60 protein-coding genes and 4 tRNA genes (1 of these 64 cut by a window edge) are annotated in these 55,606 nt (G+C 57.6%); 56 read left to right on the forward strand and 8 right to left on the reverse strand.

Annotated features, from left to right (window positions below):
* The first annotated feature begins 97 nt into the window (after positions 1-97).
* From birA to bfr, 49 genes are all read left to right on the forward strand, one after another.
* Positions 98-1,057: a bifunctional biotin--[acetyl-CoA-carboxylase] ligase/biotin operon repressor BirA gene (birA, locus tag LIY45_RS23630; protein ID WP_226477787.1), complete on the forward strand. Its 960-nt coding sequence runs from the start codon at positions 98-100 to the stop codon at positions 1,055-1,057.
* Complete coding sequence (locus tag LIY45_RS23635; protein WP_226477788.1) at positions 1,047-1,796, forward strand: pantothenate kinase; 750 nt, start codon at positions 1,047-1,049, stop codon at positions 1,794-1,796. Before birA ends, LIY45_RS23635 begins: the two co-directional genes overlap by 11 nt.
* Before the next feature lie 7 nt (positions 1,797-1,803).
* Positions 1,804-2,250, forward strand: a complete 447-nt coding sequence (locus LIY45_RS23640) for a hypothetical protein (protein WP_017476321.1) — start codon at positions 1,804-1,806, stop codon at positions 2,248-2,250.
* A gap of 143 nt (positions 2,251-2,393) precedes the next feature.
* Positions 2,394-2,478 (forward strand) — tRNA-Tyr (locus LIY45_RS23645).
* A gap of 23 nt (positions 2,479-2,501) precedes the next feature.
* A tRNA-Gly gene (locus LIY45_RS23650) sits at positions 2,502-2,575 on the forward strand.
* A gap of 26 nt (positions 2,576-2,601) precedes the next feature.
* Positions 2,602-2,677: transfer RNA gene (locus LIY45_RS23655), tRNA-Thr, on the forward strand.
* A gap of 163 nt (positions 2,678-2,840) precedes the next feature.
* Positions 2,841-2,916, forward strand: a tRNA-Trp gene (locus LIY45_RS23660).
* Positions 2,917-2,961: 45 nt separating this feature from the next.
* Positions 2,962-3,330 (forward strand): preprotein translocase subunit SecE, encoded by a 369-nt coding sequence (secE, locus tag LIY45_RS23665; protein ID WP_003210099.1) that lies wholly within the window; start codon positions 2,962-2,964, stop codon positions 3,328-3,330.
* Positions 3,331-3,339: 9 nt separating this feature from the next.
* Entirely contained in the window at positions 3,340-3,873 is a 534-nt protein-coding gene (nusG, locus tag LIY45_RS23670; RefSeq protein ID WP_003176436.1) for a transcription termination/antitermination protein NusG, read from the forward strand.
* Between the two features lie 117 nt (positions 3,874-3,990).
* Positions 3,991-4,422 carry a 50S ribosomal protein L11 gene (rplK, locus tag LIY45_RS23675; RefSeq protein ID WP_003210097.1) on the forward strand — a complete coding sequence of 144 codons (432 nt, stop codon included), beginning with the start codon at positions 3,991-3,993 and terminating at the stop codon, positions 4,420-4,422.
* Positions 4,422-5,117: a 50S ribosomal protein L1 gene (gene rplA / locus LIY45_RS23680; protein ID WP_003176434.1), complete on the forward strand. Its 696-nt coding sequence runs from the start codon at positions 4,422-4,424 to the stop codon at positions 5,115-5,117. Before rplK ends, rplA begins: the two co-directional genes overlap by 1 nt.
* 198 nt (positions 5,118-5,315) lie before the next feature.
* On the forward strand, positions 5,316-5,816 hold the full coding sequence (gene rplJ, locus LIY45_RS23685; protein ID WP_010174464.1) for a 50S ribosomal protein L10: 501 nt from the start codon (positions 5,316-5,318) through the stop codon (positions 5,814-5,816).
* Positions 5,817-5,894: 78 nt separating this feature from the next.
* Positions 5,895-6,260, forward strand: coding sequence for a 50S ribosomal protein L7/L12 (rplL, locus tag LIY45_RS23690; protein ID WP_003210093.1), 366 nt, complete (start codon positions 5,895-5,897; stop codon positions 6,258-6,260).
* A gap of 220 nt (positions 6,261-6,480) precedes the next feature.
* Positions 6,481-10,554, forward strand: a complete 4,074-nt coding sequence (gene rpoB / locus LIY45_RS23695; protein ID WP_017476319.1) for a DNA-directed RNA polymerase subunit beta — start codon at positions 6,481-6,483, stop codon at positions 10,552-10,554.
* Between the two features lie 64 nt (positions 10,555-10,618).
* Positions 10,619-14,818 carry a DNA-directed RNA polymerase subunit beta' gene (rpoC, locus tag LIY45_RS23700; RefSeq protein ID WP_017476318.1) on the forward strand — a complete coding sequence of 1,400 codons (4,200 nt, stop codon included), beginning with the start codon at positions 10,619-10,621 and terminating at the stop codon, positions 14,816-14,818.
* Positions 14,819-15,034: 216 nt separating this feature from the next.
* A complete protein-coding gene (gene rpsL / locus LIY45_RS23705; RefSeq protein WP_002555494.1) occupies positions 15,035-15,406 on the forward strand; it encodes a 30S ribosomal protein S12 in 372 nt (123 codons plus the stop codon).
* Between the two features lie 118 nt (positions 15,407-15,524).
* A complete protein-coding gene (gene rpsG, locus LIY45_RS23710) occupies positions 15,525-15,995 on the forward strand; it encodes a 30S ribosomal protein S7 (protein WP_002555493.1) in 471 nt (156 codons plus the stop codon).
* Between the two features lie 30 nt (positions 15,996-16,025).
* Positions 16,026-18,131: an elongation factor G gene (gene fusA, locus LIY45_RS23715; protein ID WP_010174505.1), complete on the forward strand. Its 2,106-nt coding sequence runs from the start codon at positions 16,026-16,028 to the stop codon at positions 18,129-18,131.
* 30 nt (positions 18,132-18,161) lie between these two features.
* Positions 18,162-19,355 (forward strand): elongation factor Tu, encoded by a 1,194-nt coding sequence (gene tuf, locus LIY45_RS23720; RefSeq protein ID WP_003210085.1) that lies wholly within the window; start codon positions 18,162-18,164, stop codon positions 19,353-19,355.
* Between the two features lie 141 nt (positions 19,356-19,496).
* On the forward strand, positions 19,497-19,808 hold the full coding sequence (gene rpsJ, locus LIY45_RS23725; protein ID WP_003210084.1) for a 30S ribosomal protein S10: 312 nt from the start codon (positions 19,497-19,499) through the stop codon (positions 19,806-19,808).
* An 81-nt stretch (positions 19,809-19,889) separates the two neighbouring features.
* Positions 19,890-20,525, forward strand: a complete 636-nt coding sequence (rplC, locus tag LIY45_RS23730) for a 50S ribosomal protein L3 (RefSeq protein WP_003194649.1) — start codon at positions 19,890-19,892, stop codon at positions 20,523-20,525.
* Positions 20,526-20,537: 12 nt separating this feature from the next.
* On the forward strand, positions 20,538-21,140 hold the full coding sequence (rplD, locus tag LIY45_RS23735; RefSeq protein ID WP_003210082.1) for a 50S ribosomal protein L4: 603 nt from the start codon (positions 20,538-20,540) through the stop codon (positions 21,138-21,140).
* On the forward strand, positions 21,137-21,436 hold the full coding sequence (gene rplW, locus LIY45_RS23740; protein WP_002555488.1) for a 50S ribosomal protein L23: 300 nt from the start codon (positions 21,137-21,139) through the stop codon (positions 21,434-21,436). The genes rplD and rplW overlap by 4 nt, the downstream gene beginning before the upstream one ends.
* 14 nt (positions 21,437-21,450) lie before the next feature.
* Entirely contained in the window at positions 21,451-22,275 is an 825-nt protein-coding gene (gene rplB / locus LIY45_RS23745; protein ID WP_003210080.1) for a 50S ribosomal protein L2, read from the forward strand.
* 16 nt (positions 22,276-22,291) lie between these two features.
* Positions 22,292-22,567, forward strand: a complete 276-nt coding sequence (gene rpsS, locus LIY45_RS23750) for a 30S ribosomal protein S19 (protein WP_002555486.1) — start codon at positions 22,292-22,294, stop codon at positions 22,565-22,567.
* A 13-nt stretch (positions 22,568-22,580) separates the two neighbouring features.
* Positions 22,581-22,913 (forward strand): 50S ribosomal protein L22, encoded by a 333-nt coding sequence (rplV, locus tag LIY45_RS23755; RefSeq protein ID WP_003210077.1) that lies wholly within the window; start codon positions 22,581-22,583, stop codon positions 22,911-22,913.
* Positions 22,914-22,926: 13 nt separating this feature from the next.
* Entirely contained in the window at positions 22,927-23,613 is a 687-nt protein-coding gene (gene rpsC / locus LIY45_RS23760) for a 30S ribosomal protein S3 (protein ID WP_003176422.1), read from the forward strand.
* Positions 23,614-23,625: 12 nt separating this feature from the next.
* Positions 23,626-24,039 carry a 50S ribosomal protein L16 gene (gene rplP / locus LIY45_RS23765; protein ID WP_003210075.1) on the forward strand — a complete coding sequence of 138 codons (414 nt, stop codon included), beginning with the start codon at positions 23,626-23,628 and terminating at the stop codon, positions 24,037-24,039.
* Positions 24,039-24,230, forward strand: coding sequence for a 50S ribosomal protein L29 (rpmC, locus tag LIY45_RS23770; RefSeq protein ID WP_002555481.1), 192 nt, complete (start codon positions 24,039-24,041; stop codon positions 24,228-24,230). Before rplP ends, rpmC begins: the two co-directional genes overlap by 1 nt.
* 2 nt (positions 24,231-24,232) lie before the next feature.
* Positions 24,233-24,499: a 30S ribosomal protein S17 gene (rpsQ, locus tag LIY45_RS23775; RefSeq protein ID WP_003176419.1), complete on the forward strand. Its 267-nt coding sequence runs from the start codon at positions 24,233-24,235 to the stop codon at positions 24,497-24,499.
* Positions 24,500-24,522: 23 nt separating this feature from the next.
* Positions 24,523-24,891, forward strand: a complete 369-nt coding sequence (gene rplN, locus LIY45_RS23780; protein ID WP_002555479.1) for a 50S ribosomal protein L14 — start codon at positions 24,523-24,525, stop codon at positions 24,889-24,891.
* An 11-nt stretch (positions 24,892-24,902) separates the two neighbouring features.
* Positions 24,903-25,217: a 50S ribosomal protein L24 gene (gene rplX / locus LIY45_RS23785; protein ID WP_007896770.1), complete on the forward strand. Its 315-nt coding sequence runs from the start codon at positions 24,903-24,905 to the stop codon at positions 25,215-25,217.
* A 20-nt stretch (positions 25,218-25,237) separates the two neighbouring features.
* Positions 25,238-25,777 (forward strand): 50S ribosomal protein L5, encoded by a 540-nt coding sequence (gene rplE / locus LIY45_RS23790; protein WP_003210069.1) that lies wholly within the window; start codon positions 25,238-25,240, stop codon positions 25,775-25,777.
* A gap of 13 nt (positions 25,778-25,790) precedes the next feature.
* Positions 25,791-26,096, forward strand: a complete 306-nt coding sequence (gene rpsN / locus LIY45_RS23795; protein WP_003176414.1) for a 30S ribosomal protein S14 — start codon at positions 25,791-25,793, stop codon at positions 26,094-26,096.
* 208 nt (positions 26,097-26,304) lie between these two features.
* Positions 26,305-26,697: a 30S ribosomal protein S8 gene (rpsH, locus tag LIY45_RS23800; RefSeq protein ID WP_003186040.1), complete on the forward strand. Its 393-nt coding sequence runs from the start codon at positions 26,305-26,307 to the stop codon at positions 26,695-26,697.
* Positions 26,698-26,709: 12 nt separating this feature from the next.
* The gene (gene rplF / locus LIY45_RS23805) at positions 26,710-27,243 is read left to right on the forward strand and encodes a 50S ribosomal protein L6 (protein WP_003176412.1); all 534 of its coding nucleotides are present in this window, start codon (positions 26,710-26,712) and stop codon (positions 27,241-27,243) included.
* A gap of 10 nt (positions 27,244-27,253) precedes the next feature.
* Positions 27,254-27,604, forward strand: a complete 351-nt coding sequence (rplR, locus tag LIY45_RS23810; RefSeq protein ID WP_003186037.1) for a 50S ribosomal protein L18 — start codon at positions 27,254-27,256, stop codon at positions 27,602-27,604.
* Positions 27,605-27,607: 3 nt separating this feature from the next.
* Positions 27,608-28,108 carry a 30S ribosomal protein S5 gene (gene rpsE, locus LIY45_RS23815; protein ID WP_003186035.1) on the forward strand — a complete coding sequence of 167 codons (501 nt, stop codon included), beginning with the start codon at positions 27,608-27,610 and terminating at the stop codon, positions 28,106-28,108.
* Between the two features lie 2 nt (positions 28,109-28,110).
* Positions 28,111-28,287 (forward strand): 50S ribosomal protein L30, encoded by a 177-nt coding sequence (gene rpmD / locus LIY45_RS23820; RefSeq protein WP_003186033.1) that lies wholly within the window; start codon positions 28,111-28,113, stop codon positions 28,285-28,287.
* A 4-nt stretch (positions 28,288-28,291) separates the two neighbouring features.
* Positions 28,292-28,729 (forward strand): 50S ribosomal protein L15, encoded by a 438-nt coding sequence (rplO, locus tag LIY45_RS23825; protein WP_003210066.1) that lies wholly within the window; start codon positions 28,292-28,294, stop codon positions 28,727-28,729.
* Positions 28,730-30,058 (forward strand): preprotein translocase subunit SecY, encoded by a 1,329-nt coding sequence (secY, locus tag LIY45_RS23830; protein ID WP_003210064.1) that lies wholly within the window; start codon positions 28,730-28,732, stop codon positions 30,056-30,058. It abuts the gene before it with no gap.
* A 27-nt stretch (positions 30,059-30,085) separates the two neighbouring features.
* Positions 30,086-30,202, forward strand: a complete 117-nt coding sequence (gene rpmJ, locus LIY45_RS23835) for a 50S ribosomal protein L36 (protein ID WP_002555468.1) — start codon at positions 30,086-30,088, stop codon at positions 30,200-30,202.
* Positions 30,203-30,331: 129 nt separating this feature from the next.
* Positions 30,332-30,688, forward strand: a complete 357-nt coding sequence (gene rpsM / locus LIY45_RS23840; RefSeq protein WP_003210063.1) for a 30S ribosomal protein S13 — start codon at positions 30,332-30,334, stop codon at positions 30,686-30,688.
* Positions 30,689-30,718: 30 nt separating this feature from the next.
* Complete coding sequence (rpsK, locus tag LIY45_RS23845) at positions 30,719-31,108, forward strand: 30S ribosomal protein S11 (RefSeq protein ID WP_002555466.1); 390 nt, start codon at positions 30,719-30,721, stop codon at positions 31,106-31,108.
* 18 nt (positions 31,109-31,126) lie between these two features.
* Positions 31,127-31,747, forward strand: coding sequence for a 30S ribosomal protein S4 (rpsD, locus tag LIY45_RS23850; protein WP_003210056.1), 621 nt, complete (start codon positions 31,127-31,129; stop codon positions 31,745-31,747).
* 22 nt (positions 31,748-31,769) lie between these two features.
* Positions 31,770-32,771, forward strand: coding sequence for a DNA-directed RNA polymerase subunit alpha (gene rpoA, locus LIY45_RS23855; protein ID WP_003176403.1), 1,002 nt, complete (start codon positions 31,770-31,772; stop codon positions 32,769-32,771).
* 41 nt (positions 32,772-32,812) lie between these two features.
* Positions 32,813-33,199, forward strand: coding sequence for a 50S ribosomal protein L17 (rplQ, locus tag LIY45_RS23860; RefSeq protein ID WP_003210053.1), 387 nt, complete (start codon positions 32,813-32,815; stop codon positions 33,197-33,199).
* 249 nt (positions 33,200-33,448) lie between these two features.
* Positions 33,449-34,897 (forward strand): catalase, encoded by a 1,449-nt coding sequence (locus tag LIY45_RS23865; RefSeq protein ID WP_226477789.1) that lies wholly within the window; start codon positions 33,449-33,451, stop codon positions 34,895-34,897.
* A 155-nt stretch (positions 34,898-35,052) separates the two neighbouring features.
* Positions 35,053-35,517 carry a bacterioferritin gene (gene bfr / locus LIY45_RS23870; protein WP_003210048.1) on the forward strand — a complete coding sequence of 155 codons (465 nt, stop codon included), beginning with the start codon at positions 35,053-35,055 and terminating at the stop codon, positions 35,515-35,517.
* Between the two features lie 68 nt (positions 35,518-35,585).
* Here the strand turns inward: bfr and uvrA are convergent, their stop codons facing one another.
* The gene (uvrA, locus tag LIY45_RS23875; RefSeq protein WP_010174605.1) at positions 35,586-38,420 is read right to left on the reverse strand and encodes an excinuclease ABC subunit UvrA; all 2,835 of its coding nucleotides are present in this window, start codon (positions 38,418-38,420) and stop codon (positions 35,586-35,588) included.
* A 178-nt stretch (positions 38,421-38,598) separates the two neighbouring features.
* Between uvrA and LIY45_RS23880 the strand changes: the two genes are divergently transcribed.
* Together LIY45_RS23880 and LIY45_RS23885 are read left to right on the forward strand one after the other, a co-directional pair.
* Positions 38,599-39,993, forward strand: a complete 1,395-nt coding sequence (locus LIY45_RS23880; RefSeq protein WP_017476314.1) for an MFS transporter — start codon at positions 38,599-38,601, stop codon at positions 39,991-39,993.
* A 9-nt stretch (positions 39,994-40,002) separates the two neighbouring features.
* Positions 40,003-40,521, forward strand: coding sequence for a single-stranded DNA-binding protein (locus LIY45_RS23885; protein WP_003210042.1), 519 nt, complete (start codon positions 40,003-40,005; stop codon positions 40,519-40,521).
* Between the two features lie 90 nt (positions 40,522-40,611).
* On the opposite strand, the gene LIY45_RS23890 is transcribed toward LIY45_RS23885, so the two are convergent.
* Positions 40,612-41,520 (reverse strand): LysR family transcriptional regulator, encoded by a 909-nt coding sequence (locus tag LIY45_RS23890; RefSeq protein ID WP_226477790.1) that lies wholly within the window; start codon positions 41,518-41,520, stop codon positions 40,612-40,614.
* Positions 41,521-41,623: 103 nt separating this feature from the next.
* On the opposite strand from LIY45_RS23890, the gene tam reads away from it, so the two are divergent.
* Entirely contained in the window at positions 41,624-42,385 is a 762-nt protein-coding gene (tam, locus tag LIY45_RS23895; RefSeq protein ID WP_226477791.1) for a trans-aconitate 2-methyltransferase, read from the forward strand.
* Positions 42,386-42,397: 12 nt separating this feature from the next.
* Here the strand turns inward: tam and LIY45_RS23900 are convergent, their stop codons facing one another.
* Entirely contained in the window at positions 42,398-42,949 is a 552-nt protein-coding gene (locus LIY45_RS23900) for a cysteine hydrolase family protein (RefSeq protein WP_226477792.1), read from the reverse strand.
* Positions 42,950-43,044: 95 nt separating this feature from the next.
* Here LIY45_RS23900 and LIY45_RS23905 point away from each other — a divergent pair, with 95 nt between their 5' ends.
* The 3 genes from LIY45_RS23905 to LIY45_RS23915 all read left to right on the forward strand — a co-directional run bounded on the left by LIY45_RS23905 (position 43,045) and on the right by LIY45_RS23915 (position 46,048).
* Positions 43,045-44,025 carry a helix-turn-helix domain-containing protein gene (locus LIY45_RS23905; protein ID WP_226477793.1) on the forward strand — a complete coding sequence of 327 codons (981 nt, stop codon included), beginning with the start codon at positions 43,045-43,047 and terminating at the stop codon, positions 44,023-44,025.
* A 171-nt stretch (positions 44,026-44,196) separates the two neighbouring features.
* Positions 44,197-45,306, forward strand: coding sequence for a DUF3182 family protein (locus LIY45_RS23910; RefSeq protein WP_226477794.1), 1,110 nt, complete (start codon positions 44,197-44,199; stop codon positions 45,304-45,306).
* Positions 45,296-46,048 (forward strand): alpha/beta fold hydrolase, encoded by a 753-nt coding sequence (locus LIY45_RS23915; protein WP_003210032.1) that lies wholly within the window; start codon positions 45,296-45,298, stop codon positions 46,046-46,048. The genes LIY45_RS23910 and LIY45_RS23915 overlap by 11 nt, the downstream gene beginning before the upstream one ends.
* Here LIY45_RS23915 and LIY45_RS23920 read toward each other — a convergent pair.
* From LIY45_RS23920 to LIY45_RS23935, 4 genes are all read right to left on the reverse strand, one after another.
* Complete coding sequence (locus LIY45_RS23920) at positions 46,035-46,988, reverse strand: lysylphosphatidylglycerol synthase domain-containing protein (RefSeq protein WP_226477795.1); 954 nt, start codon at positions 46,986-46,988, stop codon at positions 46,035-46,037. The two genes, LIY45_RS23915 and LIY45_RS23920, sit on opposite strands and share 14 nt — an antisense overlap.
* Positions 46,981-48,264 (reverse strand): cardiolipin synthase ClsB, encoded by a 1,284-nt coding sequence (clsB, locus tag LIY45_RS23925; RefSeq protein ID WP_226477796.1) that lies wholly within the window; start codon positions 48,262-48,264, stop codon positions 46,981-46,983. The genes LIY45_RS23920 and clsB overlap by 8 nt, the downstream gene beginning before the upstream one ends.
* Complete coding sequence (locus LIY45_RS23930) at positions 48,261-49,037, reverse strand: endonuclease/exonuclease/phosphatase family protein (protein ID WP_226477797.1); 777 nt, start codon at positions 49,035-49,037, stop codon at positions 48,261-48,263. Before LIY45_RS23930 ends, clsB begins: the two co-directional genes overlap by 4 nt.
* Positions 49,038-49,249: 212 nt before the next feature.
* The gene (locus tag LIY45_RS23935; protein ID WP_226477798.1) at positions 49,250-50,452 is read right to left on the reverse strand and encodes an MFS transporter; all 1,203 of its coding nucleotides are present in this window, start codon (positions 50,450-50,452) and stop codon (positions 49,250-49,252) included.
* 178 nt (positions 50,453-50,630) lie between these two features.
* Between LIY45_RS23935 and LIY45_RS23940 the strand changes: the two genes are divergently transcribed.
* The gene (locus LIY45_RS23940) at positions 50,631-52,745 is read left to right on the forward strand and encodes a mechanosensitive ion channel domain-containing protein (RefSeq protein ID WP_226477799.1); all 2,115 of its coding nucleotides are present in this window, start codon (positions 50,631-50,633) and stop codon (positions 52,743-52,745) included.
* Between the two features lie 131 nt (positions 52,746-52,876).
* Here LIY45_RS23940 and LIY45_RS23945 read toward each other — a convergent pair whose 3' ends face one another.
* On the reverse strand, positions 52,877-55,606 hold the 3' portion of the coding sequence (locus LIY45_RS23945) for a DEAD/DEAH box helicase (RefSeq protein ID WP_226477800.1). The gene runs 1,551 nt beyond the window's last position; 2,730 of the gene's 4,281 nt are visible here — the last part of the coding sequence; its start codon lies beyond the right edge, outside the window; the stop codon is at positions 52,877-52,879.

Genomic DNA, 55,606 nt, shown 5'->3' on the forward strand with positions numbered 1-55,606 from the left:
AAAGACTGTCAGTGTCTTGAATGCTAAAGTCCTGCCTTTCTATGCAATGGCCTTACGCATGGCTATCATGCGTGCCTCATTGTGAGGCGAGACTTGCATGCTGACGTTGTTGAAACTTCTAAAAGATGGTCGATTCCACTCTGGGGAAGCGCTTGGTGCTGCCTTGGGCGTCAGTCGCAGCGCTGTATGGAAGCAGCTTCAACATCTCGAGGCGGAGTTGAATCTACCTATCCATAAAGTTCGCGGCAGGGGATATCAATTGGCTACGCCTCTGGTTTTGCTGAGTGCTGATGAAATTGCTCGGCACGTGCCGGTTCCTGCATGGCCTGTTCATATCTCAGACTCCATTGACTCTACTAATGCCGAGGCATTGCGTCTTATCGGGGCCGGTCACACTGCGCCGTTTCTTGTGCTTTCAGAGCAGCAAACTGCCGGCAGGGGGAGGCGCGGGCGCAAGTGGGTCAGCCCTTTCGCTCAGAACGTGTATTACAGTCTCGTGCTGCGAATCGACGGCGGAATGCGTCAGCTGGAGGGCCTAAGTCTCGTAGTCGGGCTTGCAGTTATGCAGGCGCTACGGGATGCGGGTGTTCGCAATGCTGGATTAAAGTGGCCAAATGACGTTTTGGTGGGGCAGAAAAAGATCGCCGGAATTCTCCTGGAACTGATAGGGGATCCCGCTGATGTTTGTCATGTCGTCCTCGGTATCGGCATTAATGTGAATATGCAGAAAGCAGATGAGGTCGATCAGCAATGGACCTCCATGCAGCTGGAGACTGGCAATGCTGTCGATCGTAACTACCTGGTAGCGCGTCTTGGTGTACAGCTGCAGGCTTATCTTGATCGACACAGGTTGTCCGGCTTTTCCGCGATCCAGGGTGAGTGGGAACAGAGCCATTTATGGCAGGGCCGGCCGGTATCGCTCATCGCTGGTGTGAATCAGATCGATGGAGTGGTATTGGGGATCGACGGGCAGGGTGCGTTAAGGTTGAGCGTGGACGGTGTCGAAAAAGTCTATAGCGGTGGTGAGCTAAGCCTGAGGTTGCGTGATGATTCTTGAGCTCGACTGTGGGAATAGCTTTATCAAATGGCGGGTGCTTGAGTCAGATAACGCGCGCATCTTTGCCGAGGGCGTCGTCGGGTCGGATGCTTCGTTGATCGACAGTCTGTTCGCTCTCACGGGGCTTGCGCTAAGGGACTGTCGGCTGGTGAGTGTTCGGGCCTCGGATGAGACGAATCAGCTGGTGGCTACCCTGGTGGAGGCGTTTGGCGTGAAGGTCCTCTGTGCTGCTTCGGCAAGGCAGATGGGTGGGGTTCGGAACGGGTACGAAGACTTCGAGCGCCTTGGGCTGGATCGCTGGCTCGCAATGTTGGGTGGTTTTCAGTTGGCGCGGGGTGCGTGCCTGGTGCTTGATTTTGGCACTGCAGCAACAGCGGACTTCATTGCTGCGGACGGTGAGCATCTCGGAGGCTTTATTTGCCCCGGCATGCCGCTGATGCGTAACCAGTTGCGAACACATACGCGAAAAATACGCTATGACGATATTGCCGCCGAGCGCGCCCTTGAGGCTCTGTCTCCGGGGCGTACAACCGTGGAGGCGGTAGAGCGTGGCTGTACGCTCATGCTGAGAGGGTTTGTACTGACTCAGCTGGAATTGGCTCGAAGCTACTGGGGGGGCGACTTCACTGTCTTTCTCACCGGCGGCGACGCCGAGTTGGTGGCTGACGCGGTGCCTCATGGGAGGCTCGTCCCTGATCTGGTTTTTGTTGGCTTGGCGATGGCGTGCCCTTTGTCCTGAGGTTTTTATGCGTTGGCTGTTTCTGCTTTTGCTGGTCCTCAATGTCTTCTATTACATCTGGCATCAGCAGGAGGCTCCTCTGCGCGCTAAAGATGTCACGCCTTTGGCGCTCTATCGTGGCTCTCAGCAAGATATCAAGCTGCTAAGCGAATCGGCTGATGCGATGGTGCGGCGAGACAAGGCAAAGACGCTTGAAGCGCAGCCCACATGTCTGTACATCGGCGGCCTGGCCGATCAGAAAGAGGTCGAATCCGTTGAGCAGCGCCTTACAAGCCTTGATATAAAGGTCAAACTGCAATCTCTGAGCCTGCCTGATGCTCCCGGGTACTGGCTGCGAGTAGCCCCTGAAAGCAGGCGCTTGGCCGACGATCTGCCCTTTGAAAACCTTGCTAATGAATTCAATGAGTTAAAACATAAAATAATGCCGTGCGAAGGCATTGCAACCTTCGAATAGTTTGCATAGAATGGCGCCCGCTTCGCAGTGAAGACCTCTTGGGTCGACAAGGTGGAACGAAGGTCAACGCAGCTAACCTCATATTTTTAAATGAGAAAGTGGTTGACAGAAGGCTGGCATGATGTAGAATGCCGGCTCGCTTAGGAGGGGTTCCCGAGCGGCCAAAGGGATCAGACTGTAAATCTGACGTCTACGACTTCGAAGGTTCGAATCCTTCCCCCTCCACCATTTTAGCGTGAGCTGCAAGCTCCGCGGGTATAGTTTAGTGGTAGAACCTCAGCCTTCCAAGCTGATGATGCGGGTTCGATTCCCGCTACCCGCTCCAGGTTTGCAGGTTGTGCAAGTTGTTTCGCTCTTGTAGCTCAGTTGGTAGAGCACACCCTTGGTAAGGGTGAGGTCAGCGGTTCAAATCCGCTCAAGAGCTCCATATAACAAGGCAGATATGAAAATATCTGCCTTTGTTTTAACAGCTACCTCTGATTGATTCTGTGCTCTCTCGTGATTTTGTTTGGGTAGGTTGCGGGTTCGCAGGGGTTTGTTGTTGTAAAGTCTTTTTCAGATCGGCATAATTGTCGGCCTGATTTTGTTTTAGGTCAGTAGCTCAATTGGCAGAGCGACGGTCTCCAAAACCGTAGGTTGGGGGTTCGATTCCCTCCTGACCTGCCAGATTCACTTGGTGTGTCTGGCTTTCTTTTCACAGGATCTTCATAGATGACTCCTAAGGCTGAAGCTCAAGGCTCTCGCTTCGATCTGCTCAAGTGGCTTGTAGTAGTCGCTGTTGTGGTGGTAGGCGTTGTTGGCAACCAGTACTACTCTGGGTCGCCAATCCTGTACCGTGTCCTCGCATTGCTCGCCCTCGCTGCTGTCGCTGCCTTTGTTGGCCTGCAGACTGCAAAAGGCAAGTCGTTTGCGGTCCTGGTGAAGGAAGCTCGTACCGAGATCCGTAAAGTCGTTTGGCCGACTCGCCAAGAAACCACGCAGACCACGTTGATCGTGGTAGCTGTTGTTCTGGTTATGGCGTTGCTGTTGTGGGGGCTCGACTCCCTGCTCGGCTGGCTTGTTTCCTTGATTGTTGGCTAAGGGTGTCCCGTGGCTAAGCGTTGGTACGTTGTGCATGCTTACTCGGGTTACGAGAAGCATGTCATGCGCTCTTTGCTAGAGCGCGTAAAGCTGGCAGGCATGGAAGATGGCTTCGGCGAAATTCTGGTTCCCACTGAAGAAGTGGTTGAAATGCGTAATGGCCAGAAACGCAAAAGCGAGCGCAAGTTCTTCCCTGGCTACGTGCTGGTTCAAATGGACATGAATGAGGGTACTTGGCACTTGGTCAAGGACACTCCTCGCGTCATGGGTTTCATCGGCGGTACCGCTGATAAACCTGCTCCGATCACTGACAAAGAGGCAGAAGCAATTCTGCGCCGCGTTGCTGACGGTAGCGACAAGCCCAAGCCGAAGACTTTGTTCGAGCCGGGTGAGGTTGTTCGTGTTACAGATGGTCCGTTTGCAGATTTTAACGGCACTGTCGAAGAAGTTAACTACGAAAAGAGCCGGATCCAAGTGGCAGTGCTCATTTTCGGTCGCTCTACTCCGGTAGAGCTAGAGTTCAGCCAGGTCGAAAAAGTCTAGCTGAGCAAGCATCCCAACCCCGCAGCCTTAGGCTGTGGGGTTTTGTCGTCACTGGGATAAACGCGCAAGTAACCGGGGAGCCTTTCGAGGCGTTCGAACCCGTAATTGGAGTGCCTCATGGCCAAGAAGATTACCGCTTACATCAAGCTGCAAGTGAAGGCCGCTCAGGCCAACCCAAGCCCACCTGTTGGTCCAGCTCTGGGTCAGCACGGCGTGAACATCATGGAATTCTGCAAGGCCTTCAACGCCCGTACTCAGGGTATTGAGCCAGGTCTGCCGACTCCAGTGATCATCACTGTATACAGCGACCGTAGCTTCACCTTCGAAACCAAGTCGACCCCGGCTTCGGTTCTGTTGAAGAAAGCTGCTGGTCTGACTAGCGGTTCCGCTCGTCCTAACACCGTTAAGGTTGGCACCGTGACCCGTGCTCAGCTGGAAGAAATCGCGAAAACCAAAAACGCGGATCTGACTGCAGCTGATATGGATGCAGCCGTGCGTACCATCGCCGGTTCTGCTCGTAGCATGGGCCTTAACGTGGAGGGTGTGTAATGGCTAAGCTGACCAAGCGCCAAAAGGCTATCGCCGGCAAAATCGAAGCGGGCAAGTCCTACAACTTTGTAGATGCTGCTGCTCTGCTGACCGAGCTGTCGACTGTCAAGTTCAGCGAGTCTGTTGACGTTGCTGTAAACCTGGGCGTTGACCCACGTAAATCCGACCAGGTCGTTCGTAGCGCTACTGTGCTGCCACACGGTACTGGCAAGACTGTACGTGTAGCTGTCTTCACCCAAGGCCCAGCAGCTGAAGCTGCTCTGGCCGCCGGCGCTGATCGCGTTGGCATGGACGACCTGGCTGCCGAAATGAAAGGCGGCGACCTGAACTATGACGTCGTAATTGCTTCCCCGGATGCAATGCGCGTTGTAGGTCAGTTGGGTCAGATCCTCGGTCCACGTGGTCTGATGCCTAACCCTAAAGTCGGCACCGTAACTCCAGACGTAGCTACCGCGGTTAAAAACGCCAAGGCTGGTCAGGTTCGTTATCGCACCGACAAAAACGGCATCATTCACACCTCCGTTGGCAAAGTCGGCTTTGATGCCGTCAAGCTGAAGGAAAACGTTGAAGCCCTGATCGCTGATCTGAAGCGTATCAAGCCAGCTTCCTCGAAAGGTATCTACGTCAAGCGCGTTACCCTGAGCACCACTATGGGCCCAGGTCTGGTCATCGACCAAGGCTCGCTGGACGTATAAGACACAAATTGGCGCAAGTAATTGCGCCAATTGAAAGATTGGGGTCCCTGCCTGGCGGGGGCTATCCAAGACCGTAGGCGACGCAAGTCTTAAACCACAAGCCTACGCAGATGGTGCTCCCGGTTCCTTACCGAATCAGACACCAAAACGACATCCGGCCCTGGCCAGATGAAACGGTAACAAGCAGGAGTTAAACCCGTGGCAATTAATCTCGAAGACAAGAAGGCCATCGTCGCTGAAGTCAACGAGGCTGCCAAAGCTGCTCTGTCCGCTGTCGTGGCTGATGCCCGTGGTGTGACAGTAGGCGCTATGACCGGACTCCGTAAAGAGGCTCGTGAAGCTGGCGTATACGTACGTGTTGTACGTAACACCCTGCTCAAGCGCGCTGTTGCTGACACTGAATACAGTGTCCTCAACGACGTGTTCACCGGCCCGACTCTGATCGCGTTCTCCAAAGAACATCCAGGCGCTGCTGCCCGTTTGTTCAAAGAATTCGCCAAGAGTCAGGATAAGTTCGAGATCAAGGCAGCTGCGTTCGAGGGCAAGTTCCTCGCAGCTAACCAAATCGACGTACTGGCAACACTGCCGACCCGTAACGAAGCTATTTCTCAGCTGATGAGCGTGATTCAAGGCGCTACCAGCAAGTTGGCTCGTACTCTGGCCGCAGTTCGCGAGCAAAAAGAAGCTGCCGCAGCCTAAGGCTGAGCATCTCCTCTCGCGTATTTTTGTTTATTTCGATGGCCGCGTAGGCCGTCCCCCAATTCAGGAATTACAGCAATGTCTATCTCCCAAGACGATATCCTCAACGCCGTAGCTGAAATGTCGGTTCTGCAGGTTGTTGAGCTGATCAAAGCTTTCGAAGAAAAATTCGGTGTTTCCGCTGCCGCTGCTTCGGCTGGCCCAGCTGTTGCTGCTGTTGCTGCTGAAGAGCAAACCGAATTCAACGTCATGCTGCTGGAAGCTGGCGAGAAGAAAGTAAACGTGATCAAGGCAGTACGTGAACTGACCGGTCTGGGCCTGAAAGAAGCCAAGGCAGTAGTTGACGGTGCCCCTGCCCAGGTTCTGGAAGCAGTGTCGAAAGACGCAGCTGACAAAGCTAAAGCAGTGCTGGAAGAAGCAGGCGCTAAAGTCGAGCTGAAGTAAGCATCGACCTTGCGTCTCCAGCCCAAGCGTTAAGCTGAAGGCTGATGGCTGGTGGCTCTTGCCACCGGCCTTTTTCCGTTATTGGCAATCGACTCGGTCGTCGCCTCTAACGCGCTGTAACCACCCGATGCGGTGGTGCAAACCATGGGGTTTGCAAGATTTTCTGGCTGCTCCCGTCGGGAGGGGCCAAACAAGCAGGTGACCAAGCTGGGGAACGCTGATGGCTTACTCATATACTGAGAAAAAACGTATCCGCAAGGACTTTAGCAAGTTGCCGGACGTCATGGATGTCCCGTACCTTCTGGCTATCCAGCTGGATTCGTATCGTGAATTCTTGCAGGCGGGAGCGACCAAAGATCAGTTCCGCGACGTGGGCCTGCATGCGGCCTTCAAATCCGTTTTCCCGATCATCAGCTACTCCGGCAATGCTGCGCTGGAGTACGTCGGTTATCGCCTGGGCGAACCGGCATTTGATGTCAAAGAATGCGTGTTGCGCGGTGTTACGTACGCCGTACCTTTGCGGGTAAAAGTCCGTCTGATCATCTTCGACAAAGAGTCGTCGAACAAAGCGATCAAGGACATCAAAGAGCAAGAAGTCTACATGGGTGAAATCCCCCTGATGACTGAGAACGGTACCTTCGTTATCAACGGTACCGAGCGCGTTATCGTTTCCCAGCTGCACCGTTCCCCGGGCGTGTTCTTCGACCACGACCGCGGCAAGACGCACAGCTCCGGCAAGCTCCTGTACTCCGCGCGGATCATTCCGTACCGCGGTTCGTGGTTGGACTTCGAGTTCGACCCGAAAGACTGCGTGTTCGTGCGTATCGACCGTCGTCGCAAGCTGCCGGCCTCGGTACTGCTGCGTGCGCTCGGCTATACCACTGAGCAAGTGCTGGATGCCTTCTATACCACTAACGTATTCCACCTGAGTGGCGAAACCCTCAGCCTGGAACTGGTGCCTCAGCGCCTGCGTGGTGAGATTGCCGTTCTGGACATCCAGGACGAAAAAGGCAAGGTCATCGTTGAAGCCGGCCGCCGTATCACCGCGCGCCACATCAACCAGATCGAAAAAGCCGGTATCAAGACGCTGGAAGTGCCTCTGGACTATGTTCTGGGTCGCACCACCGCCAAGGTCATCGTGCACCCGGCCACCGGCGAAATCCTGGCTGAATGCAACACCGAGCTGAACACCGAGATCCTGGCGAAAATCGCCAAGTCCCAGGTTGTTCGCATCGAGACCCTGTACACCAACGACATCGACTGCGGTCCGTTCGTCTCCGACACCCTGAAGATCGACTCCACCAGCAACCAATTGGAAGCGCTGGTCGAGATCTATCGCATGATGCGTCCTGGCGAGCCACCCACCAAAGACGCTGCCGAGACCCTGTTCAACAACCTGTTCTTCAGCCCTGAGCGCTATGACCTGTCTGCGGTCGGCCGGATGAAGTTCAACCGTCGTATCGGTCGTACCGAGATCGAAGGTTCGGGCGTGCTGTGCAAGGAAGACATCGTCGCGGTACTGAAGACCCTGGTCGACATCCGTAACGGTAAAGGCATCGTCGATGACATCGATCACCTGGGTAACCGTCGTGTTCGCTGCGTAGGCGAAATGGCCGAGAACCAGTTCCGCGTTGGCCTGGTACGTGTTGAGCGTGCGGTCAAAGAGCGCCTGTCGATGGCAGAAAGCGAAGGCCTGATGCCGCAAGACTTGATCAACGCCAAGCCAGTGGCTGCGGCGGTGAAAGAGTTCTTCGGTTCCAGCCAGCTCTCTCAGTTCATGGACCAGAACAACCCGCTCTCCGAGATCACCCACAAGCGCCGTGTTTCCGCACTGGGCCCGGGCGGTCTGACCCGTGAACGTGCAGGCTTTGAAGTTCGTGACGTACACCCGACTCACTACGGTCGCGTATGCCCGATTGAAACGCCGGAAGGTCCGAACATCGGCCTGATCAACTCCCTGGCTGCTTATGCGCGCACCAACCAGTATGGCTTCCTCGAGAGCCCGTACCGTGTGGTGAAAGACGCACTGGTCACCGACGAGATCGTGTTCCTGTCCGCCATCGAAGAAGCTGATCACGTGATCGCTCAGGCTTCGGCCACGATGAACGACAAGAAAATGCTGATCGACGAGCTGGTAGCTGTTCGTCACTTGAACGAGTTCACCGTCAAGGCGCCGGAAGACGTCACCTTGATGGACGTATCGCCGAAGCAGGTAGTTTCGGTTGCAGCGTCGCTGATCCCGTTCCTGGAGCACGATGACGCCAACCGTGCGTTGATGGGTTCCAACATGCAGCGTCAAGCTGTACCGACCCTGCGCGCTGACAAGCCGCTGGTAGGTACCGGCATGGAGCGTAACGTAGCCCGTGACTCCGGCGTTTGCGTCGTGGCTCGTCGTGGTGGCGTGATCGACTCCGTTGATGCCAGCCGTATCGTGGTTCGTGTTGCCGATGACGAAGTTGAAACTGGCGAAGCCGGTGTCGACATCTACAACCTGACCAAATACACCCGCTCCAACCAGAACACCTGCATCAACCAGCGTCCGCTGGTGAGCAAGGGTGATCGGGTTCAGCGCAGCGACATCATGGCAGACGGTCCGTCCACCGATATGGGTGAGCTGGCACTGGGCCAGAACATGCGCATCGCGTTCATGGCCTGGAACGGTTACAACTTCGAAGACTCCATCTGCCTGTCCGAGCGTGTGGTTCAGGAAGATCGCTTCACCACGATCCACATTCAGGAACTGACCTGTGTGGCTCGTGACACCAAGCTTGGGCCAGAGGAAATCACTGCAGACATCCCGAACGTGGGTGAAGCTGCACTGAACAAGCTGGACGAAGCCGGTATCGTTTACGTAGGTGCTGAAGTTGGCGCAGGCGACATCCTGGTAGGTAAGGTCACTCCGAAAGGCGAGACCCAACTGACTCCGGAAGAGAAGCTGTTGCGTGCCATCTTCGGTGAAAAAGCCAGCGACGTTAAAGACACTTCCCTGCGTGTACCTACCGGTACCAAGGGCACTGTCATCGACGTACAGGTCTTCACCCGTGACGGCGTTGAGCGTGATGCTCGTGCACTGTCCATCGAGAAGACTCAACTCGACGAGATCCGTAAGGACCTGAACGAAGAGTTCCGTATCGTTGAGGGCGCGACTTTCGAACGTCTGCGTTCCGCCCTGGTAGGCCACAAGGCTGAAGGCGGCGCAGGTCTGAAGAAAGGTCAGGACATCACCGACGAAGTACTCGACGGTCTTGAGCACGGCCAGTGGTTCAAACTGCGCATGGCTGAAGATGCTCTGAACGAGCAGCTCGAGAAGGCCCAGGCCTACATCGTTGATCGTCGCCGTCTGCTGGACGACAAGTTCGAAGACAAGAAGCGCAAACTGCAGCAGGGCGATGACCTGGCTCCAGGCGTGCTGAAAATCGTCAAGGTTTACCTGGCAATCCGTCGCCGCATCCAGCCGGGCGACAAGATGGCCGGTCGTCACGGTAACAAAGGTGTGGTCTCTGTGATCATGCCGGTTGAAGACATGCCGCACGATGCCAATGGCACCCCGGTCGACGTCGTCCTCAACCCGTTGGGCGTACCTTCGCGTATGAACGTTGGTCAGATCCTTGAAACCCACCTGGGCCTCGCGGCCAAAGGTTTGGGCGAGAAGATCAACCGTATGATCGAAGAGCAGCGCAAGGTTGCTGACCTGCGCAAGTTCCTGCACGAGATCTACAACGAGATCGGCGGTCGCAACGAAGAGCTGGATACCTTCTCCGACCAGGAAATCCTGGATCTGGCGAAGAACCTGCGCGGTGGCGTTCCAATGGCTACCCCGGTGTTCGACGGTGCCAAGGAAAGCGAAATCAAGGCCATGCTGAAACTGGCAGACCTGCCAGAAAGCGGCCAGATGCAGCTGTTCGACGGCCGTACCGGCAACAAGTTTGAGCGCCCGGTTACTGTTGGCTACATGTACATGCTGAAGCTGAACCACTTGGTAGACGACAAGATGCACGCTCGTTCTACCGGTTCGTACAGCCTGGTTACCCAGCAGCCGCTGGGTGGTAAGGCTCAGTTCGGTGGTCAGCGTTTCGGGGAGATGGAGGTCTGGGCACTGGAAGCATACGGTGCTGCTTACACTCTGCAAGAAATGCTCACAGTGAAGTCGGACGATGTGAACGGTCGGACCAAGATGTACAAAAACATCGTGGACGGCGATCACCGTATGGAGCCGGGCATGCCCGAGTCCTTCAACGTGTTGATCAAAGAAATTCGTTCCCTCGGCATCGATATCGATCTGGAAACCGAATAACACGTGACGCGAATCGAGAGCGGGGCTGTTTAGCCCGCTCTCTGCTCCGCCAGGAGGAAAGGCCTTGAAAGACCTACTGAATTTGCTGAAAAACCAGGGTCAAGTCGAAGAGTTCGACGCCATCCGTATTGGATTGGCATCGCCTGAGATGATCCGTTCGTGGTCGTTCGGTGAAGTTAAAAAGCCGGAAACCATCAACTACCGTACGTTCAAACCAGAACGTGACGGCCTGTTCTGCGCCAAGATCTTTGGCCCGGTAAAGGATTACGAGTGCCTGTGCGGTAAGTACAAGCGCTTGAAGCACCGTGGTGTGATCTGCGAGAAGTGCGGCGTTGAAGTCGCACTGGCCAAGGTTCGTCGTGAGCGCATGGCGCACATCGAACTGGCTTCGCCGGTTGCCCACATCTGGTTCCTGAAATCGCTGCCGTCCCGTATCGGCTTGCTGATGGACATGACCCTGCGTGATATCGAACGCGTTCTCTACTTCGAGAGCTATGTCGTTATCGATCCAGGCATGACCACCCTTGAAAAAGGTCAGCTGCTCAACGACGAGCAGTACTTCGAAGCGCTGGAAGAGTTCGGCGACGATTTCGATGCCCGCATGGGTGCCGAAGCTGTCCGTGAACTGCTGCACGCTATCGACCTGGAACACGAGATTGGCCGTCTGCGTGAAGAAATTCCGCAAACCAACTCCGAAACCAAGATCAAGAAGCTGTCCAAGCGTCTGAAGTTGATGGAAGCCTTCCAGGGTTCCGGCAACTTGCCAGAGTGGATGGTGCTGACCGTTCTGCCGGTTCTGCCGCCAGACCTGCGTCCGCTGGTACCGTTGGATGGCGGTCGCTTCGCGACTTCCGACCTCAACGACCTGTACCGTCGCGTGATCAACCGTAACAACCGCTTGAAGCGTCTGCTCGACCTGTCCGCTCCGGACATCATCGTGCGCAACGAAAAGCGTATGTTGCAAGAAGCTGTCGATGCCCTGCTCGACAACGGTCGTCGTGGCCGCGCTATCACCGGTTCCAACAAGCGTCCTCTGAAATCCCTGGCTGACATGATCAAGGGTAAGCAAGGTCGTTTCCGTCAGAACTTGCTCGGTAAGCGTGTTGACTACTCCGGTCGTTCGGTAATTACCGTAGGCCCGACCCTGCGTCTGCACCAGTGCGGTCTGCCGAAGAAGATGGCTCTCGAGCTGTTCAAGCCGTTCATTTTCGGCAAGCTGGAAATGCGTGGTCTCGCGACCACCATCAAGGCCGCCAAGAAAATGGTCGAGCGCGAACTGCCAGAGGTTTGGGACGTTCTCGCTGAAGTGATCCGTGAACACCCGGTTCTCCTCAACCGTGCACCGACCCTTCACCGTCTGGGTATCCAGGCGTTTGAACCGGTACTGATCGAAGGTAAGGCTATCCAGCTGCACCCTCTGGTCTGTGCTGCGTACAACGCCGACTTCGACGGCGACCAAATGGCCGTGCACGTACCGCTGACGCTGGAAGCCCAGCTGGAAGCGCGTGCGTTGATGATGTCGACCAACAACATTCTGTCGCCAGCCAACGGTGAGCCAATCATCGTTCCGTCGCAGGACGTTGTATTGGGTCTGTACTACATGACTCGTGAAGCGATCAACGCCAAGGGCGAAGGTCGTGTGTTCGCGGATCTGCAGGAAGTTGACCGTGTGTTCCGTGCCGGCGAAGCCGCACTGCACGCCAAGGTTAAAGTCCGCATCCACGAAACCATCAACGATCGTGACGGTGGCAGCGTCAAGAACACCCGTATCGTCGACACCACTGTCGGCCGTGCGCTGTTGTTCCAGGTTGTTCCACCTGGCCTGTCGTACGACGTGGTCAACCAGCCAATGAAGAAAAAGGCGATCTCCAAGCTGATCAACCAGTGCTACCGCGTGGTTGGTTTGAAAGAGACCGTTATCTTCGCTGACCAGTTGATGTACACCGGTTTTGCTTATTCGACCATTTCCGGCGTTTCCATCGGTGTTAACGACTTCGTTATCCCGGACGAGAAAGCCGCCATCATCGGTGCTGCTACCGATGAAGTGAAAGAGATCGAAAGCCAGTACGCCTCCGGCCTGGTAACCCAGGGCGAGAAGTACAACAAAGTGATCGACCTTTGGTCCAAGGCCAACGACGAAGTGTCGAAGGCGATGATGTCGAACCTCTCGAAAGAGCGCGTTATCGACCGCCATGGCGTAGAAGTCGATCAAGAGTCGTTCAACTCGATGTACATGATGGCCGACTCGGGCGCACGGGGTTCTGCTGCGCAGATCCGTCAGCTCGCCGGTATGCGTGGCCTGATGGCCAAGCCGGACGGTTCCATCATCGAAACGCCGATTACTGCGAACTTCCGTGAAGGTTTGAGCGTACTTCAGTACTTCATCTCGACTCACGGTGCTCGTAAAGGTCTGGCGGATACCGCGTTGAAAACCGCTAACTCCGGTTACCTGACTCGTCGTCTGGTAGACGTTGCACAAGACTTGGTTGTGACTGAAGTTGACTGCGGTACCGAGCACGGTCTGCTGATGACTCCGCACATCGAAGGCGGCGACGTTGTAGAGCCGTTGGGTGAGCGCGTACTGGGTCGAGTAATCGCCCGTGACGTATTCAAGCCAGGTACCGAGGAAATCATCGTTCCTGCCGGCACCCTGGTAGATGAGAAGTGGGTCGAGTTCATCGAACTCAACAGCATCGACGAAGTGATTGTTCGCTCGCCGATCAGCTGCGAAACCCGCTATGGCATTTGCGCCAAGTGCTACGGCCGTGACTTGGCTCGTGGTCACCAGGTGAACATCGGTGAGGCGGTCGGCGTTATCGCTGCCCAGTCCATCGGTGAGCCGGGTACCCAGCTGACCATGCGTACGTTCCACATCGGTGGTGCGGCAAGCCGGACCTCCGCAGCCGACAGCGTTCAGGTGAAGAATGGCGGTACCGTCCGTCTGCACAACCTGAAGCACGTTGAGCGAGTGGATGGCCACCTGGTAGCTGTGTCCCGTTCCGGTGAGCTGGCAATCGCTGATGACTACGGTCGTGAGCGTGAGCGTTACAAGCTGCCGTACGGTGCTGTGATTTCGGTTAAAGAAGGTGACAAGGTCGACGCTGGCGCAATCGTGGCCAAGTGGGATCCGCACACTCACCCAATCGTTACCGAAATGAAAGGTACCGTGACCTACGTGGGCATGGAAGAAGGCATCACGATCAAGCGTCAGACTGACGAATTGACCGGTATGACCAACATTGAAGTACTCGACGCCAAAGACCGTCCAGCTGCGGGCAAAGATATCCGTCCTGCTGTGAAGATGGTTGATGACAACGGCAAGGATCTGTTGCTGCCAGGCACTGACGTTATCGCTCAGTACTTCCTGCCAGCCAACGCCCTGGTCGGTGTTGCGGATGGTGCGAAGATCGCGATCGGTGATGTTATCGCTCGTATCCCGCAAGAAACTTCGAAGACCCGTGACATCACCGGTGGTCTGCCGCGTGTTGCCGACTTGTTCGAAGCTCGTCGTCCGAAAGAAGCGTCGATTCTGGCTGAAGTCAGCGGCACCATCGCGTTCGGTAAAGAGACCAAAGGCAAGCGCCGTCTGGTCATTACCCCGAACGACGGTAGCGATCCGTACGAAGAGCTGATTCCGAAGTGGCGTCACCTGAACGTCTTCGAAGGCGAACAGGTAAACCGCGGCGAAGTTATCTCCGACGGTCCGAGCGATCCACACGACATCCTGCGTCTGCTGGGTGTGAGTGCGCTGGCCAAGTACATCGTTAACGAGATCCAGGACGTTTACCGTCTGCAAGGCGTGAAGATCAACGATAAGCACATCGAGACCATCCTGCGTCAGATGCTGCGTAAAGTTGAAATCGCTGAATCCGGCGATTCGAGTTTCATCAAGGGCGACCAGATGGAACTGACTCACGTACTGGTAGAGAACGAGCGCCTGGCGAACGACGAGAAATTCGTTTCCAAGTTCACTCGTGTGTTGCTGGGTATCACCAAGGCGTCGTTGTCCACTGAGTCGTTCATCTCGGCGGCCTCCTTCCAGGAGACCACTCGCGTACTGACCGAAGCAGCGGTAACCGGCAAGCGCGATTACCTGCGCGGCCTGAAAGAAAACGTGGTTGTGGGTCGTCTGATCCCGGCCGGTACCGGCTTGGCCTACCACAGCGAGCGTAAGCGCCGCCGTGAACTCGACAAGCCGCTGCGCGTAAGCGCCAGTGAAGTGGAAGCTGCACTGACCGAAGCGCTGAACTCAAGCGGTAACTGAGTTCTGCGGTAAATAAGACCGGGCCCTGGCAGCCCCGTTCGTCGGATCGAGACAGATTTGTCCCGGTTCGATGGAGGGGGAGGTCGGGGCCTTGCCTTGACTGGGGACAAGATCCTCTTTAGACTCTTGTACCCCTAAATTTGGCGGGAATTCGTTCCTGCCATTTTGCTTTTCTTGCAAGACAATAGCGTCGCAAGACAACAGTGGAGCTAGTAGATGGCAACTATCAACCAGCTGGTACGTCAGCCGCGTAAGCGTATCGTCGAGAAATCCGACGTGCCTGCGCTGCAGAACTGCCCGCAACGTCGTGGCGTATGCACTCGCGTGTATACCACTACGCCGAAAAAACCTAACTCGGCACTGCGTAAAGTATGCCGTGTGCGCCTGACCAACGGTTTCGAGGTTTCCTCGTACATCGGCGGTGAAGGCCATAACCTGCAAGAGCACAGCGTGGTACTGATCCGCGGCGGTCGTGTAAAAGACTTGCCAGGTGTTCGTTACCACACCGTACGCGGCTCCTTGGATACTTCCGGCGTTAAAGGTCGTAACCAGGGTCGTTCGAAGTACGGTACCAAGAAGCCTAAGTAGTAGCGGCTTTTTGTAAAACTGAATCATCTTATTTTCTGAGTCGATAAGAGTAAGGTCGGAGGCGTCCCGAAAGGGCACCGATTCCGAGCGAACCTGAAGACCGTTTGAGGGCTTATCCATGCCAAGAAGACGCGTAGCAGCCAAGCGCGAAGTGCTTGACGATCCAAAATACGGAAGCCAAATTCTGGCCAAGTTCATGAACCACGTGATGGAAAGCGGCAAGAAAGCCGTTGCCGAACGTATCGTTTATGGCGCGCTGGAAAAGGTTAAAGAACGCAAGAACAGCGACCCCCTGGAAATCTTCGAGAAAGCTCTCGACGCCATCGCTCCGCTGGTCGAAGTGAAGTCGCGCCGTGTAGGCGGTGCTACTTACCAGGTTCCGGTTGAAGTTCGTCCGTCCCGTCGTAACGCTTTGGCAATGCGCTGGTTGGTAGACTTCGCCCGTAAGCGCGGCGAGAAGTCTATGGCCCTGCGTTTGGCTGGCGAACTGTTGGACGCTGCTGAAGGTAAAGGTGCTGCTGTTAAGAAGCGTGAAGACGTGCACCGTATGGCTGAAGCCAACAAAGCTTTCTCGCACTACCGCTTCTAATTCTAGCTTCACTAATTTTGCGAGGGCTTTATGGCTCGTACTACTCCGATTAGTCGCTACCGTAACATCGGTATCGTCGCTCACGTGGATGCTGGTAAAACCACCACCACCGAGCGCGTCCTTTTTTACACCGGCAAAAGTCACAAGATGGGCGAGGTGCATGATGGCGCCGCGACCACAGACTGGATGGTTCAGGAGCAGGAGCGTGGTATTACCATTACTTCTGCTGCTATTACCGCCTTCTGGAAAGGTTCCGAGAAGCAGTACAAAGACGAACACCGCTTCAACGTAATCGATACCCCGGGCCACGTAGACTTCACCATTGAAGTTGAACGTTCCCTGCGCGTACTCGACGGCGCTGTCGTTGTGTTCTGCGGTACCTCGGGTGTTGAGCCTCAGTCGGAAACCGTATGGCGTCAGGCCAACAAGTACGGCGTTCCACGTCTTGTTTACGTAAACAAGATGGACCGTGCTGGTGCAAACTTCCTGCGCGTGATCGGTCAGATCAAGCAGCGTCTGGGTCACACCCCGGTGCCAATCCAGTTGGCTATCGGTTCCGAAGACAACTTCCAGGGGCAGATCGATCTGCTGACCATGGAAGCTGTTTACTGGAACGATGCTGACAAGGGTATGGTTCCTCGTCGTGAAGCTATCCCTGCTGAACTGCAGGAATTGGCTGACGAGTGGCGCAACAACATGGTTGAGGCTGCGGCCGAAGCCAGCGAAGAGCTGATGAACAAGTACCTCGAAGGTGAAGAACTCACCAACGCGGAAATCAAGGCCGCTCTGCGTCAGCGTACTATCGCTGGTGAGATCGTCTTGGCTGTTTGCGGTTCCTCGTTCAAGAACAAGGGCGTTCCCCTGGTTCTCGATGCTGTGATCGACTACCTGCCGGCACCAGTGGATATTCCTGCCATCAAGGGTACTGACCCTGATGACGAGACTATCGAGCTGGAGCGTCATGCAGACGACGCAGAACCGTTCTCCGCTCTGGCATTTAAAATTGCCACTGACCCATTCGTGGGTACCTTGACCTTCGTCCGTGTTTACTCGGGCGTGTTGAACTCCGGCGACGGCGTGATCAACTCGGTTAAAGGCAAGAAAGAGCGCGTGGGTCGTATGGTGCAAATGCACGCAAACGCCCGTGAAGAGATCAAGGAAGTACGCGCTGGTGACATCGCGGCCTTGATCGGCATGAAGGACGTCACCACTGGTGAGACCTTGTGCAACGCTGACAAGCCAATCATCCTGGTTCGCATGGACTTCCCGGAGCCGGTTATTTCGGTTGCCGTTGAGCCTAAGACCAAGGATGACCAGGAAAAAATGGGTATCGCTCTGGGCAAGCTTGCTCAGGAAGATCCATCTTTCCGCGTCAAGACTGATGAAGAGACTGGTCAAACGATCATCTCCGGCATGGGCGAGCTTCACCTGGACATCCTGGTTGACCGGATGCGCCGTGAGTTCAACGTCGAAGCCAACATCGGTAAGCCTCAGGTTTCCTATCGTGAGCGCATCACGAAGAACTGCGAAATCGAAGGCAAATTCGTTCGTCAATCCGGCGGTCGTGGCCAGTTCGGCCATTGCTGGATCCGTTTTGCTCCTGCTGATGAAGGTCAGGAAGGTCTGCAATTCGTGAACGAAGTAGTGGGCGGTGTTGTTCCTAAGGAATACATCCCGGCTATCCAGAAGGGTATCGAAGAGCAGATGAAGAACGGTGTTGTTGCCGGCTATCCGCTCATCGGCCTGAAGGCGACCGTTTTTGACGGTTCTTACCACGACGTCGACTCCAACGAGATGGCGTTTAAGGTGGCTGCTTCCATGGCTACCAAGCAACTGGCCCAGAAGGGCGGTGGTGAGTTGCTTGAGCCAATCATGGCAGTAGAAGTCGTTACGCCTGAAGACTACATGGGTGACGTGATGGGCGACCTTAACCGTCGTCGCGGCATGATCTTGGGTATGGAAGATACGGTTTCCGGCAAAGTGATTCGTGCCGAGGTTCCGTTGGGCGAGATGTTCGGTTATGCGACCGACGTTCGTTCCATGTCTCAGGGTCGCGCAAGCTACTCTATGGAATTCAAAAAATACAACACAGCTCCGGCGCACATCGCTGAAACTGTATCCAAAAAACAAGGCTGATTCAGTCCTTTAGGCAAGGAGTTAATTGTCGTGGCTAAAGAAAAATTTGATCGTTCCCTACCGCACGTAAACGTTGGCACTATCGGCCACGTTGACCACGGTAAAACCACTCTGACCGCTGCTCTGACTCGCGTCTGCTCCGAAGTTTTCGGTTCGGCTCGTGTTGACTTCGACAAGATCGACAGCGCACCAGAAGAAAAAGCTCGTGGTATCACCATCAACACCGCGCACGTTGAATACAACTCGCTGATCCGTCACTACGCTCACGTTGACTGCCCAGGTCACGCCGACTATGTGAAGAACATGATCACCGGTGCTGCCCAGATGGACGGCGCGATCCTGGTTTGCTCGGCCGCTGATGGTCCGATGCCACAAACCCGTGAACACATCCTGCTGTCCCGTCAGGTAGGCGTTCCGTACATCGTGGTTTTCCTGAACAAGGCTGACCTGGTAGACGACGCTGAGCTGCTGGAACTGGTTGAGATGGAAGTGCGCGATCTGCTGAGCACTTACGACTTCCCAGGCGACGACACTCCGATCATCATCGGTTCTGCTCGTATGGCTCTGGACGGTCTTGACGACAACGAAATGGGCACCACTGCCGTTCGTAAACTGGTTGAGACTCTGGACAGCTACATCCCAGATCCAGTTCGTGTTATCGACAAGCCGTTCCTGATGCCAATCGAAGACGTATTCTCGATCTCTGGTCGTGGTACTGTTGTAACTGGCCGTATCGAGCGCGGTATCGTTAAGGTTCAAGATCCACTGGAAATCGTTGGTCTGCGTGACACTACCGTCACCACCTGCACCGGTGTTGAAATGTTCCGTAAACTGCTCGACGAAGGTCGTGCAGGCGAGAACTGCGGCGTTCTGCTGCGTGGTACCAAGCGTGACGACGTTGAGCGTGGCCAGGTTCTGGTCAAGCCAGGTTCGGTTAAGCCGCACACTACCTTCGAAGCTGAAGTGTACGTGTTGAGCAAAGAAGAAGGCGGTCGTCACACTCCGTTCTTCAAAGGCTACCGTCCACAGTTCTACTTCCGGACCACTGACGTGACCGGTAACTGCGAACTGCCGGAAGGCGTTGAAATGGTAATGCCAGGCGACAACATCAAAATGGTTGTCACCCTGATCAAAACCATCGCAATGGAAGATGGTCTGCGTTTCGCTATCCGTGAAGGCGGTCGTACCGTCGGCGCTGGCGTCGTAGCCAAAATCATCGCTTAATAAGTGATGACTTGAAAAAGCCCCCGCTCAGCGGGGGCTTTTTTATTGAGTTGACACCCATATGGGGCGTCTATAGAATTGCGCCTCCTTTTAACGGGCGTGTTGCGCTCGCTGGGAATAGCAGCCGGAGTCTGAAATCCAATGGCAAATCAGCAAATTCGTATCAGGTTGAAGGCTTTTGACCACAAACTGATCGACCAATCCACCCAGGAAATCGTGGAAACCGCGAAACGTACTGGTGCTCAAGTGCGTGGTCCAATTCCACTGCCTACCCGTAAAGAGCGGTTCACCGTTCTGGTCTCCCCGCACGTCAACAAAGACGCGCGTGACCAGTACGAGATCCGTACTCATAAGCGCGTGCTGGACATCGTCCTGCCAACGGATAAAACCGTTGATGCACTTATGAAGCTTGATCTGGCGGCCGGTGTGGAAGTACAGATCAGCCTCGGCTAAGACTTGGGTCTTAGTCGTGTAACGCTCTGAAATGGGCGGCCATAGCGGGTGAAAGCCCCGTACACTCATGAGGTTTACAACATGACTATTGGTGTAGTCGGTCGTAAATGCGGTATGACCCGTATTTTCACCGAAGAAGGTGTCTCCATTCCGGTCACGGTCATTGAGATCGAACCGAATCGCGTCACCCAGTTTAAAACTGAAGAAACCGATGGCTATCGTGCAGTGCAAGTCACTGTCGGCGAGCGTCGTGCTTCGCGTGTGACTGCTGCTCAAGCAGGTCACTTCGCTAAAGCAAACGTTGCAGCTGGTCGTACTGTCATGGAGTTCCGTCTTGAAGACGGCGACTACCAGGCTGGCGATCTGATCAACGCTGAAATCTTCGCCGCTGGTCAACTGGTTGATGTAACCGGTCAGTCCAAAGGTAAAGGCTTCCAGGGTACGATCAAGCGTTGGAATTTCCGTGGCCAAGACAACACTCACGGTAACTCCGTTTCCCACCGCGTCCCGGGCTCTATTGGCCAGTGCCAGACTCCTGGTCGTGTATTCAAGGGCAAAAAAATGTCCGGTCATATGGGCGCTGAGCGCGTGACCGTGCAGTCCCTCGAAGTAGTGCGCGTCGACGCTGAACGCAATCTGTTGTTGGTCAAGGGTGCTGTTCCTGGCGCTACTGGCGGCAACCTGGTTGTACGTCCAGCGGCCAAGGCTCGCGGTTAAGGGGAAGCTGACATGCAATTAAATGTAAATGACGCTCAAGCGATCGAAGTTTCCGAACTGACATTTGGCGGCGAATTCAACGAGACGCTGGTTCACCAAGCAGTCGTGGCCTACATGGCCGGCGGCCGTCAAGGTAGCAAGCAGCAAAAGACCCGTTCCGACGTTCGTGGTGGCGGTAAGCGCCCTTGGCGTCAGAAAGGTACTGGCCGTGCTCGTGCCGGTACTATCCGTAGCCCAATCTGGCGTGGCGGCGGTACCACTTTCGCAGCACGTCCACAGGATCACACCCAGAAGCTCAACAAGAAGATGTATCGCGCAGCACTGCGCTCCATCCTTGCTGAACTCGTGCGTACTGATCGTCTGGTCGTGGTTCAGGACTTCGCTGTTGAAGCGCCGAAAACCAAAGATCTGCTGAACAAGCTGAACGGCATGGGCCTGACTGACGTCCTGATCGTGTCTGAAGCTGTTGATCAGAACCTGTACCTGGCTGCTCGCAACCTGCCACACGTTGATGTACGTGACGTGCAAGGTTCCGATCCAGTTAGTCTGATCGCATACGACAAGGTGTTGATCACCGTGTCGGCCGTGAAGAAATTCGAGGAGCTGCTGGGATGAACCAGGAACGCGTATTTAAAGTTCTGCTTGGCCCGCACGTTTCCGAAAAGGCTACGGTTCTGGCTGACAAGAAAGGCCAGTTCGTTTTCAAGGTTGCAACTGACGCAACCAAGCTGGAAATCAAGAAGGCCGTCGAAAGCCTGTTCAGCGTGAAAGTAGAGCGTGTTACTACCCTGAATGTTCTGGGTAAGAGCAAGCGCACTGCTCGCGGTCTGGGCAAGCGTAATGACTGGAAGAAGGCAGTTATCTCCCTTCAGCCAGGCCAAGATCTCGATTTCAGCAGCAGTGCTGAGTAAGGAAGGGGTGCATCATGGCAATCGTTAAATGCAAACCGACTTCCCCTGGCCGCCGTTTTGTGGTCAAGGTGGTCAACCAGGAGCTGCATAAAGGCGCTCCTCACGCACCGCTGCTCGAGAAGAAATCGAAGACTGGTGGTCGTAACAACAATGGTCGTATTACCACTCGTCACATCGGTGGTGGCCATAAACAGCATTATCGTCTGGTCGACTTCCGTCGCAACGACAAAGATGGCATCGCTGCCACTGTCGAGCGTATCGAATACGATCCAAACCGTACTGCTCACATCGCTCTGCTGCTGTACGCAGATGGCGAGCGTCGCTACATCATCGCCCCTAAAGGCGTGAGTGCTGGTGACCAGCTGATCGCAGGTGCTTTGGCACCGATCAAGCCGGGCAACGCTCTGCAACTGCGCAACATTCCAGTTGGTAGCACCGTACACGGCATCGAATTGAAGCCGGGTAAAGGCGCGCAAATCGCTCGTTCCGCTGGTGCTTCGGCTCAGCTGATCGCTCGTGAAGGTGTCTACGTGACCCTGCGTCTGCGCTCTGGTGAAATGCGTAAAGTACTGGCTGAATGCCGTGCGACCCTGGGCGAAGTCTCGAACTCCGAGCACAGCCTGCGTTCGCTGGGTAAAGCTGGTGCCAAACGCTGGCGTGGCGTTCGCCCAACCGTTCGTGGTGTTGCCATGAACCCGGTTGACCACCCACACGGTGGTGGTGAAGGTCGTACCTCTGGTGGTCGTCATCCGGTATCGCCATGGGGCTTCCCGACTAAGGGCGCGAAGACTCGTGGTAATAAGCGTACCGACAAAATGATCGTCCGTCGTCGCAAGTAAATAGAGGGATACGACAGTGCCACGTTCTCTGAAAAAAGGTCCTTTTATTGATCTTCACCTACTGAAGAAGATCGAAGTGGCGGCGGAAAAGAATGATCGCAAACCGGTGAAAACCTGGTCGCGTCGTTCGATGATCCTGCCACAAATGGTCGGTCTGACCATTGCAGTGCATAACGGTCGTCAACATGTTCCAGTTCTCGTGAACGAAGACATGGTCGGCCACAAACTAGGCGAGTTTGCCGGTACCCGCACATATCGTGGGCACGTGGCAGACAAGAAAGCCAAGCGTTAAGGGGTAAGGAACGATGGAAGTAGCCGCTAAGTTGTCGGGCGCTCGAATCTCCGCCCAGAAAGCCCGCTTGGTCGCCGACCAGATCCGCGGGAAGAAGGTGGGCGAAGCGCTCAACCTGTTGGCTTTCAGCAGTAAGAAAGCCGCCGAGATCATCAAGAAAGTGCTGGAGTCGGCCGTAGCCAACGCCGAGCACAACGAAGGCGCAGACGTTGATGACCTGAAGGTCAGCACCGTTTTCGTCAACGAAGGGCGTTCGCTGAAGCGCATCATGCCTCGTGCCAAAGGCCGAGCTGATCGCATCGTCAAGCGGTCTTGCCATATCACTGTCAAGGTTGCTGACAAGTAACGGAGTCGAAGAGATGGGTCAGAAAGTACATCCCATTGGCATTCGCCTGGGAATCGTCAAGGAGCACACCTCCGTCTGGTACGCAGACGGTCGGACTTATGCGGACTACTTGTTCGCTGATCTGAAGGTGCGTGAGTATCTCCAAGACAAACTAAAAAGCGCGTCCGTGAGCCGTATCGATATCCATCGTCCTGCTCAAACTGCACGTATCACCATCCACACCGCTCGTCCAGGTATCGTTATCGGGAAGAAAGGTGAAGATGTTGAGAAACTGCGTCAGGACCTGACCAAGCAAATGGGTGTGCCTGTGCACATCAATATCGAAGAGATCCGCAAGCCGGAGCTCGACGGTATGCTGGTTGCGCAGAGCGTAGCTCAGCAGCTGGAGCGTCGCGTAATGTTCCGTCGCGCTATGAAGCGCGCAGTACAGAACGCCATGCGCATTGGTGCCAAAGGCATCAAAATCCAAGTGAGCGGTCGTCTCGGCGGTGCTGAAATCGCACGTACTGAATGGTATCGCGAAGGTCGTGTGCCACTGCACACCCTGCGTGCCGACATCGACTATGCCAACTACGAAGCTCACACCACTTACGGTGTGATCGGTGTAAAGGTTTGGATCTTCAAAGGCGAAGTAATTGGTGGTCGCCAAGAAGAACTGAAACCACAAGCACCAGCGCCTCGTAAAAAAGCTGCTAAGTAAGGGGTACGCCAAATGTTGCAACCAAAGCGTACGAAGTTCCGCAAGCAGATGACAGGCCACAACCGTGGTCTGGCTCAGCGCGGTAGCAAAGTCAGCTTCGGCGAATATGCGCTGAAGTCTGTAGCTCGTGGTCGTCTCACCGCTCGTCAGATCGAGTCAGCGCGTCGTGCTCTGACCCGTCACGTTAAACGTGGCGGCAAGATCTGGATCCGTGTATTCCCGGACAAGCCTATCTCCAAAAAGCCCCTCGAAGTTCGTATGGGTAAAGGTAAGGGTAACGTGGAATATTGGGTTGCCCAGATTCAGCCAGGCAAAGTCCTGTATGAAATCGAGGGTGTTACTGAAGAGCTGGCGCGTGAGGCTTTCGCCCTGGCTGCTGCAAAGCTGCCGCTCGCCACCTCCTTTGTTAAACGGACGGTGATGTGATGAAAGCGAATGAACTTCGTGAAAAATCCGCACAGCAGCTGAACGAGCAACTGCTCGGCCTGCTGCGCGACCAGTTCAATCTGCGTATGCAGAAAGCAACTGGCCAGTTGGGGCAGTCTCATCTGCTCTCGCAAGTTAAGCGTGACATTGCTCGCGTGAAGACTGTGCTCAACCAGCAGGCAGGTAAGTGATCATGGCTGAAGCCGAAAAGACTGTCCGTACGCTGACTGGCCGTGTTGTCAGCGACAAGATGGACAAAACCATCACCGTTTTGATCGAGCGTCGCGTTAAGCACCCGATCTACGGTAAATACGTTAAGCGTTCGACTAAGCTGCACGCGCACGACGAAACCAACCAGTGCCACATCGGCGACAAAGTCACTATTCGTGAAACTCGTCCGCTGGCCAAGACCAAGTCTTGGGCCCTGGTTGATGTTCTCGAACGCGCTGTGGAAGTCTAAGGACTAGGGGTCGGAGAAATTATATGATTCAGACTCAATCCATGCTCGATGTGGCCGATAACAGCGGCGCACGCCGCGTTATGTGCATCAAGGTGCTGGGTGGCTCCCATCGTCGTTACGCTGGTATCGGTGACATCATCAAAGTTACCGTGAAGGAAGCAATTCCTCGCGGTAAAGTGAAAAAAGGCCAAGTGATGACTGCTGTTGTAGTCCGCACTCGTCACGGCGTACGTCGTGCAGATGGCTCCATTATCCGCTTTGATGGCAACGCTGCTGTTCTTCTGAACAACAAGCAAGAGCCGATCGGCACCCGTATCTTTGGGCCAGTGACCCGTGAACTTCGTACTGAGAAGTTCATGAAGATCGTCTCGCTCGCCCCAGAAGTGCTGTAAGGAGATCCGACATGCAAAAGATTCGTCGTGACGACGAGATCATCGTGATCGCCGGCAAAGACAAAGGTAAGCGCGGTAAGGTGCTGAAGGTTCTTGCTGATGACCGTCTGGTCGTTGGTGGTCTGAACCTGGTCAAGCGTCATACCAAGCCTAACCCGATGTCGGGCGTACAAGGCGGTATCGTCGAGAAAGAAGCGCCACTGCACGCTTCTAACGTCGCCATCTTCAACGGCGAAACCAACAAGGCTGACCGCGTTGGTTTCAAAGTAGAAGACGGTAAGAAAATTCGTGTCTTCAAGTCGACCCAAAAAGCGGTTGATGCTTGAACACTGCTAGGTAGAAGACCATGGCACGACTAAAAGAGATTTACCGGAAGGAAATCGCACCGAAACTTAAGGAAGAACTTAAGCTTTCGAACGTGATGGAAGTTCCGCGCGTTACAAAAATCACCCTGAACATGGGTCTGGGCGAAGCGATCGGCGACAAAAAAGTCATCGAGCACGCTGTTGCTGACCTGGAAAAGATCACCGGCCAAAAAGTCGTTGTGACCTACGCTCGCAAATCCATCGCTGGCTTTAAAGTCCGTGAAGGTTGGCCGATCGGCGTCAAAGTGACTCTGCGCCGTGAGCGTATGTACGAATTCCTGGATCGTCTGCTGTCGATCTCCCTGCCTCGGGTCCGCGACTTCCGCGGCCTGAATGCCAAGTCCTTCGATGGTCGTGGTAACTACAGCATGGGCGTTAAAGAGCAGATCATCTTCCCGGAAATCGACTACGACAAGATCGATGCTCTCCGCGGTCTGGACATCACCCTGACCACCACTGCCAAGAACGATGATGAAGGCCGCGCTCTGCTGCGTGCGTTCAAATTCCCGTTCCGCAACTGATTGGAGTAGGACCATGGCCAAGATGAGCATGAAAAACCGCGAGCTGAAGCGTCAGCTCACGGTTGCCAAGTACGCCAAGAAGCGTGCAGCACTGAAAGCAATCATCGTTGATCTGAACGCAAGTCCAGAAGCACGTTGGGAAGCTACAGTTGCTCTGCAGAAGCAGCCACGTGACGCAAGCGCTTCGCGCATGCGTAACCGCTGCCGCCTGACCGGTCGTCCACACGGCGTTTACCGCAAGTTCGGCCTCGGCCGTAACAAACTGCGTGAAGCGGCAATGCGTGGTGACGTGCCAGGTCTGGTTAAAGCCAGCTGGTAAGTACTTTCGAAGTCCAGGTGGCCAGGATCGCAAGATACTGACCGCCGGTGGCCTAGAATCTGGAACAAGCCCCTTTTGGGGCTTGTTTCATTTCCGGAGTGTGTCTAAAATACGCGGCTCGCCTGAGCCCGTGTGTTTTGTGCTCGGAGATTCTCGGCGACACGTAATGGCCGCAAGGCTAATTTTTTTGTATTAGGAGCGTCTAGCCATGAGTATGCAGGACCCGTTAGCGGACATGCTAACTCGTATCCGTAATGCCCAGATGGCTGAAAAGTCCGTCGTAAGCATGCCATCTTCCACGTTGAAGGTAGCTGTTGCCAAAGTCCTGAAAGACGAAGGCTACATTGCGGGTTATCAGATCAGCAGCGAAATCAAACCACTGCTGTCCATCGAGCTGAAGTACTTCGAAGGCCGTCCGGTCATCGAAGAAGTGAAGCGCGTTAGCCGTCCAGGCCTGCGTCAGTACAAGTCCGTCGATGATCTGCCAAAAGTTCGTGGCGGTCTCGGTGTGTCTATCGTCTCCACCAACAAAGGTGTGATGACGGATCGTGCTGCGCGCGCTGCCGGTGTCGGCGGCGAAGTTCTTTGCACTGTGTTCTAAGGGGGGATAAGCATGTCACGCGTCGCTAAGAACCCCGTTAAGCTGCCAGCCGGTGTCGAAGTAAAATTCGCAGGCCAACAGCTTTCGGTGAAGGGTGCCAAGGGCACTCTGGAACTGAACATCCATTCGTCCGTTGAGATCGTTGAAGAAGCTGGTGAGCTGCGTTTCGCTGCTCGCAATGGCGATCAACAAACTCGCGCAATGGCCGGTACCACTCGTGCGTTGGTAAACAACATGGTCCAAGGCGTAAGCCAAGGCTTCGAGCGTAAGCTCCAGCTGGTCGGTGTTGGTTACAAAGCGCAAGCAAAAGGCACGGTTCTGAACCTGGCCCTTGGCTTCTCGCACCCAGTGGATTACGAACTGCCGGAAGGCATCACCGCTGAGACCCCAAGCCAAACCGATATCCTGATCAAGGGTATTGATAAGCAGCTGGTAGGTCAGGTGGCCGCTGAGATCCGCGACTTCCGTCCACCAGAGCCGTACAAAGGCAAAGGTGTGCGCTACGCGGACGAAGTCGTCCGTCGTAAAGAAGCCAAGAAGAAGTAGGGCATAGCAAATGACCGACAAAAAAGTTACTCGACTGCGTCGCGCTCGCAAAGCACGCCTGAAAATGCACGAACTCGAAGTCGTGCGTCTCTGCGTGTTCCGCTCGTCGCAGCACATCTACGCCCAGGTCATCTCGGCCGACGGCAACAAAGTCCTGGCAAGCGCCTCGACTTTGGATAAAGAACTGCGTGATGGTGCCACTGGCAACATCGACGCGGCCACTAAGGTTGGCCAGCTGGTCGCTACGCGTGCTAAGGCCGCTGGCGTCTCGCAAGTGGCTTTCGACCGCTCTGGCTTCAAGTACCACGGCCGCGTGAAAGCGCTGGCTGATGCTGCTCGTGAAGCTGGGCTGGAGTTCTAAGTTATGTCAAATAACGACCAAAAGCGCGACGAAGGCTACATTGAGAAGCTGGTTCAAGTTAACCGCGTAGCCAAAACCGTTAAAGGCGGCCGTATCTTCACTTTCACCGCGTTGACCGTGGTAGGTGATGGTAAAGGGCGCGTTGGCTTCGGCCGTGGCAAGTCACGTGAAGTGCCTGCTGCGATCCAGAAGGCAATGGAAGCTGCTCGTCGCAACATGATCCAAGTTGATCTGAACGGCACCACTCTGCAGTACGCAATGAAGTCCGCTCACGGCGCTTCGAAGGTGTACATGCAGCCTGCTTCTGAAGGTACCGGTATCATCGCTGGCGGCGCTATGCGTGCTGTCCTCGAAGTTGCTGGCGTTCAGAACGTTCTGGCCAAGTGCTACGGCTCGACTAACCCGGTAAACGTGGTTCACGCCACTTTTAAAGGTTTGAAGGCTATGCAGTCTCCTGAATCCATTGCCGCCAAGCGTGGCAAAAGCGTCAAGGAGATCTTCTGATCATGGCTACCGTTAAAGTAACGCTGATCAAAAGCATGACCGGCCGCATCCCTAACCACAAATTGTGCGTTAAGGGTTTGGGTCTGCGTCGCATCGGTCACACTGTAGAAGTACTTGATACTCCCGAGAATCGCGGGATGATCAACAAGGCTTACTACATGCTGCGTGTCGAGGGTTAATTCGATGAAACTCAATGATCTGAGTCCAGCGCCGGGTTCCCGTCGCGAAAAGCATCGTCCGGGCCGTGGTATCGGTAGTGGTTTGGGCAAGACCGGTGGCCGTGGCCACAAAGGTCAGTCCTCCCGCTCCGGTGGCACCATCGCTCCAGGCTTTGAAGGCGGTCAACAGCCGCTGCATCGTCGCCTGCCGAAGTTCGGTTTCGTTTCCCTGAAAGCCATGGACCGCGCAGAAGTGCGTCTGTCCGAGCTGGCCAAAGTGGAAGGCGACATCGTTACCGTGCAGACCCTGAAAGATGCCAACGTGATCAACGTCAACGTACAGCGTGTGAAAATCATGCTGTCCGGTGAAGTGACTCGCGCTGTCACTATCGGCAAGGGAATCGGCGCCACCAAAGGTGCGCGTTCGGCTATCGAAGCAGCTGGCGGCAAGTTCGAGGAATAAATGGCTAAGCAAGGTGCTCTCTCAGCGCTCGGCAAAGGCGGTATGTCTGAACTTTGGGCTCGTCTGCGTTTTCTGTTCCTGGCGATTATCGTCTACCGAATAGGCGCACACATCCCGGTTCCAGGTATCAACCCGGACCGACTCGCAGACCTGTTTCGACAGAATGAGGGGACCATTCTTAGCTTGTTCAACATGTTTTCCGGCGGCGCGCTGGAACGGATGAGCATCTTTGCACTGGGGATCATGCCGTACATCTCGGCATCGATCATCATGCAACTGATGACCGCCGTTAGCCCGCAGCTGGAGCAGTTGAAGAAGGAAGGTGAAGCTGGTCGTCGCAAGATAAGCCAGTACACCCGCTACGGCACTGTCATCCTCGCCCTGGTCCAGGCTATCGGCATGTCCGTTGGTCTGGCGGGGCAGGGTGTTGCGTTCACTGGTGACTTTGGCTTCCATTTCGTCGCGGTATCCACTTTTGTGGCTGGTGCGATGTTCATGATGTGGCTGGGTGAGCAGATTACTGAGCGTGGTGTTGGTAACGGTATCTCGATGTTGATTTTCGCAGGTATCGTTGCCGGTCTTCCGAGAGCGATTGGGCAGTCTTTCGAGTCTGCGCGTCAGGGTGATATCAATATCTTCGCCTTGGTTGCCATCGGTTTGTTGGCAGTAGCGATTATCGGTTTTGTGGTGTTCATTGAGCGTGGCCAGCGTCGTATTGCTGTTCACTACGCCAAGCGTCAGCAGGGCCGTAAGGTCTTTGCCGCGCAGACCAGCCACTTGCCGCTGAAAGTGAACATGGCCGGGGTTATTCCTGCCATTTTCGCGAGCAGCATTTTGCTGTTTCCGGCTTCGTTGGGTGCCTGGTTCGGTCAGTCTGAAGGTATGGGCTGGTTGCAGGACATCTCGCAGTCGATCGCTCCTGGTCAGCCGTTGAATATTCTGCTGTTTAGTGCAGGGATTATTTTCTTCTGCTTCTTCTATACGGCGTTGATGTTCAATCCGAAAGACGTAGCGGAAAACCTGAAGAAGTCCGGTGCCTTTATTCCGGGCATTCGTCCAGGTGAGCAGTCTGCGCGCTACATTGATGGCGTTCTGACTCGCTTGACCATGTTCGGTGCTCTATATATGACGGCCGTGTGCTTGTTGCCCCAGTTCCTGGTGGTTGCAGCAAACGTTCCGTTCTACCTTGGCGGGACCTCGTTGCTGATCGTCGTCGTGGTTGTGATGGACTTCATGTCCCAAGTACAATCGCACCTCGTTTCGCACCAGTACGAATCCCTGATGAAGAAAGCCAACCTGAAGGGTTACGGCAGCGGCATGTTGCGCTGAGTACCCATAAGGTTCGAGGAGTTGGTGATGAAAGTTCGTGCATCGGTGAAAAAGCTGTGCCGTAACTGCAAGATTATTCGCCGCGAAGGTGTTGTTCGAGTAATTTGCAGCGCGGAACCGCGTCACAAACAGCGCCAAGGCTGAGTGTGATCCGCTTGAAGCCCGGCAGCTAGTGCGCTGCCGGGTTGATTATTTGTTATTACAGCGATATTATCTCGCGCCCTATTTCTTGGCTTCCGGGGCGTAGGTAGCTGTCAATTGGAGTCCCACTGAATGGCCCGTATTGCAGGCGTTAACATTCCAGATAACAAGCACACTGTTATCTCGCTGACCTACATCTATGGTGTTGGTCGCACTACTGCGCAGAAAATTTGCGCAGACACTGGGGTAAACCCAGCCGCAAAGATCAAAGATCTGAGCGACGAGCAGATTGAGCTGTTGCGTGGCGAAGTGGCGAAGTTCACCACTGAAGGTGACCTGCGTCGCGAAATCAACATGAAAATCAAGCGTTTGATGGACCTCGGTTGCTACCGTGGTCTGCGTCATCGTCGTGGTCTTCCAGTACGCGGTCAGCGTACCAAGACTAACGCGCGTACCCGTAAAGGTCCGCGTAAGCCGATCCGCAAGTAATCGCCCACGCGAATCGACAGGAAATTAATCATGGCAAAACCTGCTGCTCGTCCTCGTAAAAAAGTTAAAAAGACAGTGGTTGATGGCATCGCCCACATCCATGCATCTTTTAACAACACAATCGTGACCATCACCGACCGTCAAGGTAACGCGCTTTCTTGGGCTACCTCCGGTGGTTCGGGTTTCCGCGGTTCCCGCAAGTCCACCCCGTTTGCTGCTCAAGTAGCTGCTGAACGTGCTGGTCAAGCTGCGCTGGAATATGGCCTGAAAAACCTCGACGTTAACGTCAAAGGTCCAGGTCCAGGTCGTGAGTCTGCTGTCCGTGCATTGAACGGCTGTGGCTATAAGATCGCCAGCATCACCGACGTGACGCCAATCCCGCACAACGGGTGCCGTCCGCCGAAGAAGCGCCGCGTGTAATCCAGGAGATTGTAAAGAATGGCTCGTTACATTGGTCCAAAATGCAAACTCGCTCGTCGTGAAGGCACCGATCTCTTTCTGAAGAGCGGCGTGCGCGCGATCGAATCGAAGTGCAACATTGAAGCAGCACCTGGTATCCACGGCCAACGCCGCGGTCGCCAGTCCGATTACGGCACCCAACTGCGTGAAAAGCAGAAGGTCCGTCGTATCTACGGCGTTCTCGAGCGTCAGTTCAGCGGCTACTACAAAGAAGCTGCTGGCAAGAAAGGTGCAACCGGTGAAAACCTGCTGCAACTGCTCGAATGCCGTCTGGACAACGTTGTATACCGTATGGGCTTTGGTTCGACTCGTGCCGAATCCCGTCAGCTGGTATCGCACAAATCCGTCAGCGTAAACGGCCAAACCGTTAACGTCCCGTCGTACCAGGTTCGTGCTGGTGACGTGGTCGCGATTCGCGAGAAAGCAAAAAATCAACTTCGCATTGTCCAAGCTCTCGATCTGTGTGCCCAACGTGGCCGCGTAGAATGGGTAGAAGTAGACACTGAGAAGAAGTCGGGCGTTTTCAAGAACGTTCCTGCTCGCAGTGATCTGTCCGCCGACATCAACGAAAGCCTGATTGTCGAGCTCTACTCCAAGTAAGGGCTAGAAAATAGGTGCATCCATGCAGATTTCGGTAAATGAGTTCCTGACACCCCGTCACATTGATGTGCAGGTTGTCAGTCCAACCCGCGCCAAGATCACTCTCGAGCCTCTCGAGCGTGGTTTTGGCCACACCCTGGGCAACGCGCTGCGCCGCATCCTGTTGTCCTCAATGCCCGGCTGTGCAGTAGTCGAGGCCGAGATTGACGGTGTGCTCCACGAGTACAGCGCCATCGAAGGTGTACAGGAAGACGTAATTGAAATCCTGTTGAACCTTAAAGGTCTGGCTATCAAGCTGCACGGCCGTGACGAAGTTACGCTGACCTTGTCGAAGAAGGGTTCGGGGGTGGTTACCGCTGCCGATATTCAGCTGGATCATGATGTCGAGATCGTTAATCCCGATCACGTAATCGCTAACCTGGCGTCTAACGGCGCCCTGAACATGAAGCTCACCGTAGCTCGTGGTCGTGGTTATGAACCGGCCGACTCGCGTCAGAGCGATGAAGACGAAAGCCGCAGCATTGGTCGCTTGCAGCTCGACTCTTCGTTCAGCCCGGTTCGCCGTATCGCATACGTGGTGGAAAACGCCCGTGTCGAACAGCGTACTAACCTGGACAAGCTGGTTATTGATCTGGAAACCAACGGTACTCTGGATCCTGAAGAGGCTATCCGCCGCGCTGCAACCATTCTGCAACAGCAGTTGGCTGCGTTCGTCGACCTCAAAGGTGACAGCGAACCAGTGGTAATCGAGCAGGAAGACGAGATCGATCCGATCCTGCTTCGCCCGGTTGACGATCTGGAACTGACTGTACGTTCGGCTAACTGCCTTAAGGCGGAAAACATTTACTACATCGGCGATCTGATTCAGCGCACCGAAGTAGAACTGTTGAAGACTCCGAACCTGGGCAAGAAATCCTTGACTGAAATCAAGGACGTTCTGGCCTCCCGCGGTCTGTCCCTCGGCATGCGCCTCGACAACTGGCCGCCTGCAAGTCTTAAGAAGGACGACAAGGCGACTGCCTGATCGTCGTAATCACCGAACGTGAGTTTGGTAAGGAATGAACCATGCGTCATCGTAAAAGTGGTCGTCACCTGAGCCGTACCAGCTCGCACCGTAAGGCTATGTTCCAGAACATGGCGGTGTCGCTGTTCGAGCACGAGCTGATCAAAACTACACTGCCGAAAGCTAAAGAACTGCGTCGCGTTGCTGAGCCGCTGATTACTTTGGCCAAGACAGACAGCCTGGCTAACCGCCGTCTGGCTTTCGACCGTACTCGTTCGAAAGCTATCGTTGGTAAGCTCTTCAACGACCTGGGCAAGCGTTACGCTACCCGTGAGGGTGGCTACCTGCGCATCCTCAAGTGCGGTTTCCGCGCTGGTGACAACGCGCCTATGGCGTACGTTGAGCTGATCGATCGTCCAGTTGGCGGTGAAGCTGTATCCGCTGAGTAAGACGTCAGCCTGTAACGAAGAACCGGGCCTAGTGCCCGGTTTTTTGTGCGCGGTAGAAAACTGGAATTACCTCGAGCGAATACGTATTTGGCTTATGAAACTGTTTTTTGCTATCCGTACGGATAGCTCGTTAGTTAATTTCTATTGATGCTCATGATTTAATGAATTTGATGGTGTCATCTTCCTGGTCGATACTCCCCCCAAGCCGATTAGCCGGCAGTTCCAAGACTGACCTGAGGAAGATTGAGCATGAGCCAGAATAAAACCCTTACTACCGCCAGCGGCGCCCCCGTTGCCGATAACCAGAATTCCCGTTCGGCCGGCCCACGCGGGCCATTGCTGCTCGACGATTTTCACCTGATCGAGAAGCTCGCCCACTTCAACCGTGAAAACATCCCTGAGCGTCGCGTACACGCCAAAGGCTCGGGTGCCTACGGTACCTTCACCGTCACCCAGGACATCACTCAGTACACCAGCGCCAAGCTGTTCGAGTCCGTGGGTAAGCAAACTCCGACCTTCCTGCGCTTCTCCACGGTCGGTGGCGAGCGCGGTTCGGCTGACACTGAGCGCGACCCACGTGGTTTCGCCTTGAAGTTCTATACCGAAGAAGGCAACTGGGACATCGTTGGCAACAACACCCCGGTGTTCTTCATCCGTGATCCACTGAAATTCCCAGACTTTATCCACACCCAAAAGCGCCTGCCGCAAAGCAACCTGAAAAGTGCGCAGATGATGTGGGACTTTTGGTCGCACTCTCCTGAGGCGCTGCATCAGGTCACCATCCTGTTTTCGGACCGCGGCATCCCGGACGGCTACCGTCACATGCACGGCTTCGGCAGCCACACCTACAGCCTGATCAACGCCCAAGGCGTGCGTCACTGGGTGAAGTGGCACTACAAGACCAAGCAGGGCATCAAGAACCTGGCGCCGGCTGACGCTGCACGCTTGGCGGGTACCGACCCTGATTATGCCCAGCGCGATCTGTTCGGGGCTATCGAGCGCGGTGACTTTCCGAAATGGCGCGTGTGCATCCAGATCATGACGGAAGCCCAGGCAAACGCGCACTACGAGAACCCGTTCGACGTGACCAAGACCTGGTCGCAGAAAGAGTTCCCGCTGATCGAAGTGGGCGAACTGGAGCTGAACCGCAACCCGCTGAACTACTTCGCTGAAGTTGAGCAGGCGGCTTTCGGTCCAAGCAACATGGTTCCGGGTGTTGGCTTGTCGCCAGACCGCATGCTGCAAGGCCGTGTGTTCGCTTACGCCGATGCGCACCGCTACCGTGTAGGCACCAACCATCAGCAGTTGCCGGTGAACGCGCCACGCAGCCCGGTCAACAGCTACCAGCGTGACGGCTCGATGGCATTCGGCGCCAATGGCGGTGCGGCTCCCAACTACGAGCCAAACAGCTATGCCGATGCACCGAAGCAGGCTCCTCAGTATGCCGAGCCAGCCTTGGCCCTGAGCGGTGCGGCGGATCGTTACGATCACTGCGAGGACACCGACTACTACAGCCACGCCGGTGCGCTGTTCCGCCTGATGAATGATGAGCAGAAAGCCCTGCTGATCAACAACATCGCCGGCGCCATGGCAGGGGTTTCCAGCGACGTGGTCCAGCGCCAGTTGCAGTACTTCTTCAAGGCAGATCCGGCTTATGGAGAAGGGATCGCATCTGCACTGGGTGTATCGCTTAACTAACTCTAAACGATAAGCAGAACCGCCCTCATTTGGGCGGTTTTTGCGTTATTTAAGCTACTTTTCACCGGAAATCTTCACTTTTCTGCCGTTGGTCCCGTGACCTCCGGGTCATCATGGTTCAAACTACAGACTTTCAAGCAGGGAGATGTAGGGCGATGCAAGGTCACCCCGACGTAATCGATTACCTCAACACGTTGCTGACGGGCGAACTGGCAGCTCGTGACCAATATTTCATTCACTCGCGGATGTACGAAGACTGGGGCTTTACCGAGCTCTACGAGCGCATCAACCACGAAATGGAAGAAGAGGCACAGCACGCCGACGCGCTGATGCGCCGGATCCTGATGCTCGAAGGCACGCCGCGTATGCGTCCCGACGACCTGGACACCGGCACCACGGTACCTGAGATGCTCGCCAGCGATTTGCGCCTTGAGTACAAGGTACGTGCCGCGCTCTGCAAGGGCATCGAGCTCTGCGAGCAGCACAACGACTACGTCACGCGGGAAATCCTGCGGGTGCAGTTGAACGACACTGAAGAAGATCACACCTACTGGCTGGAAAAGCAGTTGGGCCTGATCAAGTTGATTGGCCTGGAGAACTACCTGCAATCGCAGTTCTGATTCCTCCGGCTACAAAAAAGCCCCTGTCACTGTGTAAGTGACAGGGGCTTTTTCGTGGGGCTGAACAATCAGTCCTTGTCGCGGGCCAACAGCGGCTTGAGGTAGAAGCCGGTGTGAGACTGCTTCATCTCCGACACTTGCTCCGGTGTGCCGACCGCAATGATCTGCCCACCTTTGGAGCCGCCTTCCGGCCCCAGGTCCACCAGCCAGTCGGCGGTCTTGATCACGTCCAGGTTGTGCTCGATCACCACCACGGTGTTGCCGTGGTCACGCAACCGATGCAGTACATCCAGCAACTGCTGGATATCCGCGAAGTGCAAACCCGTGGTCGGCTCATCGAGGATATACAAGGTCTTGCCGGTATCACGCTTGGACAGCTCGCGAGACAGCTTGACCCGCTGCGCTTCACCACCCGACAGCGTGGTCGCCGACTGCCCGAGCTTGATGTACGACAGGCCTACATCCATCAGCGTCTGCAGCTTGCGCGCCAGGGCCGGTACCGCGTCAAAGAACACCCGGGCTTCCTCGATCGTCATCTCGAGGGTTTCGTGGATGCTCTTGCCCTTGTACTTGATCTCCAGGGTTTCGCGGTTGTAGCGCTTGCTCTTGCACACGTCGCACGGTACGTAGATGTCCGGCAGGAAGTGCATCTCAACCTTGATCAAGCCATCGCCCTGGCACGCCTCGCAGCGCCCGCCCTTGACGTTGAACGAGAACCGGCCAGGCCCGTAGCCACGTGAGCGGGATTCCGGCACACCGGCGAACAGCTCGCGAATCGGCGTAAATAGCCCGGTGTAGGTCGCCGGGTTGGAACGCGGTGTGCGGCCAATCGGGCTTTGGTCGATATCGACTACCTTATCCAGGTGTTCCAGACCCTTGATGCTGTCGTGAGCGGCGGCTTCAAGAGTCGTCGCGCCGTTCAGTGCGGTGGCGCTCAACGGAAACAACGTATTGTTGATCAGCGTCGACTTGCCCGAACCGGATACACCGGTCACGCAGGTCAGCAGTCCCAGCGGGATTTCCAGATCGACATTGCGCAAGTTGTTGCCACGCGCGCCTTTGAGGTGCAATGCCATCTTCTTGTTGCGCGGCGTACGTTTGGCCGGCACGGCGATCTTCACGCGGCCCGACAAGTATTTGCCGGTCAGCGAGTCAGGATGCGCCATCACTTCTGCTGGTGTGCCCTCGGCGACAATATGCCCACCGTGCACGCCCGCGCCCGGCCCGATGTCGACCACGTAATCCGCAAGACGAATGGCATCTTCATCGTGCTCAACCACGATCACCGTATTACCGATGTCCCGAAGGTGCTTGAGCGTACCCAGCAAGCGATCGTTGTCCCGTTGATGCAAGCCAATGGATGGCTCATCGAGGATGTACAACACACCCACCAGGCCGGCGCCAATCTGGCTGGCCAAGCGAATCCGCTGTGCCTCACCACCGGAAAGCGTATCGGCACTGCGGTCCAGCGACAGGTAGTCCAACCCCACGTTAACCAGGAACTGCAACCGCTCACGAATTTCCTTAAGGATCTTGTCGGCAATCTCCCCGCGGCGGCCTGTCAGTTTCAGTGTGCCGAAGTATTCGCAGGCATCGCCAATCGGCAGGTTGGTCACTGCCGGCAGGGTTTTCTCACCGACCCACACATGCCGCGCTTCACGGCGCAGGCGCGTGCCACGGCAGTCCGGGCACGGCTGGGTGCTGAGGAACTTGGCCAGTTCTTCGCGCACGCTGGCGGATTCGGTCTCGCGGTAGCGTCGTTCCAGGTTCGGCACGATGCCTTCGAACGGGTGGGAGCGTTTGACGATATCGCCACGGTCGTTCAAATATTTGAAGTCGACGTTCTGCGAACCGCTGCCGTGCAGGATGAATTTCTGGTGTTCGGCCGTCAGTTCGTTGAAGGGCACTTCGAGGCTGAACTTATAGTGCGAGGCCAGCGAACCCAGCATCTGGAAGTAATAGACGTTACGCCTGTCCCAGCCGCGTATCGCGCCCTCCGCCAGCGTGAGGTCACCATTGACCAGGCGCTTGATGTCGAAGAATTGCTTAACCCCCAGGCCATCACAGGTCGGGCAGGCGCCCGCCGGGTTGTTGAAGGAGAACAGCTTCGGCTCCAGCTCGCTGATGGCATGGCCACAGATCGGGCAGGCGAAGCGCGCGGAGAAGATGATTTCTTCCCCTGGCTCGTCGTCCATGGGCGCTACCAGGGCAATACCGTCCGCCAGCTTCAATGCGGTTTCGAAAGACTCCGCCAGGCGCTGCTGCAAATCGGCACGCACCTTGAAGCGGTCGACCACTACGTCAATCGAATGCTTCTTCTGCTTATCCAGCTTCGGCGCTTCGTCCAGCTCATAGAGCTTGCCGTTGATCCGGGCACGCACAAAACCTTGCGCACGCAGTTCTTCGAAGACGGAAAGATGTTCACCCTTGCGCTCGCGAATCACCGGTGCCAGCAGCATCAGCTTGGCGCCTTCCGGCTGGGCCAGCACCAGGTCGACCATCTGGCTGACGGTCTGGGCTTCCAGGGGAATGTCGTGGTCCGGGCAACGGGGAATACCCACGCGGGCATACAGCAGGCGCAGGTAGTCGTAGATCTCGGTGATGGTACCCACGGTAGAGCGCGGGTTATGGGACGTGGATTTCTGTTCGATGGAAATCGCGGGCGACAGGCCTTCAATGGTGTCGACGTCGGGCTTTTCCATCATCGACAGGAACTGGCGGGCATAGGCCGACAGGGATTCCACGTAGCGGCGCTGGCCTTCGGCGTACAGCGTGTCAAACGCCAGGGACGACTTGCCGGACCCGGACAAGCCGGTGATGACGATCAGTTTGTCCCGTGGCAGGGTCAGGTCGATGTTCTTCAGGTTGTGGGTTCGAGCCCCACGAATCAGGATCTTGTCCAAGATGGCCTCGCACGGCGGGCGTAAATAATGCAGGAGTATACGGCTAAAGACTGGATGAATATACACTGTCAAAGTGCCGGGTGCAGCCTTACATGAAAGCTGCGCGGCAAAGCGCCGCATATACCCTCTCAATCGATGGGACTGGTAGAATCGCCGCCGGTTCACACGAGGTTTATCCATGCACGATCCCCACAGCGAACGCATGAGTGGCAGCGAGACCCGCGCAGCGAGCGGTCTGGCCCTGGTGTTCGCATTCCGTATGCTTGGCATGTTTATGGTGTTGCCGGTGCTGGCGACCTATGGAATGGATCTCGCAGGAGCGACCCCGGCCCTGATCGGCCTGGCGATTGGCGCCTATGGCCTGACCCAGGCGCTGTTTCAGATTCCGTTCGGGATCATTTCCGACCGCATCGGCCGCCGGCCGGTGATCTACCTGGGCCTGATCGTATTCGCCCTGGGCAGTGTGCTCGCGGCCAATGCCGACTCGATCTGGGGCGTGATCGCCGGACGCGTCCTGCAAGGCGCGGGCGCGATTTCCGCCGCCGTCATGGCGCTGCTTTCCGACCTGACCCGCGAACAACACCGCACCAAGGCCATGGCCATGATCGGCATGACCATTGGTCTTTCGTTCGCCGTGGCAATGGTGGTTGGCCCGCTGCTGACCCGCGCGTTCGGCTTGCACGGCCTGTTCCTGGCCACGGGTGGCATGGCGTTGTTCGGCATCGTGATCGTTGCCTTTATGGTGCCGCATTCCACCGGGCCGCTGCAGCATCGTGAGTCGGGCGTCGCGAAACAAGCGCTGTTGCCCACCCTCAAGCACCCGGACCTGCTGCGCCTGGATTTGGGTATCTTCGTATTACACGCGATGCTGATGTGCAGCTTCGTCGCCTTGCCCCTGGCCCTGGTGCAAAAAGCCGGGTTGCCCAAGGAGCAGCACTGGTGGGTCTATCTCACCGCGTTGCTGATTTCGTTCTTCGCCATGATCCCGTTCATCATCTACGGCGAGAAGAAACGCAAAATGAAACGAGTTCTGTTGGGCGCCGTCGCGACACTGATGCTCACTGAGCTATTCTTCTGGCAGTTCGGCGACAGCCTGCGGGCGCTGGTGATCGGCACGGTGGTGTTCTTCACCGCGTTCAACCTGCTGGAGGCTTCATTGCCTTCGTTGATCAGTAAGGTTTCACCGGCCGGCGGCAAAGGCACGGCGATGGGCGTGTATTCCACCAGCCAGTTCCTCGGTTCTGCACTGGGCGGGATCATGGGCGGCTGGATGTTCCAGCATGGCGGTTTGTCGGTTGTGTTCCTGGGATGCGCAGGTCTGGCTGCCCTCTGGCTAGCCTTTGCTGTTACCATGCGCGAACCTCCCTATGTGACGAGCCTGCGCTTGCCGTTATCGCCCGAAGCGATCCGCGAAGCCGGTCTGGTCGAGCGCCTTAAGGCCGTTGTTGGGGTTACGGATGCTGTGGTTGTTACTGAAGAAGCCGCCATCTACATCAAATTGGACACCGAATTATTGGATCGCGCGACGCTCGAGCAACTGGTCAACCCAGTGCCGACAGCGCGCCCAGCCTAGGAGAACGTTATGGCCCGTGGGGTTAACAAAGTCATATTGGTCGGTACATGCGGCCAGGATCCCGAAGTTCGCTACTTGCCGAACGGTAACGCCGTGACCAACCTGAGTCTGGCGACCAGCGAGCAGTGGACCGACAAGCAAACCGGCCAGAAGGTCGAGAAAACCGAATGGCACCGTGTGTCGATGTTCGGCAAGGTTGCAGAGATCGCCGGTGAATACCTGCGCAAAGGTTCGCAGGTCTACATCGAAGGCAAACTGCAGACCCGCGAGTGGGAAAAAGACGGCATCAAGCGTTACACCACCGAAATCGTGGTCGACATGCAAGGCACCATGCAACTGCTGGGTGGCCGTCCACAAGGCGACCAACAGGGCCAGGGCGGCATGTCCAACTCGGCACCGCGTCCACAGCAGCAGTCCCGTCCGCAGCCGACCCAGCAGCCACAGCGTGAGTCGCGTCCAGCGCCACAGCAGGCCGCTCCTCAGCCGGCAGCCGACTTCGACAGCTTTGATGACGATATCCCGTTCTGAGGTCGCTTGAGACCCGAACTGTCGCGTAACACCTGAAAACCCCCGATGGCTTTTGCCTCGGGGGTTTTTCATTTCGTGGCTGGCAACCGGCTAAACATCAGTAGAGGCGGCGCTCACCACCAGTTCCCGAAACCGCTCCAGCACTGATGACGTATCACCCACCCGCGTTGCCAAATGCAACGGCGCTACCAGGCTCCGACACTCCGAAAGCTCCCGATAAACAATCCCGTCACCCCGCAACCGCTGCATGGACGCGGGCACGATCGAAACCCCAAGCCCCGCAGCCACCAGGCTCAGCGTCGCCGTCATGCGCGGCGCTTCCTGCACAACCTGCGGGCTGAAACCCGCTTCGCGACACGCCACCAGAATCGCGTCATACAACCCAAGTCCCACCCGGCGCCGGTACAGCACAAAGGCCTCGGTGGCCAATGCCGCCAACGGCAGCGGCGTTGACGGATCGATAGCCAGCGGGTGATCAGTGGGCAGCGCCAGCAACATCGGCTCCACCAGAATCGGCTCATCCTGTAACACCTGCGTCCCGCTCAGCGGCGAACGGATAAAGGCCGCGTCGAGTTTTTCATGGAGTAAGGCGTCCAGCAGTTCACCCGTGCCAGCTTCTTCCAAAACAACAGAAACACCGACAAAGGTTTCCCGAAACAGGCGCAACACGCTGGGCACAAATGGATGCAAGGCGGCAGAGCTGGTGAAGCCAATCGCCAAGCGCCCGCGTTCACCACGGGCGGCGCGGCGCACAATGTCGGCCACACCATCGACGCTGGCCAAGATATGCCGCGCCTCTTCAAGCAAGGCCAAGCCCGCAGTGGTCGGGCGCACGCCCCGGGGCAGGCGCTCCATCAGCACCACACCCAACTCGGCTTCAAGACTTTGCAACAGGCGGGTCAGTGGCGGTTGCTGCATGCCCAGTCGTTCTGCCGCGCGGGTGATATAGCCTTCTTCGGCAATCGCGACGAAGGCCCTAAGTTGCCTGAGTTCCAGCATAGGAATACTTTTCAGGTATGGGAGGTGATCAATCGTGGCATTTGTTCTCATGGATCACAAGATTTAGGCTGTCGTCACTCCTCACAGAAGAAGGAATGCCGCAATGACCTGGTCAGCCAAGCAATACTCGATGTTCGAACAACAGCGCACCCGTCCCGTCCGGGATCTGGTAGCAGCCATCCCTGAGGGTGACGTGCGTACCGCTGTCGACCTGGGTTGCGGCCCGGGCAATTCGACTGAAGTCCTGGCTGATCGCTTTCCGCAGGCATTGGTCACCGGCATGGACAGTTCCGATGACATGCTGGTCGATGCCCGCAAGCGCCTGCCCGCGTTGAACTTCGAATTGGCTGATATCGGCGCCTGGAACCCTGTGCAGAAATTCGACGTCATCCTCGCCAATGCATCGCTGCAATGGCTGCCTGATCACGCCACGCTGTATCCGCATTTAGTCAATCAACTGACCCCCGGCGGCACCCTGGCGGTGCAGACGCCCGACAATCTTGACGAGCCGGCCCACAAGCTGGCGCGGGAAGTCGCAGCGGACGGCCCGTGGGCCGCAAAGATCGGCAGCGTCAAACACAATGAACGCCATACCGCGAGCTACTACTTTGAGTTGCTGAGCCAACACTGCTCCACGGTGGATATTTGGCGCACCACCTACCACCATCCGCTGGCAGGTTCTGCTGCGGTGGTGGAGTGGTTCAAGGGCTCGGCATTGCGCCCGTTCATGGCGCCTCTGACCGAGTCAGAAAAGAGCGCCTTCCTCGACGAATACCTGGCGCGGATCACCAAGGCGTATCCAGCGCTGGCCGATGGCACGGTGTTGCTGCCATTCCCGCGCCTGTTCATCATTGCTACCCGGTAAGAGCGGGGGAGATCAATCGGCGGACAAGAACTGTTCCGCCGATACCACGCTCGCGTAAGCAAACCCCAACGACGACATAAACGCCGCATGCACCTGGGCTGCCGGCACGGTGGTGCCATTGAATTCCAGATCCCGCGTCGCGCAGGCATCGTGGATCACCGTCACGGCGTAGCCCATATCCGCCGCCGCGCGCACCACGCCGTCGATGCACATATGGCTCATGCTCCCCACCACCACCAACTCGGTGATGCTGCGTTGTTCCAGCAGTGCCCGCAGGTTGGTTTCGCGGAACGCATTGACGAAATGCTTGAGCACCACCGGCTCATCGGCCTGGTTCAGCACCTTGGGGTGCAGATGCGCACCTTCCGAACCCGGGGTGAAGAAAGGTGCATCGTCGGAGGTGAATTCGTGGCGTACATGAATCACCGCATCGCCCGCCTGGCGAAACGCCTGGAGCACTTGCTGTGCCTTGTCTGCCGCGGCGTCCACTCCGTCAAGCGGCCACTTGCCCTGGGGGAAGTAGTCGTTCTGGATATCGATTAGGATGAGTGCTTGCTTGGCCATGTGGGTTTCCTTGTGAGGGTTGATGCGTCCAGTATCCTGGCTGGCGCGGCGCCAGGGGATTGGCCGCACCGACAATAACAGAGGGAAAACTGACAATGGCAATCGTCGAGCTCGGCGTGCTGATCTACAGCGGTGCGCAAATGGCCGCCGTGCATGGCTTGACCGACCTGTTCGCGGTCGCCAACCGGATTGCGGCTGAGCATCAGTCCGAGCAACTGCCGTCCCTGCGCATCAGTCATTGGCAGGCCGAAACAGGCCATGCGCCGACCCGTGTGTTCGACAGCCAACCCGGCGCAGGGCAGGCGCTGACGGCCTTGCTGATTCCACCTTCCATCGCCGGCTTTTCCGAAGGCCAGGCGTCCGCCGAACTGTTGGATTGGCTGCGCCAGCAACACCGCACCGGGACCATTCTGGGTGGGGTGTGCGTGGGCTCGATCCTGATGGCGGAAAGCGGCCTGTTGGACGGGCGCAGCGCCACCACGCACTGGACGTCGGCCAAATCCTTCGCCGCCCGTTACCCGTCCATCCGCCTGGAAGCCGACAAACCCATCGTCGACGACGGCGACCTGATCACCACGGCCGGCCTTATGGCCTGGTCCGAACTGGGCCTGCGCCTGGTAGACCGCTTGCTCGGCCCGAGCATCGCTGCCAGCACCGCGCGTTTCCTGGTGATCGAACACAGCGACAGCGCCAGTGAATGCGGGAGTAACTTTGCGCCGATCCTCGCCCATGGCGACGGCGCGATTCTCAAGGTGCAGCATTGGCTGCAGGCCAGCGGTGCGGTGGATGTTTCATTGGCCGCCATGGCCCAGGAGGCGGGCCTTGAGGAGCGCACGTTCTTGCGACGGTTTCGCGCCGCCACCGGCTTGAAACCCACCGAGTACTGCCAACACCTGCGGGTCGGCAAGGCGCGGCAGATGCTCGAGTTCACCAACGGCACCATTGATCACATCGCCTGGACCGTGGGTTACCAGGACCCAGGCGCCTTCCGTGCCACCTTCAAGAAAATCACCGGGCTGGCGCCGAGCGACTACCGTAGCCGTTTTGGTGTGATGCCGGCCAAGGCCCAAGCCTGAATCGTGCAGAAAACCGCGACACCGGGATCACTTCGTGCAGAATAAAACAGGCCAAGTGCTATCGCTTTTCCCGCAACTGATTGATTCCCTGCCTGTTTAAACAAGCCCCGCCTTGGCTTGATCCCTGCAACTGTTCCCCGACACACATGGCAGGACAGCCAAGGGGGACGCATGACCCCGACCAATCGCAAAAAAATCGTGGTGGCGCACTCAATCCGTCCGGATGCGCCATTACACGAAGTCGAAACCAACCGCGCCCTGGCCCGCTGGCTGGCGCACATCCTCGGGCTCAAATACGGCGGCAGCTATAACCCCGAGCTGCACAGTGGGCGCGATCTCTATCTGTTACCTACGCAGACGCTGGTCGGCGCGGCCCAGGCGCGGCAGTTGGGTGTCAAAGGCCCTGAGGATTTGTGGGGCGGCTACGTCGACCACGATTTCATCTGCACCAAGGCCATCAGTCACGGCTTGCTGAATAAAAACGCGGTGGCCCCGGAAGGCTGGTCGCCGCCGTTTTCCGAGCGCATCCGCAATGTGGTGTTGGATGGCTTGAGTGTGCACGCCCTGGAAGATGCGCGACCAGCGGCGACCCACTTGCTCGACACCGGTCCGATCCGCCTCAAGCCCGTGCATGCCTGTGCCGGTCGCGGCCAGGAAGTGATCCGCAGCCTCGACGAATTCGACGCCATCCTCGCGCGCCCAGACGCAGCGCAATTGTTCAGCGAAGGCGTGGTGCTGGAGCAGGACCTGCGCGACGTGGTCACCCACAGTGTCGGCCAGAGCTTTATCGGCGATCACGTCATCAGCTACTGCGGTGATCAATACCTGACCCGGGACGGGCAGGGCGAAGAGGTCTATGGTGGTTCTAACCTGCTGGTGGTGCAGGGCGGCTACGAAGACCTGCTCCAGCTCGAGCTGCCCGATGATGTACGTCTGGCTATCCAACAGGCGCAGGCCTTCGATAACGCGGCGGATGAGGCCTATCCCGGGTTCTATGCCTCGCGGCGCAATTACGACATCGCTCAAGGCCTGGATAGCGATGGCCAGCGCCGCAGCGGCGTGCTGGAGCAATCCTGGCGCATGGGAGGGGCCAGCAGCGCGGAAGTCGCGGCGCTGCAAAGCTTCGTCAACAACCCCGGGCTGCGGGCGATTTATGTCTCCTCGGTAGAGACCTACGTCGACCAGCCACTGCCGGCTGATGCGATCGAGGTGTACCGGGGCCCGGCAGAAAACAGCGACTTTCTTCTCAAGTACGTGACGGTCAAATCCTATGACGGCTAGAAGCGAAACCATTGCCATTGATATCGACGACGAACAGATGAGCGGGACCTTCCTCAGTCCCAAATCGAAAGTGCCGGGGGTGTTGTTTGTCCACGGCTGGGGCGGCAGCCAAGAGCGCGATTTGGAACGAGCCAAAGGCATCGCCGGGCTGGGTTGTGTATGCCTCACATTCGACCTGCGTGGCCACGCCGGCAACGGCATTCCGCTGTCCCGCGTCACCCGCGAAGACAACCTGCGGGACCTGCTCGCAGCCTATGACCGACTGCTGTCACATCCGGCCATCGACACCTCGGCGGTGGCGGTGGTGGGCACCAGCTACGGCGGTTACCTGGCTGCCATCCTCACCTCGTTGAGGCCCGTACGCTGGCTGGCGCTGCGGGTGCCGGCGCTGTACCGCGACCAGGAATGGCTCAAGCCCAAGCGCGACCTCGACAAGGCCGACTTGATGGATTATCGCGGGACCTTTGTGCACGCCGAAACCAATCGCGCGCTGCATGCCTGCGCGGCGTTCACGGGTGATGTGCTGATTGTTGAATCCGAAACGGATGACCATGTGCCCCACGCCACCATCATGAGCTACCGCGCCGCCTGCCAGCAGACGCACTCGCTGACCCACCGGATTATCGACGGTGCGGATCACTCCCTGAGTGACCCGGTGTCCCAGCAGGCCTACACCTCGATCCTGGTGGACTGGATCACCGAGATGGTGGTGGGCGAGCGCTTGAGCATCATCCAGTCGTAAGCGTCTTCTTCACCCGCAGCGCCTTGGCCTTGGCTTCCACCGCGAGGTACATCACCAGCGCCACCAGCAGCGGCAGAATGAAGTAGATCGCGCGGTAAGCGATCAGCCCCGCGAGCAAACTGCCGCGGGACGCTTCGTGCTGCATCAGGGCAATGAACACCGCCTCCAGCACCCCAAGCCCTGCGGGTATATGCGTGACCACCCCGGCAATGCTGCTGATCAGTAACACCCCGAGCACCACGGGGTAATCCAGTTGCTTGGGCAGCAGCGTGAAGATCACCGCCGCCATCAGCGACCAGTTCAGCGCGCCGAGTGCCAGCTGCAACACCGCCATGCGCAGCGACGGCAGGCTGATTTCAATCCCGCGCACTGACCACGCGCGTTTTTTCGACAAGCGACAAGCCAGCAGATAACCCAGGCTCGCCAGTACCAGCAATACGCCGACGCCTTGCAGCGCGCCACTGCTGAGTTTCCACCCCGGCGGCAATGTCACCAGCCCGCTGCTGAACACCGCGCCGGCAATCGCCATGTAGCCGAACCAATTGGTGGCCAGGCTCAAGCCGAGGATCTTCGCGATATTCCCGCTGCTGACCCCAAGCCGGGAATACAGGCGATAGCGCATGGCGATGCCACCGACCCAGGCGCTCAGGTTGAGGTTGAAGGCGTAGCTGATGATGCCCACCGGCAAGATCTGCTTCCAGCGCAAAGGCTGGCGGATGTAGGTGCGGCCGATCAGGTCAAAGCACGAATACACCACGAAGCTGCACGCGGTCAGCGCGCCGGCGATGAGCAAGGTGCGCAGCTTGAAATCCCCAAGGGTGTCGAACACTTCGCTCCAGTCGATACGCCGGGCGAGCAGGGTGAACAACACGATCAGCACCAGGAAAAACACCACCGTCAGCGGCTTTTTCCAGCGTGCGAAGCGGCCTCTTTCAGTCATGCTGCTGAGGCTCCTCATGAACGAAGGGTTTCAACTTCGGTTTATGCGCCGGCAGCCAGCCGGTCCAGGATGGAAAATGCCGCAGCACATGGAACACCACAAACCCCACGGTCACCCGCCAGAACCAGCCGCGAGGCGCGCGGTTTTCCGGCATGGTCTTGCAGTGGTTCTGGCTCAGGTATTCCAGGCGCTCGAACAACTGCTGATTGAACCCGCGATCACGAATCAGCACATTCGCCTCAAGGTTCAGCGACAGGCTCAGCGGGTCGAGATTGCTCGAGCCCACCGTGCTCCACTCCTCATCCACCAGCGCCACCTTGCCGTGCAGCGGGCGCTGGCAGTACTCGTGGATCACCACACCTTCCTTGAGCAAATAGTCATACAGCATGCGTGCCGCGAGCTTGGCCAGCAGCACATCCGGCTGGCCCTGCATGATCAATTGCACCTGCACACCGCGCCGCGCGGCATTACGAATTTCCCGCAGCAGACGATAGCCGGGAAAGAAGTAGGCGTTGGCAATCACCACCCGCCGCTCGGCCTTGCGCAGCGCGTGCAGGTAGGCCTCTTCAATATCGGTTCGGTGTTGCAGATTGTCCCGGTAAATCAGCCGCACCAGGCCATCGCCTTCGCCCGCGGCCCATGGCGACGGTCGTTGCTCGCGCCGCCAGCCGCGCCGTTTACGCACGCGCCGGCCGCTTTGTGCGAGGGCGAAATGATGCAGGTCGGCCACCGCCGAGCCTTGCACCTGCACCGCATAATCCTGCTTGGCTTCGGGGCCGAAATCCCCCAGGTGATCCGCAGAAAAATTGATCCCGCCGATAAACGCCACGCTGGCATCCACCACCACAATCTTGCGGTGCAGGCGGCGAAACCAATTGGTGCGAAAGCCCAGTGTCTTGCTCGCCGGGTCGAACATCTGCACGGTCACGCCGGCCTGGCTCAATTCGCTGAGAAACCCCGGTGTCAGCTCGCCACAACCAAAGCCATCGAGGCTGGCGACGACCTTTACGCCACGCTGCGCGGCCTCGATCAAAATGCCTTTCAGCTCGTGACCGACCTTGTCTTCAAACAGGATAAAGGTCTCCAGCAGGATCTCCCGCTGCGCCTGGCGCATCGCCTCGAACACCTTGGGAAAGTAGGCCTCGCCGTTCTCCAGCAACTCCACCTGGTTACCGTGTTGCCAGCCGTAATCCAGGTCCCGGGCCACGGCATCGTCTGGCGGTTGATCGGTCGCGATATGTTCCACCGCGACCTTTTCCAGTGGGGCGCTGTTCATAACTCGATCTCCACCGACAGCGGCGCGTGGTCCGACAAATGTGACCACGGGCGGCTGGTCAGGACTTGTGGCTGATGCACCTTGAGGTTGCGCACATAGATGCGGTCCAACGGTAGCAGCGGTAGGCGCGCCGGGAAGGTACGGGCCGGCTTGCCGTGGGTTTCGACAAACACTTCCCGCAGCCCGCAGTGGGCAAGATCGGCCCGCTGACGCCAGTCGTTGAAGTCACCGGCGACAATTACCGGTGCGTCGGCGGGAATCTCGGCGATCCGCTGGGCGATCAGGCGCAGTTGCTGCTGGCGATGCACCTCACGCAGCCCGAGGTGCACGCAGATGGCATGCACGTCCCGCGCGCTGCCCGGCAAACGCAGCACGCAATGCAGCAGCCCGCGGCTTTCGTGGCCGCTTTGGGAAATGTCGAGGTTGTCGTAGCGGATGATCTGGAATTTCGACAGCAACGCATTGCCGTGGTCGCCATGGGGATACACCGCATTACGCCCATAGGCATATTGCGGCCAGATGCTGTCGGCGAGGAACTCGTACTGCGGCATGCTCGGCCAGTTGCTGTAGCGCTTGGGATGGCGCTCGTGGGTGCCGTGGATTTCCTGGAGGAACACCACATCGGCCGCCACGCTGCGAATCGCCTCCCGCAGCTCGGGCAGAATGAAGCGCCGGTTGAGCGCGGTGAAGCCCTTATGAGTATTGACCGTCAGCACCCTGAAGCGGGTGATGGCTTCGGTGGGCGTGATCGGCATCAGCTCCGGGTGGGTCATGGTTGCTCCCGTGGGTTGGGTGTCGAGTGACCTCCGTTTTTGGATGACTGTGGAATTTGGCAGAAAGTTTCGGCGCCCTTACAGACGGCACACAGCAAAATGTGGGAGCGGGCTTGCTCGCGAAGACGGTGGGTCAGTCGATATCTCTGTTGACTGACACACCGCTTTCGCGAGCAAGCCCGCTCCCACATTGGTTCTTTATCGCTGCGGGATCAGTGCCCGCCAACCACCCGGGTCGAGCTCTCGGCATACACCGGCCCCAGCCGGTCAAGGCGCCCGCTCCAGGCCGTCAGCGCCAGGGCCACCAACACCACCGAACCGCCAATCCACGCCGTGTGGATCAAGCCCATGTGGGCGACGATCAAGCCACCGGCCCACGCACCACCGGCGATCCCCAGGTTGAACGCCGCAATGTTCAGGCCCGAGGCCACGTCCACCGCGTTCGGCGTGTGATGTTCCGCCTGGCGCACCACGTACACCTGCAAGCCCGGCACGTTGCCGAAGGCGACCGCGCCCCACACCAGCACCGTGGCCAAGGCCAGCCATGGGTTGCTTGCGGTCATGGTCAATACAAACAACACAGCGGCGAGCAGGGTGAAGATGATTTTCAGGGCACTGATCGGCCCGCGTTTGTCCGCCAGTGTGCCGCCCCAGATGTTACCGACGGCCACCGAGATGCCGTACACCAGCAGCACCAGGCTGACGGTGCCGGCGCTGAACCCGGAGATGTCCTGAAGGATCGGCGCCAGGTAGGTGAACGCGATGAACGAGCCGCCGTAACCCACCGCCGTCATGGCATACACCAGCAGCAGCCGTGGCTGTTTCAGGACTTGCAGTTGCTGCAACAGCGACGCGGGTTTGCTGTGGGCGATGTTGTTCGGCACGTAGAGCAGGCTGCCGATAAACGCGATCAGACCCAGGGCCGAGACGGCGAGGAAGGTTTCACGCCAGCCGAAGTGCTGGCCGATAAACGTCCCCAGCGGTACACCGGTCACCAACGCCACGGTCAGGCCGGTAAACATGATGGCAATCGCACTGGCGGCTTTTTCCTTGGGCACCAGGCTGGTGGCGATGGTCGAGCCAATCGAGAAAAACACCCCGTGGGCCAGGCCGGTGACGATCCGCGCCAGCACCAGGGATTCATAGCTCGGCGCCTGCCAGGCCAGCAGGTTGCCGAGGGTGAACAGCACCATCAGCGACAACAGCAGCCATTTACGCGGCACTTTGCCGGTCAGGGCGGTGAGCACGGGGGCGCCGATGGCCACGCCCAGGGCGTAGAGGCTGACCAGCAGGCCGGCGGACGGCAAGTCGACACCCAGGTCGGCGCCGATAGTGGGTAACAAGCCAACGATGACGAATTCGGTCGTCCCGATGGCAAAAGCGCTGAGGGTCAGCGCGAGCAAGGCAATGGGCATGGCTGCAACTCCGGTGGGTTTCAATCAGGAGCGCAGTCTCGGGTGTTGGCTTGTGTGGAAAAAGACAGGTAGTGGCATTTGATATTTGCCTGGTACGCACGGATCGACGCGCGGGGGGGAACGATCAGGCCTCAAACCCGTCAGTTCCTTACAGACCCTTCTGAAGGAGCCCGGTGTTTTGTTGAATTTAAAGACTGTGCTACTGCTCGGCACGCTGCTGTTCTGTGGCAGCGGCGCGCTGCAAGCGGCGACCGCCCCCGCGGCTCCAGCGCCTGCCGCCCCGGCCACGCCGGAACTGTTGGTGGAAGGCGGCCTGCTCGGCGCCATCAGCTCCAGCATCGATGATGTGCAGGACAAACTCGACCTCAACCAGAACCTGATCGACGCCTGGCGCCTGCGGGCCGATCGCGCGGCGGATGAGGTGGACAAGCTGGTCAACCAGCCGTCCGAGCGTTCCTCATGGAGCGTGGCGGGGGATTTCCTGGTGTTGTCCGGGGTGTGGATCGGCGCATTCACCGCGCTGACCCTGCTCGGGCGCTTTATCGTCAAGCGCTTGAGCCTGCAGCGGCACATCGCACAACGCCAGCGCCTCCAGGCGTTGCTCGGCTACTTGATTCCCTACACGATTCCGGCCGTGATCTGCCTGCCATTGACGCTGTATGTCAGCCACTTCCTGCCCACCTCGGTAGGCCGGGCCCTGGCGCTGTGTTTTGCCTATGCCACCAGCAGCGGTATTTTTTCCACCTCGATCCTCTTGTGCGTCATCGTCATGTTCAACGTCGGCCACAAGCGCCCGGCCGTGCAGATTATTCGTGACTACTGCCCCAAGCCGCTGTTCCTGATCGGCTTCCTCGCCGCCCTCAGCGATGCGTTGACCAGCCCACAGATCGCCCGCCAATTTGGGGGCAATATCACTGCCAGCGTCGCGATCTTCACCGGGCTGTTTGCCTCGGTGATTTTCGGCATGCTGGTGATTCGCCTGCGCCGTCCGGTGGCGCATTTGATCCGCAACCGGCCCCTGGCCCAGCGCTTGAAACACCCGGCAGTGCAGCAATCCCTGCGGGTGTTTTCCGGCGTGTGGTATTGGCCGATTCTGTTGATGGTGCTGGTGTCGGCGATCAACCTGATCGGCGCCGGCGACGACAGCCAGAAAGCCCTGCGCTGTGCGCTGTTCACCACAATCCTGCTGATCGGCACGGTGTTCCTCAGCACGGTATTGCAGCACCTGTTCCAGTCCCGCAGCACGGTGGCGGTCCAGCGCAGCAGCGCCTACAAGGAACGTTTCCTCAGCTTGTTGCACGCGTTGTTGCGCATCGTCATGGCCATCGCCTTTATCGAAATCCTTGGGCGTATCTGGGGCGTTTCGCTGTTTGAATTTGCCCAGCGCAACTCCGTGGGCCGGGCCATCAGTGATTCCCTGAGCAGCATCGGTTTGATCCTGCTGGTGACCTGGCTGTTCTGGGTAGTGCTCGACACCGCGATCCAGGAAGCGCTGAAGCCACCGGTCAACAAACGCTTCAGCCGCCAGCCCAGCACGCGGGTGAAAACCATCCTGCCGTTGTTGCGCAACGCGGTGAAAATCATCCTGGTGGTGATCTGTGCGATCACCACCATGGCGAACCTGGGGATCAACGTCGCACCGCTGCTGGCGGGTGCCGGGGTGGTGGGGCTGGCCATTGGTTTTGGCTCCCAGCAACTGGTGCAGGATGTGATCACCGGGCTGTTCATCATCATCGAAGACACCCTGTCGATCGGCGATTGGGTGGTGCTCGACTCCGGCCATGCCGGCACCGTCGAGGGCCTGACCATCCGCACCCTGCGCCTGCGGGACGGCAAGGGATTTGTGCATTCGGTGCCGTTCGGGCAGATCAAGGCGGTTACCAACCAGTCGCGTCAATTCGCCTATGCGTTTTTCTCGGTGCAGTTCACCTACGACACCGATGTCGACAAGGCCGTGGAACTGATTCGCGAGGCGGGGCAGTCGATCCGCGACGACGTGTTCCTCAAGTACAACCTGCAAGGGCCGCTGGAGGTGTTTGGCGTCGACAGGATGGACCTCAACGGCGTGGTGCTGACGGCGCAATTCCGCACGGTGTCGGGCGGGCAATATGCGGTGAGCCGTGCGTTTAACCAGCGGTTGAAGAAGCTTGTGGATAACTGTGCCTTCGTCCACTTCGCGCAAACTTATCCACAGCAGGTGATGGTGCCGCAGCGGGTTGGGCAGCAGGTGGATGAACCGGAGGAAGAGGTGCCTTCGTCGGTGGTGCTTACTGAGCAGCCGAGAACCCAATAGTTTTGGGTTGGGGCTACCGGCCTCTTCGCGAGCAAGCCCGCTCCCACAATCGACCGCATTCCAAGGGTGGAACCGTATCGAATGTGGGAGCGGGCTTGCTCGCGAAGGCGTCATTACGGGCGCTACACGAGTCAGCGCCTGATCAGCTTCTCCCGCACCAACCCCGCCGCCTGCGCATCCAACTCCAGCAACACCTGCTGCTTGCCCGCCATCTCCACCGCCGCCGGCAATCCATCCCGATACACCAGCCGATTACCGCTCAACGCCGGCACCTTGCTGCCCGGCAGCAGCGTACCCACCAGGTTCAGCGGGTCCGCTCCACACACGGCAATCAAGCTGCCATCGTGGGGCCGCCGCCGAACTTCCCGCAGCAGGGGAATCGCTTCCGGCAACGCAAACTGTTCTCCCGCCAGACCACTCACAAACCGGCCACCACGAATCTCGCCCCGGGCTTCCAGCCGGTGGAACGTGCGCAGCAATTCCCGCCAACTGGGCAGCCAGTCCGCCTCGCGCTCCAGCAGGCGCCAGAACACCACGCCGTAGCGGCGCAGCAAGGTCATCGCCACATGCTCCAGCGTCTCGGCCGAGTGAGCCGTCGGGCGCGTACCGTCCGCCACCGGCGCCCGCCGTACCAGGGCCCAACGCCCGGCATCGTCCATCCCGCCGACAAACGCGCCGCGACCGCGCCGACTGCTGCGGGCCTGGCGTTTGCTCGCAGGTGTGGTCAGTGCACGCAGGCCGGCAAAACTGTCGGCGTTCGCCAGTCCGGCGCCCACCAGTTCCTGCAAGGCGGTTTCCAGTTCGCTGCGCAGCAGATGGGCTTCGTGGACCAATTCATCAAAAAACAGCGCGCCGTTTTCCCGCAGCGCCTGATGGACTTTCTGCGCCTTGGGCGACAGCTCGCTGCTGTCGGGCGCTTCGGTCAGCCCACTCCACAACGACACCTGGCTGCGGGGCAACAACACTACCGGCGTGCTACGCAAGGCTGTCGCGCCAGTCTTGTTGCTCAGGCGCGTCCACACCACCTTGCCGCTGCGGCACAAATCGTCCAGCCAGTGGGGCGCGTAATCCTTGATTCGGGCGCTGAGCAAATCGCTGTCCCAGGCCGACGTGGCTGCGGCATAGCCTTCGAACTGCGCGACGATCTGCGGCAACACCGCGCTGCCCTGGCCACGGGTGCCCTCCGACAGGTGCTGCCAGTCGAACAGAAACCGCATGAAATCCTGCAACGCCACCGGCTCGATTTCCCGGCGCAGACGCTTGACCGTGTAGCGGTGAATACGCGCCAGCAGGTGGCGTTCGCACCATTGTTCGTCGCTGGCGCCGGGGCTGAAACGGCCGCGCAGTACGTAGCCTTCGCTTTCCAGCCGCGCAAGTGCCTGTGATACCTCTGCCACCGGCAAGGCCAGGGGCGCGGCGATCTCGATCAGGGTCAATGGGCCAAAACCGCTCAGGCGCGCCCGCAGAACTTCCACCAGGGCTTCATCGAAGGTCCAGGGCTCATCGAAACCGGGTAGCAGCGGCAGGTCATTTGGATAGATCGCCTTTAAGCAACTCAAGCGCTCCAGGGCGACCCAAACGGCTTGGTCGGCACCGATCTGCAATCGGCTGGCGCGCCCACCGTCGGCCAGGGCTTGCAGCCATTGGGCCCATTGCGGCGCAACTTCCGATTCAGCGATGCACGCCAGGCTCATCAACGCTTCATGCATTTCATCCAGGCCGTTGGGTGCCGGCCAGGCTTCCTCGCACACACCGGCAATCGCTTCGGCATCCAGCGCGCCGAGGTCGTCAGTGCTTTGCGGGTCGCTCCAACGGCGGTTGAGCACGGCCTGGGTACGACGTTCTTCCAGCGGTGCGTCATCAAGAAAGGTGTAGGGGCGGGCGCTGAGAATCTCCGCTGCCAAGGGTGACGGCGCCGGCAGGTCGCGGCTGATCAAACGGATTTCGCCGCGCTCCATGCGCCGCAGCAGGGCCAGCCAGCCTTCGCTGTCCATGGCCTCGTGCAGGCAGTCGTCGAGGGTTTGCTCCACCAGCGGATGCTCCGGCACTTCCCGCTCGCCGGCGAGGTTTGCCAGGCAGGCGATCTGGTCCGGGAACACACTGGCGATCAGGTCTTCACTCTTCATGCGCTGGATCTGCGGCGCCACCTTGCGCCCGCCGGTGTAACGCGGCAGCGCCAGGGCCACGCCGGCATTCCAGCGCCAGCGCACGCCGAACAGCGGCGCATCCAGCACCGCCTGGATCAGGATGTGCTCGGCGGTGTTGCTGTTCAGGTAGCGCCACACTTCATCCAGCTCAAAGCTGTGGCTGGTGGACAGCGACAACACAATTGCATCCTCGCTGGCGGCGGCTTGCAGTTCGAAGTTGAAGGTGCGGCAAAACCGTTTGCGCAGCGCCAGGCCCCAGGCGCGGTTGATGCGACTGCCGAACGGCGTGTGGATGATCAATTGGGTGCCGCCGGACTCGTCGAAAAACCGCTCCATGATCAGCGTGTCCTGGGACGGCAGCGCACTCAATGCCAGCCGCGCTCGCGCCAGGTAATCCACCAGTTGCTCGGCGCTGGCCAGGTTCAAGCCGAGGGTGCCGGTGAGCCAGTCGAGCGCCGCCTGCAGCTTGCCGGGCGTGGCCCCCAGCCGCTCGTCCAGTTGCCCATGCAGGCGCGCCACGGCAAACGACAACTCGGCACTGCGGCCCGGTGCCTCACCGAGCCAGAACGGAATGGTCGGCGGTTGGCCGTGGGCATCCTCGACCCGCACTTTGCCGGCTTCCACCCGCAGGATGCGGTAGGACGTGTTGCCCAACTGGAAGATATCCCCGGCGATGCTTTCCACCGCGAAGTCTTCGTTGACGCTGCCGATGTT

The organism is Pseudomonas sp. MWU16-30323, from assembly GCF_020515595.1.
In the GTDB taxonomy this organism is placed as follows: domain Bacteria; phylum Pseudomonadota; class Gammaproteobacteria; order Pseudomonadales; family Pseudomonadaceae; genus Aquipseudomonas; species Aquipseudomonas yamanorum.

What these genes read in the sequence shown, in the direction of transcription:
- LIY45_RS23905 (WP_226477793.1), top strand. Translation starts at nt 43,045, where the DNA reads ATGGCAATCGTCGAGCTCGGCGTGCTGATCTACAGCGGTGCGCAAATG.
- secY (WP_003210064.1), top strand. Translation starts at nt 28,730, where the DNA reads ATGGCTAAGCAAGGTGCTCTCTCAGCGCTCGGCAAAGGCGGTATGTCT.
- rplN (WP_002555479.1), top strand. Translation starts at nt 24,523, where the DNA reads ATGATTCAGACTCAATCCATGCTCGATGTGGCCGATAACAGCGGCGCA.
- rpsD (WP_003210056.1), top strand. Translation starts at nt 31,127, where the DNA reads ATGGCTCGTTACATTGGTCCAAAATGCAAACTCGCTCGTCGTGAAGGC.
- rplV (WP_003210077.1), top strand. Translation starts at nt 22,581, where the DNA reads ATGGAAGTAGCCGCTAAGTTGTCGGGCGCTCGAATCTCCGCCCAGAAA.
- rpoB (WP_017476319.1), top strand. Translation starts at nt 6,481, where the DNA reads ATGGCTTACTCATATACTGAGAAAAAACGTATCCGCAAGGACTTTAGC.
- rplR (WP_003186037.1), top strand. Translation starts at nt 27,254, where the DNA reads ATGACCGACAAAAAAGTTACTCGACTGCGTCGCGCTCGCAAAGCACGC.
- bfr (WP_003210048.1), top strand. Translation starts at nt 35,053, where the DNA reads ATGCAAGGTCACCCCGACGTAATCGATTACCTCAACACGTTGCTGACG.
- LIY45_RS23865 (WP_226477789.1), top strand. Translation starts at nt 33,449, where the DNA reads ATGAGCCAGAATAAAACCCTTACTACCGCCAGCGGCGCCCCCGTTGCC.
- LIY45_RS23915 (WP_003210032.1), top strand. Translation starts at nt 45,296, where the DNA reads ATGACGGCTAGAAGCGAAACCATTGCCATTGATATCGACGACGAACAG.
- tam (WP_226477791.1), top strand. Translation starts at nt 41,624, where the DNA reads ATGACCTGGTCAGCCAAGCAATACTCGATGTTCGAACAACAGCGCACC.
- clsB (WP_226477796.1), bottom strand. Translation starts at nt 48,264, where the DNA reads ATGAACAGCGCCCCACTGGAAAAGGTCGCGGTGGAACATATCGCGACC.
- rplP (WP_003210075.1), top strand. Translation starts at nt 23,626, where the DNA reads ATGTTGCAACCAAAGCGTACGAAGTTCCGCAAGCAGATGACAGGCCAC.
- rplQ (WP_003210053.1), top strand. Translation starts at nt 32,813, where the DNA reads ATGCGTCATCGTAAAAGTGGTCGTCACCTGAGCCGTACCAGCTCGCAC.
- LIY45_RS23900 (WP_226477792.1), bottom strand. Translation starts at nt 42,949, where the DNA reads ATGGCCAAGCAAGCACTCATCCTAATCGATATCCAGAACGACTACTTC.
- rplD (WP_003210082.1), top strand. Translation starts at nt 20,538, where the DNA reads ATGCAATTAAATGTAAATGACGCTCAAGCGATCGAAGTTTCCGAACTG.
- LIY45_RS23885 (WP_003210042.1), top strand. Translation starts at nt 40,003, where the DNA reads ATGGCCCGTGGGGTTAACAAAGTCATATTGGTCGGTACATGCGGCCAG.
- rpmD (WP_003186033.1), top strand. Translation starts at nt 28,111, where the DNA reads ATGGCTACCGTTAAAGTAACGCTGATCAAAAGCATGACCGGCCGCATC.
- LIY45_RS23880 (WP_017476314.1), top strand. Translation starts at nt 38,599, where the DNA reads ATGCACGATCCCCACAGCGAACGCATGAGTGGCAGCGAGACCCGCGCA.
- LIY45_RS23640 (WP_017476321.1), top strand. Translation starts at nt 1,804, where the DNA reads ATGCGTTGGCTGTTTCTGCTTTTGCTGGTCCTCAATGTCTTCTATTAC.
- LIY45_RS23910 (WP_226477794.1), top strand. Translation starts at nt 44,197, where the DNA reads ATGACCCCGACCAATCGCAAAAAAATCGTGGTGGCGCACTCAATCCGT.
- rplA (WP_003176434.1), top strand. Translation starts at nt 4,422, where the DNA reads ATGGCTAAGCTGACCAAGCGCCAAAAGGCTATCGCCGGCAAAATCGAA.
- rpsM (WP_003210063.1), top strand. Translation starts at nt 30,332, where the DNA reads ATGGCCCGTATTGCAGGCGTTAACATTCCAGATAACAAGCACACTGTT.
- rplW (WP_002555488.1), top strand. Translation starts at nt 21,137, where the DNA reads ATGAACCAGGAACGCGTATTTAAAGTTCTGCTTGGCCCGCACGTTTCC.
- LIY45_RS23890 (WP_226477790.1), bottom strand. Translation starts at nt 41,520, where the DNA reads ATGCTGGAACTCAGGCAACTTAGGGCCTTCGTCGCGATTGCCGAAGAA.
- rplK (WP_003210097.1), top strand. Translation starts at nt 3,991, where the DNA reads ATGGCCAAGAAGATTACCGCTTACATCAAGCTGCAAGTGAAGGCCGCT.
- rpsN (WP_003176414.1), top strand. Translation starts at nt 25,791, where the DNA reads ATGGCCAAGATGAGCATGAAAAACCGCGAGCTGAAGCGTCAGCTCACG.
- rplX (WP_007896770.1), top strand. Translation starts at nt 24,903, where the DNA reads ATGCAAAAGATTCGTCGTGACGACGAGATCATCGTGATCGCCGGCAAA.
- rplL (WP_003210093.1), top strand. Translation starts at nt 5,895, where the DNA reads ATGTCTATCTCCCAAGACGATATCCTCAACGCCGTAGCTGAAATGTCG.
- rplF (WP_003176412.1), top strand. Translation starts at nt 26,710, where the DNA reads ATGTCACGCGTCGCTAAGAACCCCGTTAAGCTGCCAGCCGGTGTCGAA.
- rpsG (WP_002555493.1), top strand. Translation starts at nt 15,525, where the DNA reads ATGCCAAGAAGACGCGTAGCAGCCAAGCGCGAAGTGCTTGACGATCCA.
- rpsE (WP_003186035.1), top strand. Translation starts at nt 27,608, where the DNA reads ATGTCAAATAACGACCAAAAGCGCGACGAAGGCTACATTGAGAAGCTG.
- LIY45_RS23635 (WP_226477788.1), top strand. Translation starts at nt 1,047, where the DNA reads ATGATTCTTGAGCTCGACTGTGGGAATAGCTTTATCAAATGGCGGGTG.
- rplE (WP_003210069.1), top strand. Translation starts at nt 25,238, where the DNA reads ATGGCACGACTAAAAGAGATTTACCGGAAGGAAATCGCACCGAAACTT.
- birA (WP_226477787.1), top strand. Translation starts at nt 98, where the DNA reads ATGCTGACGTTGTTGAAACTTCTAAAAGATGGTCGATTCCACTCTGGG.
- rpmC (WP_002555481.1), top strand. Translation starts at nt 24,039, where the DNA reads ATGAAAGCGAATGAACTTCGTGAAAAATCCGCACAGCAGCTGAACGAG.
- rpoA (WP_003176403.1), top strand. Translation starts at nt 31,770, where the DNA reads ATGCAGATTTCGGTAAATGAGTTCCTGACACCCCGTCACATTGATGTG.
- fusA (WP_010174505.1), top strand. Translation starts at nt 16,026, where the DNA reads ATGGCTCGTACTACTCCGATTAGTCGCTACCGTAACATCGGTATCGTC.
- rpsH (WP_003186040.1), top strand. Translation starts at nt 26,305, where the DNA reads ATGAGTATGCAGGACCCGTTAGCGGACATGCTAACTCGTATCCGTAAT.
- rplB (WP_003210080.1), top strand. Translation starts at nt 21,451, where the DNA reads ATGGCAATCGTTAAATGCAAACCGACTTCCCCTGGCCGCCGTTTTGTG.
- rpmJ (WP_002555468.1), top strand. Translation starts at nt 30,086, where the DNA reads ATGAAAGTTCGTGCATCGGTGAAAAAGCTGTGCCGTAACTGCAAGATT.
- rpsQ (WP_003176419.1), top strand. Translation starts at nt 24,233, where the DNA reads ATGGCTGAAGCCGAAAAGACTGTCCGTACGCTGACTGGCCGTGTTGTC.
- rpsK (WP_002555466.1), top strand. Translation starts at nt 30,719, where the DNA reads ATGGCAAAACCTGCTGCTCGTCCTCGTAAAAAAGTTAAAAAGACAGTG.
- rplC (WP_003194649.1), top strand. Translation starts at nt 19,890, where the DNA reads ATGACTATTGGTGTAGTCGGTCGTAAATGCGGTATGACCCGTATTTTC.
- rpsC (WP_003176422.1), top strand. Translation starts at nt 22,927, where the DNA reads ATGGGTCAGAAAGTACATCCCATTGGCATTCGCCTGGGAATCGTCAAG.
- rplO (WP_003210066.1), top strand. Translation starts at nt 28,292, where the DNA reads ATGAAACTCAATGATCTGAGTCCAGCGCCGGGTTCCCGTCGCGAAAAG.
- secE (WP_003210099.1), top strand. Translation starts at nt 2,962, where the DNA reads ATGACTCCTAAGGCTGAAGCTCAAGGCTCTCGCTTCGATCTGCTCAAG.
- LIY45_RS23935 (WP_226477798.1), bottom strand. Translation starts at nt 50,452, where the DNA reads ATGCCCATTGCCTTGCTCGCGCTGACCCTCAGCGCTTTTGCCATCGGG.
- rpsJ (WP_003210084.1), top strand. Translation starts at nt 19,497, where the DNA reads ATGGCAAATCAGCAAATTCGTATCAGGTTGAAGGCTTTTGACCACAAA.
- LIY45_RS23920 (WP_226477795.1), bottom strand. Translation starts at nt 46,988, where the DNA reads ATGACTGAAAGAGGCCGCTTCGCACGCTGGAAAAAGCCGCTGACGGTG.
- LIY45_RS23930 (WP_226477797.1), bottom strand. Translation starts at nt 49,037, where the DNA reads ATGACCCACCCGGAGCTGATGCCGATCACGCCCACCGAAGCCATCACC.
- rpsL (WP_002555494.1), top strand. Translation starts at nt 15,035, where the DNA reads ATGGCAACTATCAACCAGCTGGTACGTCAGCCGCGTAAGCGTATCGTC.